The organism is Oceanispirochaeta sp. (assembly GCF_027859075.1).
Classification (GTDB): Bacteria; Spirochaetota; Spirochaetia; order DSM-2461; family DSM-2461; genus Oceanispirochaeta.
Genome location: NZ_JAQIBL010000077.1, coordinates 1 through 46,347, shown reverse-complemented (window position 1 = coordinate 46,347; position 46,347 = coordinate 1). Strand labels below are relative to the sequence as shown.

Annotated in this window: 33 protein-coding genes and 1 tRNA gene; 10 read left to right on the top strand and 24 right to left on the bottom strand. The window is 41.4% G+C overall.

The window, feature by feature from the left end; genetic code table 11:
* On the top strand, positions 1-821 hold an 821-nt coding region (locus PF479_RS04195; protein WP_298002496.1), incomplete at its 5' end, for a hybrid sensor histidine kinase/response regulator.
* Here PF479_RS04195 and mfd read toward each other — a convergent pair.
* Complete coding sequence (gene mfd / locus PF479_RS04190; protein WP_298002495.1) at positions 804-4,181, bottom strand: transcription-repair coupling factor; 3,378 nt, start codon at positions 4,179-4,181, stop codon at positions 804-806. The genes PF479_RS04195 and mfd overlap by 18 nt on opposite strands.
* A gap of 45 nt (positions 4,182-4,226) precedes the next feature.
* On the opposite strand from mfd, the gene PF479_RS04185 reads away from it, so the two are divergent.
* The 6 genes from PF479_RS04185 (at position 4,227) to PF479_RS04160 (ending at position 9,981) form a co-directional block, all read left to right on the top strand.
* Positions 4,227-5,177 carry a hypothetical protein gene (locus PF479_RS04185; protein ID WP_298002493.1) on the top strand — a complete coding sequence of 317 codons (951 nt, stop codon included), beginning with the start codon at positions 4,227-4,229 and terminating at the stop codon, positions 5,175-5,177.
* A complete protein-coding gene (locus PF479_RS04180) occupies positions 5,178-5,870 on the top strand; it encodes a hypothetical protein (RefSeq protein ID WP_298002491.1) in 693 nt (230 codons plus the stop codon).
* A gap of 61 nt (positions 5,871-5,931) precedes the next feature.
* Positions 5,932-7,089 carry a methionine adenosyltransferase gene (metK, locus tag PF479_RS04175; protein ID WP_298002490.1) on the top strand — a complete coding sequence of 386 codons (1,158 nt, stop codon included), beginning with the start codon at positions 5,932-5,934 and terminating at the stop codon, positions 7,087-7,089.
* Positions 7,090-7,117: 28 nt separating this feature from the next.
* Positions 7,118-8,086: an AmmeMemoRadiSam system radical SAM enzyme gene (amrS, locus tag PF479_RS04170; RefSeq protein ID WP_298002488.1), complete on the top strand. Its 969-nt coding sequence runs from the start codon at positions 7,118-7,120 to the stop codon at positions 8,084-8,086.
* 66 nt (positions 8,087-8,152) lie between these two features.
* Positions 8,153-8,225, top strand: a tRNA-Asn gene (locus tag PF479_RS04165).
* Positions 8,226-8,325: 100 nt separating this feature from the next.
* On the top strand, positions 8,326-9,981 hold the full coding sequence (locus PF479_RS04160) for a nucleoside kinase (RefSeq protein WP_298002486.1): 1,656 nt from the start codon (positions 8,326-8,328) through the stop codon (positions 9,979-9,981).
* Positions 9,982-9,984: 3 nt separating this feature from the next.
* Here the strand turns inward: PF479_RS04160 and PF479_RS04155 are convergent, their stop codons facing one another.
* The 21 genes from PF479_RS04155 to PF479_RS04055 all read right to left on the bottom strand — a co-directional run bounded on the left by PF479_RS04155 (position 9,985) and on the right by PF479_RS04055 (position 39,691).
* On the bottom strand, positions 9,985-12,930 hold the full coding sequence (locus PF479_RS04155) for a tetratricopeptide repeat protein (RefSeq protein WP_298002485.1): 2,946 nt from the start codon (positions 12,928-12,930) through the stop codon (positions 9,985-9,987).
* Between the two features lie 13 nt (positions 12,931-12,943).
* Positions 12,944-15,430, bottom strand: a complete 2,487-nt coding sequence (locus PF479_RS04150) for an ATP-dependent Clp protease ATP-binding subunit (RefSeq protein WP_298002483.1) — start codon at positions 15,428-15,430, stop codon at positions 12,944-12,946.
* Between the two features lie 132 nt (positions 15,431-15,562).
* A complete protein-coding gene (locus PF479_RS04145; protein ID WP_298002480.1) occupies positions 15,563-16,858 on the bottom strand; it encodes an FtsX-like permease family protein in 1,296 nt (431 codons plus the stop codon).
* Positions 16,855-17,526, bottom strand: a complete 672-nt coding sequence (locus PF479_RS04140; RefSeq protein WP_298002478.1) for an ABC transporter ATP-binding protein — start codon at positions 17,524-17,526, stop codon at positions 16,855-16,857. Before PF479_RS04140 ends, PF479_RS04145 begins: the two co-directional genes overlap by 4 nt.
* Positions 17,527-18,741: an ABC transporter permease gene (locus tag PF479_RS04135; protein WP_298002477.1), complete on the bottom strand. Its 1,215-nt coding sequence runs from the start codon at positions 18,739-18,741 to the stop codon at positions 17,527-17,529.
* The gene (locus PF479_RS04130) at positions 18,738-19,751 is read right to left on the bottom strand and encodes a hypothetical protein (protein WP_298002475.1); all 1,014 of its coding nucleotides are present in this window, start codon (positions 19,749-19,751) and stop codon (positions 18,738-18,740) included. Before PF479_RS04130 ends, PF479_RS04135 begins: the two co-directional genes overlap by 4 nt.
* Positions 19,748-20,659, bottom strand: a complete 912-nt coding sequence (gene ftsY, locus PF479_RS04125) for a signal recognition particle-docking protein FtsY (RefSeq protein WP_298002473.1) — start codon at positions 20,657-20,659, stop codon at positions 19,748-19,750. The genes PF479_RS04130 and ftsY overlap by 4 nt, the downstream gene beginning before the upstream one ends.
* 1 nt (position 20,660) lies before the next feature.
* Positions 20,661-22,127 (bottom strand): PEGA domain-containing protein, encoded by a 1,467-nt coding sequence (locus tag PF479_RS04120; protein WP_298002471.1) that lies wholly within the window; start codon positions 22,125-22,127, stop codon positions 20,661-20,663.
* Complete coding sequence (locus PF479_RS04115) at positions 22,120-22,485, bottom strand: response regulator (protein ID WP_298002469.1); 366 nt, start codon at positions 22,483-22,485, stop codon at positions 22,120-22,122. The genes PF479_RS04120 and PF479_RS04115 overlap by 8 nt, the downstream gene beginning before the upstream one ends.
* Positions 22,482-23,592 (bottom strand): peptide chain release factor 2 gene (prfB, locus tag PF479_RS04110; RefSeq protein WP_298002467.1). Its coding sequence is split into 2 segments (ribosomal slippage): positions 22,482-23,522 and positions 23,524-23,592, totalling 1,110 coding nucleotides; the frame shifts between segments, so codons are not numbered across the junction. The genes PF479_RS04115 and prfB overlap by 4 nt, the downstream gene beginning before the upstream one ends.
* A 331-nt stretch (positions 23,593-23,923) precedes the next feature.
* Positions 23,924-25,660: a hypothetical protein gene (locus tag PF479_RS04105; RefSeq protein ID WP_298002465.1), complete on the bottom strand. Its 1,737-nt coding sequence runs from the start codon at positions 25,658-25,660 to the stop codon at positions 23,924-23,926.
* A complete protein-coding gene (locus PF479_RS04100; protein ID WP_298002463.1) occupies positions 25,653-26,735 on the bottom strand; it encodes a chemotaxis response regulator protein-glutamate methylesterase in 1,083 nt (360 codons plus the stop codon). Before PF479_RS04100 ends, PF479_RS04105 begins: the two co-directional genes overlap by 8 nt.
* Before the next feature lie 16 nt (positions 26,736-26,751).
* Positions 26,752-27,594, bottom strand: a complete 843-nt coding sequence (locus PF479_RS04095) for a CheR family methyltransferase (protein WP_298002461.1) — start codon at positions 27,592-27,594, stop codon at positions 26,752-26,754.
* A gap of 5 nt (positions 27,595-27,599) precedes the next feature.
* Positions 27,600-29,696 carry a chemotaxis protein CheA gene (locus tag PF479_RS04090; protein WP_298002459.1) on the bottom strand — a complete coding sequence of 699 codons (2,097 nt, stop codon included), beginning with the start codon at positions 29,694-29,696 and terminating at the stop codon, positions 27,600-27,602.
* Positions 29,697-29,701: 5 nt separating this feature from the next.
* Positions 29,702-29,986, bottom strand: a complete 285-nt coding sequence (locus tag PF479_RS04085; RefSeq protein ID WP_298002457.1) for a lipid asymmetry maintenance protein MlaB — start codon at positions 29,984-29,986, stop codon at positions 29,702-29,704.
* Positions 29,987-29,988: 2 nt separating this feature from the next.
* Entirely contained in the window at positions 29,989-30,354 is a 366-nt protein-coding gene (locus tag PF479_RS04080; RefSeq protein ID WP_298002455.1) for a response regulator, read from the bottom strand.
* Positions 30,355-30,581: 227 nt separating this feature from the next.
* A complete protein-coding gene (locus PF479_RS04075) occupies positions 30,582-31,175 on the bottom strand; it encodes a chemotaxis protein CheD (RefSeq protein WP_298002453.1) in 594 nt (197 codons plus the stop codon).
* Positions 31,172-31,531 (bottom strand): Hpt domain-containing protein, encoded by a 360-nt coding sequence (locus PF479_RS04070; RefSeq protein WP_298002451.1) that lies wholly within the window; start codon positions 31,529-31,531, stop codon positions 31,172-31,174. The genes PF479_RS04075 and PF479_RS04070 overlap by 4 nt, the downstream gene beginning before the upstream one ends.
* Positions 31,532-31,572: 41 nt before the next feature.
* Positions 31,573-33,339 (bottom strand): hypothetical protein, encoded by a 1,767-nt coding sequence (locus tag PF479_RS04065; RefSeq protein WP_298002449.1) that lies wholly within the window; start codon positions 33,337-33,339, stop codon positions 31,573-31,575.
* A 167-nt stretch (positions 33,340-33,506) separates the two neighbouring features.
* Positions 33,507-35,714, bottom strand: coding sequence for a bifunctional 23S rRNA (guanine(2069)-N(7))-methyltransferase RlmK/23S rRNA (guanine(2445)-N(2))-methyltransferase RlmL (rlmKL, locus tag PF479_RS04060; RefSeq protein ID WP_298002447.1), 2,208 nt, complete (start codon positions 35,712-35,714; stop codon positions 33,507-33,509).
* Positions 35,675-39,691: a FlgD immunoglobulin-like domain containing protein gene (locus PF479_RS04055; RefSeq protein WP_298002444.1), complete on the bottom strand. Its 4,017-nt coding sequence runs from the start codon at positions 39,689-39,691 to the stop codon at positions 35,675-35,677. Before PF479_RS04055 ends, rlmKL begins: the two co-directional genes overlap by 40 nt.
* Positions 39,692-39,823: 132 nt before the next feature.
* On the opposite strand from PF479_RS04055, the gene PF479_RS04050 reads away from it, so the two are divergent.
* On the top strand, positions 39,824-40,594 hold the full coding sequence (locus PF479_RS04050) for a class I SAM-dependent methyltransferase (RefSeq protein WP_298002442.1): 771 nt from the start codon (positions 39,824-39,826) through the stop codon (positions 40,592-40,594).
* On the opposite strand, the gene PF479_RS04045 is transcribed toward PF479_RS04050, so the two are convergent.
* Positions 40,582-41,616, bottom strand: a complete 1,035-nt coding sequence (locus PF479_RS04045) for an FAD:protein FMN transferase (RefSeq protein ID WP_298002440.1) — start codon at positions 41,614-41,616, stop codon at positions 40,582-40,584. The genes PF479_RS04050 and PF479_RS04045 overlap by 13 nt on opposite strands.
* A 162-nt stretch (positions 41,617-41,778) precedes the next feature.
* Between PF479_RS04045 and PF479_RS04040 the strand changes: the two genes are divergently transcribed.
* Together PF479_RS04040 and PF479_RS04035 are read left to right on the top strand one after the other, a co-directional pair.
* Positions 41,779-43,836: a SpoIIE family protein phosphatase gene (locus PF479_RS04040; RefSeq protein ID WP_298002438.1), complete on the top strand. Its 2,058-nt coding sequence runs from the start codon at positions 41,779-41,781 to the stop codon at positions 43,834-43,836.
* On the top strand, positions 43,833-45,956 hold the full coding sequence (locus tag PF479_RS04035) for a PP2C family protein-serine/threonine phosphatase (protein ID WP_298002436.1): 2,124 nt from the start codon (positions 43,833-43,835) through the stop codon (positions 45,954-45,956). Before PF479_RS04040 ends, PF479_RS04035 begins: the two co-directional genes overlap by 4 nt.
* A 3-nt stretch (positions 45,957-45,959) precedes the next feature.
* Here the strand turns inward: PF479_RS04035 and PF479_RS04030 are convergent.
* Positions 45,960-46,347: DUF308 domain-containing protein (locus PF479_RS04030; protein WP_298002434.1), on the bottom strand; the 388-nt coding region annotated here is incomplete at its 5' end.

Genomic DNA, 46,347 nt, shown 5'->3' with positions numbered 1-46,347 from the left:
GATTTGAGGCGGGGGGCTCCGATTATATTACAAAACCTTTTTACGGGCAGGAGCTGCTGGAGCGGGTCAAGACACAGCTCGAATTGAAAAACCAGAGAGATCAGCTGGAAAAGAATCAGCTGCAGCTGAAAGAACTTCTACATATTCTGTCTCATGATTTAAGGAACAGCTTTTCGGGAATCTCCATGATAATGGATCTGGCAGAACTTGAAGGAAAATCTATTGAAGTTTACAAAGACCGTCTAAAAGATCTCAATTTAAATGGTCTGAATATCCTGGATCTTGTCAGTACCATGCTTGAACTGGAAGGAAAACCTCTGACTCTCGGTTCTGTGAATCTGAATGAGTGCCTTGAACATACAATCGAGCTCATGAAACCACGATTCAAAGAAAAAAATATAGCTTTGAAGTTGGATCTAGAGGAAAATACAATAGTACTGGCAGAGAAGACATCTCTGATTAATTCAGTCCTGATGAATATTCTGACAAATGCCCTGAAGTTCTCGTTTAAGGGCGGGGAAGTTTCAATCTCCATCAGGACCAAAAACTTCCTGGTCACTCTGGGGATTGAGGATTCGGGTATCGGAATTTCTGAATCACAAATCCTCCATCTTTTTAATGTCCGCAAGGGTATAAGCAGACCGGGAACCAGCGGTGAAAAAGGCAGTGGCTTCGGACTCCCCCTTGCCTGGAAATTCATGCAGGCTTACGGCGGTGAAATCAATGTTATATCCGGAGAAAAAAAGGCTGAAGATCACCCTGGGGGAACCAGGATTATCCTCAGCTTTCTTCTGGCCCAGTCATTAGAGGAGAAGGCTTAACTTTTCTCTTAGAAATTCGGATTTTTCATCCAATCCTATTTTACCAGTTTCTATCATCAGCCTTTCAGGATGTGTCGGATCGAGTTTGACGAGTCCTCCCGACTGGCCCAGTAATTTCATTACTTTATCGACTGAAATAAGAGCTACTTTTCCAAAATCGATATAGACCATGCCTCTGCGTTCCTTCAAATTATTTATCCAGAGCTGCTTGCAGATAATACGGATTTCAGATAATGCCATGAGACTCTGCATTTCTGCTGGAAGGGGACCGAATCGGTCAAAAAGCTCGGAGTAGATTTTCACCTGTTCCGCTTTTTCCGTGATGGAGGCTATTTTTTTATATACTTCCATTTTTTCGGTGGGATCATCGATATAGTTATCAGGAATAAAACCCGTATAATCCAGTTCCAGGTAGACTTCAGGGGGGTCTTCTTCCTTGTCAGTGCTGCTCCGTTTTTCGATAGCTTCTTCCAGGAGTCTCAGATACATATCAAAACCTACAGCCATGATTTCACCCGACTGCTCCCCTCCCAGAAGATTTCCCGCACCTCGGACTTCCATATCTTTCATGGCAATTTTAAAACCGGATCCCAGATCAGTAAAATCAGAAATGATCTGTAGCCTCTTCATGGCCAGATCAGTCAAGGCCTTACTTTCGGGATACAGGAGATAGGCATAGGCTAGACGTTCACTCCGGCCTACCCTTCCCCGCAGCTGATACAGTTGAGAGATCCCATACATATCGGCCCTATCGATGATAATGGTATTTACATTGGGAATATCAATGCCGTTTTCAATGATTGTTGTGGAAAGGAGAACCTGAAAAGCACCACTGACAAAGCGGTGCATAATTTCTTCCAGTTGGTTTGAGCTCATTTTTCCATGAGCTATTTCGACAAAAACCTCGGGAACCAGTTCCTGTAGATAGAGTTGAATACTTTCAAGGCTTTCTACACGGTTGTGCAGGAAAAACACCTGTCCCCCTCTTTCTATTTCCCGCCTAATGGCTCTGGAGACAGTCGCACCGTCAAATTCCTGAATAAAAGTTTCGATGGGTTGTCTGTTTTTAGGTGCTGTTTTCAGCACAGACATATCTCTGATTTTTACAAGGGACATGTGTAGAGTTCTGGGGATGGGTGTAGCCGAAAGTGTCAGGCAGTCAATATTGGTTTTAACTTCTTTCAACTGTTCCTTGGCTTTGACACCAAAACGTTGTTCTTCATCGATTATCATAAGGCCCAGGTTTTTGAAACTGATATCCTTGGAGAGGATGCGGTGTGTTCCTATGAGAATATCAACTTCTCCGGCATTCACCCTTTTCAATACTTCTTTTTGATCCGCTTTTTTTACAAAACGGGAGAGCATGGCAATTCGGACAGGAAATCGTTGAAACCTTTCCTGGAAATTCTCAAAATGCTGTTCTGCCAGGATGGTTGTAGGACAGAGAAAGGCAACTTGTCGTCCCCCCATAACCCCTTTAAAAGCGGCTCTCATGGCAATTTCAGTTTTACCATAACCTACATCCCCACAGACAAGGCGGTCCATGGGACGATGTGATTCCATGTCCTCCTTGATTTCTACTACGGCCTGAAGCTGATCGACTGTTTCCTGATAGGGAAAGGACGCTTCAAACTCAAGTTGGAAATCATCATCTTTAGGAAAAGTATACCCCTGGGCTGTCTGCCGTCCGGCATACAGTTTGATGAGTTTATCTGCCAAATCTTCAACAGATTTTCTAACTTTTTTCTTTTTATTATCCCAGGTTTTTCCACCGATTTTATCAAGCCGGGGATTCCGGCTTTCCTGACCAATGTACCTTTGAATCAAATTTACCTGTTCAATCGGAATGAATATGGTTTCTTCTCCTGCATAACCCAGAGAAATATAATCTCTTTCATTCCCGGCAGCACAGATGCGCTCTATCCCTTTAAAAAGTCCTATCCCGTAATTAACATGAACAACAAAGTCCCCGGGATTCAGTTCAATAAATGAATCAATGACCTCGCTTTTGGCTTTTCTGACCGAGGAGGGAACATTTTTCTTTCGTCCGAAAATCTCATTTTCCTGAATCACGATGAGGTTTTCTTCAGGGAGATAAAATCCGGAAGATATACTCTGAGGGACCATTACAGGCTCAAATTCCTTGAGCAGATAGGAAATCCGGTCTGATTGCGATTCTGATTCTGCAAAAATAAATATTTTACGTCCCTGTTTCCTGTATTCCTCCATTTCCTCCTTTAAATAATTAATATTACCAAAGTAGGAATGCCCCGGGTCGCAGGAGAATGAAATGATATCCGAATCTTTATCCTGGCTGAGATTATGGATTTTTATAGTTTTTCGGTGGCCTTGAATTGTTTCGTCAAGGCTGTTGTGAATCCTGTCGGGTTCGGGCACAAGAAGCTGCTGGTCCAGAGCCTGCAAATACAGTTCTTCATATTCATTTGAAAGATGCTTTTCTCCTGATCTCAGGCTTTCCTGGTCTACAAGGAAAAGAAGATCATCCTTTGAAAAGTAGTCAATCAGGGATGAGGGTGTCTCAAATGCCAGAGGATAAAACAACTCCTCTCCCCTGAAGCCCCCTCTGTTTCTCAAGGCATCAATGACTTCCTCGGAGTGTTCAAAGTTCTTTTCCAGAAAGGTCAGTCGCTCTTCATCCCAGATCATTTCTTTTGTGGGATATAGAGTGACGGATTTTAGTTTTTCTTGAGAACTCTGTGAAATGGGGTCAAAGTATTTTATATACTCTATATCATCAAATTCAAAAACAATTCTTACAGCATCATTATCCCCGGGCATAAAAATATCAAGAACTTCACCTCTGAGGGCAAATTCCCCGGGAACTGTCACGCGAGGAACTCTGTAATATCCAAATTCCTGAAGACGCTTTTCCAAATATACAGGATCCAGAGAATCTCCAATATGAAGATGAATCTTGAGAGATTCAAGGAATTTCCTGGGGGGCAGATAGGATAGAATCGAGCGGAGGGAGGCTACATAAAGGGTATTCTGGTCTTCCATTATGGAGAAAAGGGTGTTGACCCTGTTTCCGAAGACTGAAGCCTGTGGTGAAACGCCTTTATAGACCATGGTTCCCCACCAGGGAAAGAGCCTGACCTTGTCGTGAAAAATAGAGAGGTCTCCGACCATTTCGGCAGCTTCTGTTTCGTTGCCTGTAACGACAAGTCCATTCCGGGCACCGAGTTCCTGAATCTTTCTGATCAGCCCTGCCAGGTAGTTTCCACGGATGCCACTGATATTGACTGGATAATCACCGCTATTCATTTTATCCAGGACTGTCTGGTAGGAGTTGTTTTTAGTAAAATGTTCTCTGATCGTATTTTGGTATAATGTTATCATTTAAATAAACCGAATATAATATTAAAGATTAAATCGGGAGATCCAATGACCAGACCGCGTTTCTGCCTTTTGTTTCTGATCACTTTTATTATCACCCTTTCCTCAGCATGGGCTGCGGATCCGGTATTCAGCATAAGGTATTACAATAAGAAAATCTATTACCCTGAGAGTCCTATTCAGGTGAAAGTGCTTTTATCCAATCCTGGTCCTGAATCTCTATCCTTCAGGATTGCCGATAATAGAACATATAATTTTCTGTTTACCCTCAAAACTATGAAGAATGAAACCATTCCTCCATCAAGAGAATATCTGGTGAATTATGAAAGGAATGAACCTGCCTATTATCGAATGATAACCCTGCAGCCGGGAGAGGAGTTCGGGTTCATCCTGGATCTGGACAGCTATGTTGAAATCCAGGACCCCGGTATTTACGTTCTTGAGGGAGATTTTTTTCCTGAGCTCAAAAACAGGGAGACAGGTATGGGCATACAGTCGAATAAGCTCTCTCTGACGATACGACCTGGAATGTATGAGAATGAATATAAAGATATGATTGATCTGGAGACTGGTGAGATTCTGGCTTCTGCCGGTATGGCTCCCGATGATATTGTTCATTACACTCTTCAAGCCAGGCAGAAGAACCAATGGAATAAATTTTTCCTTTATCTGGATCTGAAAGAAATCCTTCTTCAAAGTAATATGACAAGAAGACAGTTTGAAAAAATGTCAGAACTTGAGCAGGAAGCTGCTGTAGAGGTGTATCGAATGGATCTTGAGATGAACAAGGTTCCTGAAAATCAGGGGATCGTCGACATTCCCGTTGATTTTGAAGTTCTCCAGACCAGCTATACCAGCAATGAAGCCTCTGTGATCGTCAGGGAAGTTTTTCAAAACAACGGATTTAAAGAAATTAAGCGCTATATTTATTATTTACACCGCTCAGATAATATTTGGAGAATATACCGTTATGAAGTTACGAACATAGGAACAGAATAGATGAAGATATTATTAGTTTCTGCCGAGCAGATGACAGCTTCAAGGGTCCACCGTTATTTCACACCCGCCGGATACGGTTTTATACATTATACCAACCCTCTCAAGGCTATGGATAACTTCAACGAGATAAGACCGGATGTGGTCCTATTCCATGAAAGTGAGTATCCAAGGCATTGGAAGCTGGCAGTTAAATTTTTAAGGGAACAGTTTTCACGGGATTCATCCCTCTTTATCCTTCTGGTTGATCCTCTTTTTAATAATGAGGATGCACACAAGGCCCATTTTTTGGGTGTTAATGGCCTGATGCCTGTTGATGAATCCATGGAAAACCTGGAAGCCATGATCCTTCGTTACAAAGTTGCTCCGGAAGTCAGAAAATCTCATCAGCTCGTGCCTGTGGGAGAACATCGTCTTGATTTTATGTTTATGAATCCTGCTAATCTGCAGCTCATCAATTCTCATGTCCTGGAACTTTCCATTACCGGTGCCGTTCTTAAAATCGAGGAACTATACAAAACTACCGGTCTTGAAGCAGGAACAATATTGAAGAATTGTTCCCTGAAGACTCATGAGGGCATTGTTAATTTAAATGTCAGGATTGAACACACCGGTGTCATCTATGAGATATCCTTCCTGGACGGTTCAGAAAACTGGCAGACCGATGTTCAGGAATCAATAGAAGCTTTACTTTAAATTCTGTCTTAACAAAACATTTTGAAACAGGTATGATTAGCCCTCATTTGGAGGTAATTATATGAATTCTCGCAAGACTTACCAGTTTACATCCGAAAGCGTCGGTGAGGGACATCCTGACAAGGTTTGTGACCTTATTTCCGATGCCGTTTTGGACAAAGCTCTGGAACAGGATAAAGAATCAAGAGTCGCCTGTGAATGCTTTGCATCCACAGGTATGATTCTCGTCGGTGGTGAAATAACAACCAGCGGTTATATCGATTTTATACAGGTTGCCAGAGATACTCTTAAAGATATAGGTTATGACGATCCCAACTATGGAATCGATTATCACTCTTTTTCTGTTCTATCTGCAATAAAACCGCAATCTTTTGATATCAGTCAGGGAGTTACTGCTGGACAGGGACTCCATATAGAACAGGGTGCCGGAGACCAGGGACTTATGTTCGGGTATGCCTGCCGGGATACAGAAGAATTAATGCCGGCACCCATACAGTTTTCACATCAAATCATGAAGAAGGCTGCGGAAGTCAGGAAAAATAAGGTTCTTGATTTTCTGAGACCCGATGGTAAATGTCAGGTCACAGTGGATTATGTAGAGGGAAAACCAAGTCATATCAGCACCATTGTTCTCTCTCATCAGCATGATGTAATAGCTCATTCTGTCATTGAGGCCGGCCTGATTGAAGAGGTCATCAAGAAAGCCCTTCCTCTGGAGTTGCTCACAAAAGATACGGTTTTTCATATTAATCCAACAGGGAATTTCGTCATTGGCGGTCCTGAAGGTGATGCCGGTCTGACCGGCCGCAAAATTATTGTTGATACTTATGGTGGTGCTGCTGCTCATGGTGGGGGAGCCTTCTCGGGCAAAGATCCATCCAAAGTGGACCGGTCTGCTGCCTATCTAGCCCGATATATTGCAAAGAATCTTGTCGCTGCCGGCTATGGTGAAAGATGCCAGGTCCAGTTGGCCTATGCCATTGGTATCGCCGAACCAGTCTCACTCTATGTTGATACTTTCGGTACAGGAAGCATGGACGAATCCAAAATGGAGGAAATTATCAGAAAAGAATTTGATATGACACCTTTTGGAATCATTTCACAATTTGATCTGAAACGTCCCATTTATTATCCGACTGCAGCTTATGGTCATTTCGGACGGTCTGAGTTTCCCTGGGAAGCCCTGGATCGTGTTGTTGATCTGCAAAAGTATTTATAATCGATTTCGAACAAAGGGGATTGAATCTATGAGTGCCCCTCCCCTCTATCGATCCCTGGGAGACCGGGGATTCCAGTGTCTTCTCTGTCCTCATTCCTGCATCCTTAAACCGGGAAAACAAGGCCTTTGCGGGGTAAGGACGGCATCAGAGGATAGAATTGAACCACAGTCGGCACCTGTAACGACCATGGCTGTGGATCCAGTCGAAAAGAAGCCTTTTTATCATTTCCTGCCTGGAAGTTCTTCTCTCTCCATTGGTTTTTCAGGATGTAATCTTAAATGTCCTTTCTGTCAGAATCATGAACTCGTCAGCACAAGTTTTACCAACCAGGACATAACAGCCAGGTTCATCCTTGAGAAGGTTCTTGAATCAGGTTTCCCTTCAGTTTCATTTACCTATTCAGAACCTTTAGTGCATATAGAATTTCTCATTGAAACGGCCATCCTCCTGAAAGAAAACAATATTGCCCCTCTTCTTGTCACAAACGGCTGCATCAATCCGGAGCCGGGACGATGGCTGATCTCCCACATGGATGCAATCAAAGTGGATTTGAAGAGTTTTAATTCTCAATGGTATAAAAATGAGTTACAGGGGGATCTGGATAGTGTGAAAGAGTTTATTTCAATGGCTTCCTCTATGGTTCATCTGGAAGTCGTCACTCTGATCATACCCGGAAAAAATGATAGTGAATCAGAAATTCGTGAGTCTTCAGAATTTCTGGCTTGTCTTAACCGGAGCATTCCCTTTCATTTAACGGCTTATTATCCCCAGGACCAATATTCTACCCCCCCCACCTCCCCTGTTTTGCTCAACAGACTGAAACTTATTGCATCTGAGTCTCTTGATCATGTCTATACGGGCAACACCGGGCAGCAGGATTCTACCTATTGCGGAACTTGCGGGATCCTGCTCATTGACCGCAATAGCGGGTTCATTTATCTGAAACCTGAGGGATTATGTCCGGAATGTCACACTCCCCTGTATGGACGGTTTTAGGTCTTCCCACTTCTTCAAAGACTCTGTTGACAGTTTTTTATCAGTCCTGTATATTCATTCAAATATTCCCCTGTAGCTCAGTTGGTAGAGCGGATGGCTGTTAACCATCATGTCAGCAGTTCGAGTCTGTTCGGGGGAGCAAATTAAAGAGACAGGAATATTCCTGTCTCTTTTTTTCTATCCACAGCTCATCCTATGCATTAGAATAGTTACATTAGAATGACAATCTGAGGGTGAGCATGAAAGAATACATAATTAATTATAATGACATGAACATGAGAATCAAAAGCAATTCATGTATCAGCAGTATTATGAACAATGACGACTGTGATGGGTTTCCTCTCGTGGCTGCCTATTTCAATAATGAGCTCATTTCACTGAATTCCTGCGTTGATATAAACGGTGAGCTAAAGCCCCTGTATCTGAACAGCACTGCCGGTGTCAGGCTCTATAGACGAACACTCTGTTATGTTCTTGAAATGGCTGCCCGGGAACTGTTTCCCGGGCATCATCTTATACTGAGTCATTCACTGGGGCACAGTTACTACTATCATCTGGATGGGGCCCCCGCTTTTTCTGACGAAGACCTGATTAGCATTCAGAATAAGATGAAAGAATTTATCAAAAAAGATCATAAAATCATCCCTGAAACCAACAGCTGGCGGGAAGCCCGCCAATATTTTTCAGATATGAATCAGAATGACACGGTCCTTCTTCTTGAATCGGCCAATCAGTCACGGGTTCGAATCAACCGTACAGAAGATTATCTGGCTTTAAGACATGAGATTCTTCTCCCTTCTATAGGGTTTCTAAAAAGTTTTGATGTTATGAATTATTCTGATGGTTTTCTTCTGAGATACCCTCCTTCCAAAACACCGCTGACTCTGGAGGATTTCAAGGATCAACCTCTTCTCTCCTCTATCTATCGAGAGTACAAGTCCTGGGGTAAAATACTGAATGCAGACACAGTAGGGAAATTGAATTCCATGGTTTCTGATAAAAGGCAGACCGAGCACTTTATACTTGTATCAGAGTCCCTGCACAACAAAAAAATAGCTCAGATTGCAGACAATATCCTGGAACGAAAGGGAAAGGTAAAAATTGTTCTGATTGCAGGTCCCTCTTCATCGGGTAAAACGACCTTTACAAAGAAACTCTGTATACAGCTTCAAGTTGTTGGTTTTAATCCTCTCATGGTCTCTCTGGATGATTACTATCACTCTCCTGAACATGTTCCTGTGGATGAAGACGGAAAGCCTGACCTGGAGGCTCTGGACGCTCTGGATGTAGATCTGCTGAATAAAAACCTTGTCCAGCTTTTCAGTGGTAAAGAAACGGAGTTTCCAATTTTTGATTTTAAAAAAGGGGGACGTCAGAAAAGAGGTCGGATACTGAGTATGCAGGACAGAAGTATTCTTGTTATGGAAGGTATTCATGGATTGAATAAGGATCTGACTCCGGATATTCCGGTTTCGCAGAAATTTAAGGTTTATATTTCGGCTTTGACTCAATTGAATCTGGATGATCATAACAGGATTGCCACCACTGATAACAGATTGATCAGAAGAATTGTCAGAGATCATCAGTTTCGAAATTATAATGCCGAAAAAACTCTAAAGATCTGGCCATCGGTAAGACGGGGGGAAGAAAAAAATATTTTTCCGAATCAGGATCAGGCGGATGCCGCGTTTAATTCGGCTCTGGATTATGAACTGGCTGTACTGCGCTTGTATGCCGAACCTTTGTTAAGAGGAATCAGTCCAGAAAAGGAAGAATACGGAGAAGCTCAAAGGCTGCTTCACTTTATTAATAATTTTTCACCGATTCCTTCAAATATGATTCCCGTCGATTCTATATTGAGAGAATTTATCGGTGACAGCAGATTTAAATACTAAGCTCTATTCATCAAGAATCGGAAGTATCTCTGCAGAGGGGGACAGGCTTTCAAGGTCTGTCCTTTCTTCAGGCACTTCAGTTCCAGTTGTTGAAGTCTCAGGGCTATCCATCTCTTCTATAAGGCGATCCATAAGGTCAGAACCTCCGGATGTTTCAGAGAGCATCTGGGCTGTTCGTTGATAACTCTCGGTATCACCGGCATTGTTGTAGGAGAGAGCTGCCTGGAAGAGGGACTTGAGGACCCAGTCTTCCTGGTCGGGATAGCGATAACGGATACTCAAATAGGCATCGGCTGCCTTTTTCCATTCGCCCTGATCCTGCAGTATTTTGGCCTTATAGAACTGAGCTTCTGCACTGAACTTGGAGGTATCACCTTTCAGAACTTCTGAAAAGAGTGTTCCCGCCTGGAGAATATTACCGGCATGATATTGTGCTATTCCCTTATAAAGCTTTATCTGTTCCTGTTCTCTGGGACTGATGTCTAATAACCCGGATAAATCATTCAGGGTTTGCAGGCTTTCTTCCATCTCTAACTGTGTATAAAGAAGGCCCAATTGAATGATTGTTCTTTCCCTATTGGTTAATTTCAGATCAAGTATATTTTGAATCTGCTGCTGATTTGGTTTTATCATCCCCCTATTCAGCATATCCTCCAGCTGCAGAACCGATTGGAGAGATCTGTCATTTCCGGAATACTGGTTTAAGAAAATTTTGATGAGATCAAGTTTTTCTTCACGGTTTTCAGTCAGTGTGAGTGCTCGGTATAGGGCTGTTTCTGAAAGTGGACTGGTAACAAATTCGTTGTATAGTGCAATATAAGCAGTCACAGCCGCCGTCTTTTCACCCTTTTCATATAATGTCTCTGCGGCTCTGAAAAGACCATCCGCCGGAAGAGGACTATCAGGGAATTCAATTTCAAGTTGTTTGAGGTAATCCATTGCCGAATCAAAATTCATAAGCATAAAGTATGACCAGGCTGTCTGGTAGAGGAGCTCTTCTCTCAAGCTGAAATACTCCACAAGTTCCAGAGCTTTTTTAAAACGGATAAGTGACTCGTCCCATAATTCCAGATAACTGAGAGCCGTTCCAGAACGGTACAAACTATCTCCTGATAGGGGATGATTCTGATCCAGGTTCCACAATGCATCAAAGGCATCAGAAGCTTCCTGAAACGATATCATTCTCATATAGCACCAACCCAGCTGATATAGAGTCTGAATTTTTCTTTCAGAGTTTGCCGAGGTGGCAACTGCTGTTTTAAAATAACCAATAGCATCCTTATAAGAACCCTTGTCCATCTGAATCTTTCCTAAATAGAAATTGGCGTCTCCTGTCCAGAGGGTTGGCTTTTTGGTTTCAGCTAGTTCCGTGAATTCTTTTTCCGCCCGGTCAATATCTTTACTGTTGAGAAAACAGATACCAAGCGACAGGAGTGATCGGTAATAAAGTTCATCTTTCGGTTGTGTTTTCAGTACTTCACTGAAGTATTCGGAGGCCCTGTAAAACTCTTTTCTGAGCGTATAAATATATCCAATCCTGTAGCGTGTCTCATTTAACACAAGCCTGTCATCGGTTTCGACATTCAGGATATTCTGATAATAACGGAGGGCTTCGTTATGTTTGCCTTCCTTGTAAGATATGTTTCCACGCATATAGAGATAGAGTATCTTTTTTCCAGTATCCGGGTATTCTGTAAGCATCCTGTCAAGATGATTTTTGAGTGCCAGATCCTGAGCATTTTTTTCATAATATAGAACAATCCAATCCCCGACTTCTTCTCTGTGCTCATTGCTCCTGAATTGATTGAAGAGTTTTTCAAAGAGTAGAACCGTTCTGGCAGACTCATCCTTGTTTTCATAGATGATACCGCTTCTGTAGAGGCTTTCTCCTGATATATCGGGATCCAGTCCCTTTGAGGCATTCATGTACCATTTTAGAGCTTCCTCAGGCTTCTCCTCCCAGGTTCGAGCCATGTTGAACTGAAGTTTCTGAATCTCCATAGGATTCTTTTCATTTTCCAGGAGCTTGGTAAGGGAGGTTCTGGCGGCAGTCATATTTCCATCGGCCATATAGCTCTCTGCCAGAATAATATGTGCTTCCATAATGTACTTGCTCTTGGGGAATTCGGTTGCCAGAAGATTCATGTACTCTTTTGCATCATCCTGTTTATTCATCATTGAATAGAGAGAACCCAATCTGAATACAGCTTTTTCTCTGTTTTCTGAAGAGCTGTAAAGGGTCAGAAATGTTTCATATTTTTTTAGACTGGCATCATAGTCTTTCAGCTGATAATAGCATTCTGCCTGATAGAAGGGAATTTCTTTCATGACTTGAGGTATCCCACTATAGTCAACAGTGACCCTTTCGAAAAAGTCCAGAGCAGCTCTATAATTCTGAAGTTTCAGCTGAATATAACCTTGACGTTCCAGGGATAGAGCCGAAAGATCTCTCCCTGGATTTGATTCGAAAAGTTGACTATAGGATAGACCGGCTAGCTCATATTGTTCTGTTTTTTCATAGGAATAGCCCAGAAGCTGCAGACTTTTTTGTCTGAAGTATAACTCTTCGGTTATTTCAGATTGTTTTTTCAGTTCGATAATTGCCGATCTGAAATTATCCTGGCCATAATAGCAGAGACCTTTCCAGTAATGGATTCGTCTGATATAGGCAGAGCTGGGATAATTGCGTTCATACCGTTCAAAATGGCTGATAACCCGATCAAATTTCCTCAGGTAGAACAGGGAGACCCCTATCATATAATCAGCCTGATCCACCCTTGGATCCGAGGGATACTGATTAATAAAATCCTGGAAGCTTTCTATAGATCTGGAAAAAAGCTTCTCTGAAAAGGCATCTCTGCCCTCCTGAAACAGTTGCGACCCTGATTGGGCGATAATGTCCATCGAAATGAGAAGGAATAAGAGTAGGATCAGGGCTAACTTCTTCAAGGGTTTACTCCATTCAGGCTTTTATTGCTTTTTTATCTTGCCTTTTTCTGAATCGTATCTGTCCGTTCCGCATTTCCGCTGAAACAGTGCTCCCAGGACCGAATTTGCCACTGAGTATGCCCAGGGAAAGGGGATCTTCAATTTCTTTCTGTACAGCCCGTCTCAAAGGTCTGGCTCCATAGTTCACATCATACCATTTGCTAATTAAATATTCTTTAACTTTTGATGATATTTCAAGGTGGATCTTCTGCCGCTCCAGCCTGTCAAGAATTTCCCTGGCCGTTAAGGTTAAAATACTCATAATATCTTTATTATCCAGGGAGTGGAACATACATATTTCATCGACTCTGTTTAGAAACTCCGGCCTGAACAATCTTTTCAGTTCATTCATGGCTATCGATGAGTGATCATCCGGAGAATGAGCTTTGCCGGATATCTGAAACCCGGGAGATGTTTTGATCATATCCCGGGCTCCTACATTGGAGGTCATGATGACAACAGTATTTCGGAATGAAACTCTATGTCCCAGGTTATCCTGCAGCTCTCCTTCTTCCAGAACCTGCAGCAGTAGATTATAAACATCCATATGGGCTTTTTCTATCTCATCTAAAAGGATAACACTATAAGGCTGGCGTCTTATTTTCTCCGTGAGAACACCACCTTCTTCATATCCAACATAACCGGGAGGTGAACCGACCAGGCGGGATACATTATGTTTTTCCATAAAATCAGACATATCCAATCGGATAAGAGATTCTTCATCACCGAACAGAAAGGTTGCCAGAGACTTGGCCAGATGTGTCTTGCCTACTCCTGTAGGGCCCATGAAGATGAATGAACCGATTGGTCTAGCGGGAGAAGTCATTCCTGTTCTGGATCTTCTGATAGCACTGGCTACGATTTGTATGGCTTCGCTCTGGCCGATGACGGTTTTATGAAGTTCTTTTTCAATATCCAGAAGTTTATCGGATTCACTTTTAATCAGCCTATAGATGGGAATTCCTGTATTCTCTGAAACAACATTCTGAATATCCTCTTCGGTGATCTGATTCTGCTCTTCCTTCAGAGTTTTTTTCCACTCTTCCTTCAGTTTTTCAATCTCATTTCTCAGATTCCGGACACTATCTCTGACAGAAGCGGCTTTTTCATAATTCTGGGCATTTACAAAAGAAATTTTTTCTGCAGTGAGTTCTGCAATTCTGACTTCCAGATCAGAAATCTCTCCGGGTTGAAGGGCATTACTCATCCTCATGCCCGCACCTGCTTCATCCAGAAGGTCAATGGCTTTATCCGGGAGGCTGCGATCCGAAATATAACGGGCCGATAGTTCTACCGCCGCATGGATGGCTTGATCAGTATATGAGACATTGTGATGATCCTCATATCTTTGCTGTATGCCCTTCAAAATGGTTATCGTTTCATCCAGGCTGGGTTCGTTTACAATGATGCTCTGGAATCTTCTTTCCAGGGCAGGATCCTTTTCAATATGTTTCTTATACTCTTTGAGAGTGGTTGCACCAACACACTGTAACTCTCCTCGGGATAGAGCCGGCTTCATCATGTTCGATGCGTCAATGGCTCCTTCGGCCCCTCCGGCACCGATAATCGTATGAAGTTCGTCTATGAAAAGTATAATATTACCGCTGTGTTCTATTTCTTTGAGAATTTTTTTGAGGCGTTCTTCAAATTCTCCTCTGTACTTTGTTCCTGCCACAATCGACGCCAGATCCAGGCTGATGACTCTTTTTCCTGAGAAGAAATCCGGTGCTGTTCCATCCTGAATCCGGATGGCCAGCCCCTCGACAACAGCCGTTTTTCCGACCCCGGGTTCTCCGATTAACACCGGATTGTTCTTAGTCCGTCTGGCCAGAATCCGGAGAACCCTGTTTATTTCCCGTTCCCGTCCTATGACCGGGTCCAGCAGGTTCTTCTCCGCCATCGCGGTAAGATCCCTGGAATATTCTTTCAGCAAACCAGTGACTTCCTTAGCCATATTGAGCCGAGGTCTTGTACCGTTGGCTCCCAGAGGATTGAGGGGGGGGGTTATATTTCTCTGCCTTTTTCTATTGATGTCAAAGAGAATACTCCTTAGAATTTCAGTGGTGACGTTGTATGCTGATAAATAAAGGGCTGCCGTACTGCCTGGTTCTCCCGCGGCAGCAATCACAAAATGTTCTGTTCCAATAAATTCATGGTGCAGGGCCGTTGCCTCATTGGCCGCACTTTCAAGAAGAAAACGCAGACGCCCGGAAGGGGGCACTTCACCTGTTGTCAGGTTCGCCAAATCTTCTTTTGGAATTGATTTTTCAATTTCCAGGGCCATCTCCTGTGTATTCACACCCAATTTTTTAAGGAGATTAAAACCGCTTCCTTCCTTGTCCTTCAGGACGGCCATAACCACGTGTTCAGGGAGTAGTTTTTCGGATCGTAGCCTTCTCGCTTCATCCTGGGCAAGTATGGAGAGTATTCTCTGAGCCTCACGGCTTAAACCTTTTAACATTATAACCTCGTTAACTGATACAATTGTTGTTTTTATCTTAACTAATTATCATCTACTGAACCAATTTTTTAAAGCATAAAAATGTTGGCTCATTTGGTTTTTCTTTTTGAAATACAGGAATATGTCTTCTGATCAATGTTTTCTCAGAATATCAAGAGGGATAATTTTACTAATATTTCGGATAGGAATCAGGGCTGCCACCATAGATAAAAGTGTGGTCAATACAAAGATAATCAAAAGAACTCCCGTGTCAATGTTAATATTGAAACTATCCAGATAATATTCACTGTTCAACAGTGAGATATCCCCAGGGGATACAATATTGAATATACGGTAAAACAGATTAAGAAAAGCGTTAATCATTCCCTCGGCCAGATTAATGATTAAATTGAATCTCATAGCAATCAATGTTCCCGTTCCTATTCCTATGATACTACCCCCTGCACCTGCCAATCCAGCGGTTAAAATGTATTGAAAAGATAAAAAACTATTACTCATTCCCATACTCTTCAGAATGCCGATATCCTGTTCATTCTCCATGACAAGCATGATCATGGAAGAGGATATATTCATAATTGCCACTACCACGATAAGAGTCATTATCAGGATCAGAAGAAGTTTGGTGGTTTGATAGTTATTTTGTTGTGAACGATTGAGAGACTGCCAGGTATAGAGTCCCCAACGGCGGCTCTCCAGGGATTTTCTGACAGACTGTACCAGGGGTGATAAGTCAGCATATGGATCATTTACCTTGAGAAGAAACCGACTGGCTGACTCACTATCCTGAAGTATTTTCAATCCCTTTTCTATGTTAATAAAGACCCAGAGCTTGTCCAGGTCCTGGTAGCCAGTAGAAAATATTCCCGTAACGATAAATCTTGATATTTTGGGGATGTATTTTCCAGAGGAAAGGGTTTTTCCTGTCAGTATTTTTACAGTATCTCCTATTCCGAGATTCAGTTGAGATGCAGTTTCTCTTCCAAGGATAATATTTTCATTCGATGAAAGATCAAAATCTCCCTGGAGAATTGCCATGTATTTCTGAAAAGAGGAATCCGATCTGTAAAGGTCAGGGCTGATGGAACGGATTGAAACAGCAGTCTGTTGATTTCCTGCTGTTGCAATACCCATGCCGCTATGTTCTCTTTGAACCTGAAGGATACCGTCTGTCTCTGTAAGAGCCCCAGCTGTACTGTTCCAGTCATCCGGGGTCAATTCTTCGTAGGGGCGCAGTTGCAGATGAAATGTTCCAGTCTCAATGTATCTGTCTGTGATTCCTTTGATCATACCTTCAGAAAGGAATATGACTACAACCAGGGGAATCATACTGAGAGCTATCCCGAGGATCGAACCGAATATTGGTTTCGACTCTCTTTTTCGGGGGCCGATAAAAAGGCGGATTGTCATATCCAGGAGCAATGATTTCATAGGGCGTTTAACTGTCCGCCTTGAAGATGATACTTCAGGGTTGTTCGGGAAGCCAATTGCCGGTCATGTGTTGCCAGTATCAGGGAGACACCTTTTTCGCTGGTGAGTGAAAAAAGCATGTCCTCGACGAGTCTTGAATTCTTTTCATCCAGACTCCCTGTCGGTTCATCTGCCAGGATCAGTTGAGGTGAATTGATCAAGGCTCTAGCCAGGGCAATACGCTGTCGTTCCCCCCCTGAGAGCTGACCCGGGTAATGATGACTTCTGTTTTCCATATTGACAGATTTTAATAGATCCTGGGCTTTCATTCTGAGTTCTGAAAGATTTTGCCCCTGAATTCTTCCGGGAAGCATAATATTTTCAAGAGCGTTAAAATCTTTAAGAAGATAGTGAAATTGAAATATAAATCCCGTATTTTTGTTTCTGTACTCAGCCATTGTATTCTCATCAGCCCTATGAAGAGAAACGCCGCAGCTCTTTATTTCACCCGAATCTGCCTTATCTAAAGCACCGACAATATTTAGAAATGTACTTTTCCCGCTGCCGCTTTCACCTGTCAAAGACATAAGAGCCCCACGGGGAAAGGTGAAATTAATATCATCCAGGATGAGTAGAATATCATCACCCGAGGTATAAGTCTTGGTCAGATTTTTTAATTCAACTATCATTTATTCATTCCTGAAAATCTCTGCAGGGAAAACTTTTGAAGCCCTTATAACAGAGGAATAAGAGGCTATGAGTACGGTAAGAAAAGCCGTAACATTAATTGTAATTATGTCCTGCCATAAAAACTTAACAGGTATTTCCATAAAATAAAACTGAGTCGGAGGATTAATAAACCAGGGAAAAAAACTGAACCATTCATAAAACTTCATCTGGATGTTCAGAAAGAAAGATATGATTTCATTTATATTTTCAGAGAGGATGATCCCCAAAGCAGTGCCTGTTAAACTACTGATGAGGGAAATGATGATTCCCTGATCTGTATAGATCCTGAGAATATCCTGTGGAGTACCTCCCAGGGCTTTAAGCAAAGCCAGTTCTGCAATCCGTTCTTTTACATTCCTCTTCATGGAATGATAAATATTGACTGAAACTACGATAAAGATAAGAGCAACAATGAGAAACATGAAAATCTTTTCTATTTTCAAAGCGTTGAAGAAGGCACTGTTGTATTGGCGCCAGGAAACAGGATTCAAATCGGGATACAGCTGATTCAGTTTCTTCATGACTGGTTTGTCCCGGAAATGATTATCCAGTTTAATGCCGACAACATAAGGGGCTGAAGAGAAGTCACTCAGAGAGGAAAATGCCATATTTCTGTCATATTCATAGTATCCCGTCCTGAAAATCCCTGACACCTTTAAATTTCTGTTTTCAAAGGAAGTCGTTTTGATACCTAGAAATGAAAATTGAAGTGTATCACCGGTTTCGACCGACAGGTACCTGGCCAGATCTGTTCCCAGAAGGACTTCATTGTCATTCACAGGGAGAACACCATCCACAATTCTTAGTTCTTCCAGAAATGAAATGTCATTTTTTACGGCTTCGAAATCGATGAATCGAAGTTGGCTGCCCGAACTCAGTGCCTGGGATGTCGTGAGTATCCCCGTCTGGTCCCGGAAAGGAACAGCACTACGAATCCCATCCAAGGTAAAATGGGGTGAATCTCCCCGGGATATGGGAACTCGAATATGATAAGAATATATTTCATTGATGCTTGTAATGAATCCCTGTTGAAATCCGTTCATAACCGTGAGGACTGTAATCAGGGTCATGATTCCGATACTCAAGCCTAATATGGCAAGTGTATTTCCAAGATGCCCTTTTCGTCCATTATGTGTGAATAAATACCGGATTGAAAGAAAGTGAGTCCACATCATAAATCCTCATCCTGTACAAGTCTTTTGATAATTTCTTCATTATTCCTGTAAAGGGTTTCCCAGGTGGTATCATCTGTCATTTCTACAATTTTAAACAGAACTCCATTCCTATAGTGATTGGTTAAATAGGGCTCACTCTGGCCTGACTTGTATTCGTATTCCCGGACAAGAATCAGTCCATTGCTCCTTTGCTGGGTTTTGGTCAGATTTCCATTGCTGTATGTATTCTGTTCTGAAAACTCGAGAAGCTCATTTTTGTAAATATTATTAATCAGAATTCTGCCATCATCATTGTATCTCAGAACTGTCCTTGTCTTATTGGGTATATTGTATATAACATTTTCGATGAGTACGCCTGCATCAGAATATGTATATACACTCTCTTCAATATCGGATTCATCCGTTTTAATCAGCTGCCGTATAAGCAAGCCTGATTCATATTTATACAAGGTTGTCATATTGTTTTCTTTTAGGTAGAGAGTATCAATATATTGACGGTTGAAGTCTCCTGACCGCCATTCGATGCTGTCTCCGGTATCACTCTCAAGGTTCCGGAGAGAACCGTTCAGTCTGTACTCAATGGTATTCCCCATGAGAATATCACCTTCTTCATTCCTGTTCTCAATTCGGATTAATTGCCCCGAATTGTCATAAAAAAAGTACTTATGGATTAGAAAAGTTCCGGTAGAGTCATATAAAATCTCTTCTTGTATCCGGTCGTTAAGATTTGAGATGGTTTCTGTACGCAGGGAGCCTTTGTAATAATATTTTTCACTGTCAAGAATTTGTCCATTCGAATTTATTCCGGTATTCTCCCAGCGCTTATATTCTTTCTGCTCTTTATAGAGGGTTCTGCTGCTTGTTCTCTCTTCATTCTGGAGGGCCAGAACCCACTGTGAATCCTCTAAAGATTCAACAGGAGAGCCTTGAAACCCCAGCCCATCTGATTTATAAAGTTCCTGTGCTCCCAGGGGAGACAGGAACAGAAAAAGCAGCAGTATAATTCTCATTCCAAGGCCAGCAGATCATCCAGATAGTTCTCAGGACTAAACTCAGAAAGATCATCCAGTCCCTCACCATGACCGACAAAGGCAACAGGAATATTTAGTTTTCTGTTGATGGCAACTATCAGACCGCCTCTGGCTGTCGCATCGTATTTTGTGAGGATGATACAATCCACATGGACCGCCTCATTAAAAACTTCTGCCTGTTGAAGTCCATTCTGCCCTGTTGTGGCATCCAGAATCAGTATTTTTCTGTACTGTCCTCCATTCAGGTTTGAATTGACGATCTTATCTATTTTTTTGAGTTCATTCACCAAATTGGATTTATTGTGCATCCGTCCTGCCGTATCGGCCAGGATCAATTCTTCACCATGACTCTTAGCAGAGGCAATACTGTCATAGATAACAGCCCCGGGATCGGATCCATGTTTTTGAGCAATCACTCTGTTTCCGGTTCTTTCTCCCTGTATCTTTAATTGATCTATAGCGGCCGCCCTGAATGTGTCTCCGGCACTGAAGAGGATTTTAACGCCCTCCTGTTTCTTGTAATACTGTGCCAGTTTGGCTATGGTGGTTGTTTTACCAACCCCGTTCACCCCAAGGACTAAGAATACATTGAGTTTATCATGATCCGGCAGGATTCTTATGGTCTTCAGGTTACCGGAAATGATAGCTCTGAGTTCTTTCAGAATGGTTTCCTTGTCCTTGATCTTGTCTTTCATTATCCTTTCCCGGAGTTCATCAACAATTCCCATGGCCACAGATCCGCCCATGTCACCGGTGATAAGCATTTCTTCCAGTTCATTATAAAATGTATCAAGGCTGGGAGTTTTGCCGAACAACTCTGCAATCATAAGCCCCAGGTTTGCTTTCGGGCCTTTTCCTTTATCTTTTTTCTTTTTATTCCAGAACATATTAATCCTCAGTTGATTCTTCTGCTGCCCTTATATAGCTGCGCAGCTTAAAAATGGTATTAACCAGAAGGGTTCCGCTTACAGCAACTCCCCCCCAGTAGCTATAATAGGCTATATCAGCATGGTTTTTATACTCCAGAGCTTTGTCATAACTTTCAGGATTCCCTGTACTATTATAGTCAATCGCATAGTTATAATAACGATTGTCCAGGTTTTGGTAAATGCCGGAGAGTATCAAAGGGACCCCCACAGACAGGCTGAACCAACCCAGGGCTCTATAAAAGGCACTCTTTGAATCTTTTAGCTTTTTTTCTTTATCATAGAGGGTTAATCCCAATTCTACAGTGATGCTGTCTCCCAGGAGTTCCCGGGTGGACATAAAAAAGGACATGTAGTTTTCTTTACTGATTTTCAGCTGCTCCAACTGGGCAGGCCTTTCTGTAAACAGAGGGGTCTGCCCTATCCAGAGAGCTCCCATATAGACATCTGCTCCAGGCGGGTCTGAAAATATAAAGAGGGACTCTGATTCACCTGCTGTCAGGTTGACTTCCAGTGACTGAATTCTCTCAGGAGCAAGATAGATTTGCTGACTCTGAGTCTGAAAACCAGTTGTTTTAATCTGCACTGTGGCAAATCCGGGAAGAAGGGTCTTCGTCAATAGACTCCCGACACCCAGGGTTTTACCGTCGATACTGATGAGAGCATTCTCGGGAGTAACAGAAACGTTCAACCCCGCCCAGGTCCTTCCCAGAATAATTGTGCGGACCTGGTCTGAGATTTCCAATAACACCGAGTCAATCTCCTCTTCCCGGGCTGTCCGGCTGATATCCAGAAGAGACATCTTATTATTGATATTGAAACAGGAAAAACTTAAAAAAAAGAGATCATCCACTCTTTCAATACTTCCTGAAAGTAAAAGATCCAATCCTTCCTTGTCCATGTATTTCTGTGTTCCGGATCTGAGTTCAATCAGTTGATTTCCTTCATCGGCATAGCTCTCAATCAAGACAGGAAGGCTCTCCTGCATAAAGATTTCTTCGGGACTTAAATTTTCCCAGAGAGAGAGGAGTTCCTCTTTCCCGGTCATCTGAAGGGATAAATCATCATAGAGTTTCTGGCGGTCTTTTTTTTCTTTCTCTGAAAAGAGAAGTATATCTCTCTGCCTATGCAGCTCGCTTTTTGATTTTTCAATACTGATAATCTGTTCGTCAATATGCTGATGGATGTAGTACTCTTTCTCTTCTTCACTGAATTGATGATTTTCAATATCTGAAATATTTTCGATGAGTAAGAGAGGGAGAGATGTTAACAAATATTCATGTTTTTTATCCAGATTGAAACCTGTAAAGCGGCTCATACCGACATTCCAGGTTTCTTTTTCGATACTGAGCATGGAGGAATCAAGAACCTGTGAAAAGGCGGGAAAGCTTATCAGAAAAAGAAAAAATGGTATGAGTTTTCTAATCATTTACACTGCAAGCCCTGTTTATGGCTGACACCAGCCTTTTTCTTTGAAAGGGTTTGACGATATAATCAGAAGCACCAAAACGTATCGCTTTGATTATTTTTTCCTGATCGCTAAGTGAGGAACACATAATAACACGACTATGGGGATACGCTTTTTTAAGACTTTTTAATGCTTCCACACCGTTCATACGAGGCATAACAATATCCATCAGGACCAAATCCGGCAGGAGGGATTTATACCGGGATAAGCATTCAATACCATCCCCGGCTTCTCCCACCACCAGATGACCGCTTTCAGTTACGATATCCGAGATGATGGATCGCATAAAAGGCAGATCATCTACGACGAGTATTCTCATTCGATTTGTTTCCCTGACCATAAATATTTCAAATAGGCATTGATGAACGGGTCGATATCACCATCCATCACATTCTGAATATTACCAGTTTCCTCTCTGGTTCTTAAATCTTTCACCATTGTGTAAGGATGAAAAACATAGGATCGTATCTGTGATCCCCAGCCGATATCTTTTTTTTCAGCAGAGTTCTGTTCTTTTTCCTCATCCTGCGCCTGTTTGTAATATTCATATAATCGAGACTTCAGCATTTTCATGGCAGAATCACGGTTCTTTAACTGGCTCCGCTGATTTTGACACTGAACAACAATTCCAGATTCCAAATGAGTCATACGAACGGCGCTGCTTGTCTTATTGACGTGCTGTCCTCCAGCACCTGATGCCCTGTATGTATCAATTCGGATATCATCGGGTTTGATGTCTATTACGATATCATCATCGATGACAGGCGATACATAGACCGAGGCAAAAGAGGTATGCCTTCTTGAATTGGAGTCAAAAGGGGATATCCTGACCAGACGGTGAATTCCACCTTCCCCTTTAAGATAACCGTAAGAATATTCTCCATCGACCTGAAATGATATCGACTTAATACCCCCCTCGGCATCGACAGTATCCATTATCGTTATTTTATAATCCTTTCTTTCAATCCAGCGGCTGTACATTCTGTAGAGCATACTGGTCCAGTCACAGGCTTCAGTACCACCTGCACCAGAATGTATGGTAACAAAAGCCGAGAGAACATCTGTATCTTCACTAAGAAGTTCCAGAGAATTCAATCTGCTGTAGGAATTTCCAATTTTATTGATTTGTTCCTGAATCTCTTCTTCGAAGGATTCATCTTTTTCTTCTATGGCAAGTTCAAAAAGTGCCTTGACGTCTTCCAAATCCTGAACCAGTTTTTCCCAGGGTTCAAATTTATTTTTGAGTCTCTTCAACTGAGTCAGTTTTTTCTCAGCGTTTTCTCTGTCGTTCCAAAAATCAGGATTCCCTGACTCTTTTTCGAGTATTGAAGCCTCATTTTTTAATTCGGCTGTGTCAAAGTCGCCTCCAGGTTTCCAGGATTTCCCCGTCAAGGGATTTTAAATTAGTCGAGAGATCACTAAGCATTTGAGCCTCCAAGATTTTTTTCTTTCAGAACGTTTCTTCTCCATCGTTTTTCAGTCAGAGATGTGATGACCAGTGTACCATTAATCGGATATTGGTATAATCTGATAGAATCATAAAAATCGGTTGATCGATCCAGATCCAGTTTAAGACGAGACAGATTATTTTCATTGATTGACAGTGATTCAAAAGTATTATTCTGAATTTGTTTAAAACCATAACGGAATAACAAATTCTGAACTATTTTTTCACTGTCTTCATTACCCAAATCAATTACGATAGAAACAAACATAAATATACTTTATGTGGCTCTGAGTCCACTGTCAATAGATTATTAAAACAAAGTCACTTCGCCGCTTATGGCGCCCTCTTTATCAATTTCTAAAGAGTCTCCTGATTCAACCTTTTTTTTGTGGATGTATATGGTGAATTTATCTATAAGCTGTTTTATCTCATTCCCTTTAAGTTCCCAACTGTTTAGCCCTTCCTGAGTCAAAAGACGGTTCATATCCTGATCAACGAGAGTTTTCTCTCCCTGCACCTCTTTTATTATTCCCAGGATTTCCTTGACCAGGATTTCCATTCTCTTCAGATCCTGATTTGTGATTCTGTACAATTGAAGAAAATCATCTACTGTGGATAACAATTCGGACATTCGGAAGTCCAGATTGCTGCTGTAGTCATTAACAAGAGTGAGATTGGATTTCAGTTCGCTGGCAATGAACTCAATATGATCATTATCTTTTGAAGAGACTGAAAAATAATCATGAAAAAGAGTATCCGAATGTTTCTTGAAATCACTGATGCTATGAATGATCGTATCCACTGATTTTTCAATGGAATTGGCTCTGTTGCTGATGTTCTCAATAATATAACCCATGTTTTCCAGATGAGGCAGTTTAGCTGCTTCTACCCGGCTTGAAATATTTATTGTTTTAACCCAACTGATGATCTTTGAAAAACCTTTATAGGCATCCTCAAGATTGGCAATCTCTTTATAAATACCTTCTAGAGTTTTTTGAATATGGATCTGAACACTGTCTTTTTTAAGTTTTTCCAGTTGGTTCTCTATGTTTCTTTGTATTGAAACTATTTCATCCCTGGAAGTCATAGCATTATCATATTCCCGCATTTTTTTTCCTGAGTTCTGCAAATAACCGATCAGGGAATTCAAATCTTCTGACTTTTCCTTAAAAGTAAGGTATGTCTTGTTCAACTCTGTATGAATTTCATTTAAAATATCATTACAGAAACCATAGACTCTACTTCCGTAAGTCAGTGATTCAAGCTGCTCTTCGACGTTTGAGTCAGGAGCCGGTCTTATATGCTCAATAGCCAGAATGACATGATCTATAGACTGCCTGACAATATCATGTTTTTGCACTTCTGCCAGAATCTCATAGAGAGGCTTTTTGTACTCTTTGACTTGCTTTTTTACAGTATCAATAAGGTCGAAGGATCTTTTTTGGTAGGTTGCTGTCCTTTCAGTCAAATTCGAAAAATCCTTACCAATAGAAGACACCAGACTCGCCAGAGTATCCTTTTCCATATTGATATTTCCTAGAAACATTGCAAAATAGTTACTTAAATCCTTACCTTTTGTTTTCAACCCATTGCTCAGCTTGGCTGAACTTTTAGAAACTTTTTGCAGCTCTTCGGTTATATAAGGAAATGCTCCACCGTTCTTTCCAGCTTTCAGGGCTGTCACCATAGCATTCAGTGAAATAAGCTCCAACTCAGCAGAGTCATCTTCAATCTGATCAATGTTATTATCAAGATCCTTGATTGTGTTTAATTCTTCAGAGATCCGGTCAAGGAAGCGGCTGTCACGATTCGAAATATCATTGAGAACTGCTCCTTCATTGGATACGGTTTGCTCAATTTCCTGTACCAGATGGTCCATATTGATCATAGAAGACCTGTCATTTCCCTGGTTGGAACCTAATGCTTCAATTTTTCCTTCCAGTTTCCGCATTAATTTCGGATAATTTTCAGCCATATTGAGATAAACGTCACCCAGAGAATCGACTATTCTTTTAAGCTCATCATTGATTTTAAGACCCTTATTCATTCGTTCTCCTGATCAATTCTGCTGCAATTTTATTGAGAGGAAGTATACAGTCTACCGCATCTCTTTTAATGGCTTCCTTGGGCATTCCGAAAACAACACAGCTTGCTTCATCCTGGGCTATGTTGTAGGCCCCGGCTTCTTTCATTTCACTCATCCCTCTGGCTCCATCATCACCCATTCCGGTCATGATGATTCCCACTGTATTCGGACCTGAATACCGGGCTGCTGAACGGAACAGCACATCTACCGAGGGTTTATGCCTGCAGACAAGGGGTCCATCTTTTGTTTCAACATAATAACGGGCTCCCTGTCGTTTGAGAAGTATGTGCATATTTCCGGGGGCAATTAATGCTCTTCCCGGGTAAACGACATCATTATTTTCTGCTTCCTTCACTTCAATCTTGCATAAACTGTTCAGACGCTGAGCAAAAGATTTAGTAAAATGCTCGGGCATATGCTGAACAATAACAATCCCGGGAGAATTGATGGGCATCATCTCAAGAAAGATTCTCAGAGCCTCTGTTCCCCCGGTAGAGGCTCCAACAACGGCAATCATTTCTGTTGTATCAATAGAGAGAGGTCTGTTTGATTTAGCAAGTATGGCATCTGCTGTCAGTTTGGGAGCCACAGACACTGGAGCCTTGAAATGATGATTTTTGACCCGGCTATTGGACCGGGCGGCTGCTCTGATAACATCGCAGATTCTGATTTTTGATTCCTGAAGGAATTCCTTTGTACCGACTTTAGGTTTCTGGACAATATCCACGGCTCCCAGTTCGATGGCAGTGATTGCATTCTGACCGCCCTTTTCTGTTTTACTGGAACAGATAATAGTAGGGATAGGATTCTCGGACATCAATTTTTTTAAAAAAGTCAGACCGTCCATTTGAGGCATTTCAATATCAAGAATGATAACATCCGGTTTCTGGAGGGCTATTTTTTTCTCTCCGATGATTGGATTGGGGGCAGTGTTGATCACTTCAATATCTTTTTCGTCTTCGATGATCATGGATAAAGTTTGTCTGACCACAGCAGAGTCATCAATAATTAATACTTTTATTTTATCTATTGCCATGATTTTTTCCTCAGGATCAAGTTTTTTTATAAATAGTCGGAGCAATGGAAATATAGGGAAGGTTTAATCCCGTAATAGTTTCAGAATGACCCAGAAAAAGGTAGCCATCACTCTTAAGATGCTTATGGAGGCTTAAAAGAATTTTCTTTTGCTTTTCCTGGGAAAAATAAATAAGTACATTCCTGCAAAAAATGACATCAAACTGCTGTTTAATATCATATTGATCATCCATAAGATTCTGATGAAAAAAATTGACATTCTTTTGAAGAATCTTTTTCACTTTAACAAGTTCATTCTCGGGTTTCTTGCTTTTTAAAAAATATTTTTTCTTTAAATGCATCGGAAGAGTCTCTATCCTGGAAATATGATACACGCCTTTTCTTGCTTTACTGAGGACTTCCTGCGAAATATCCGAACCAGCAATGGTATACTTTAATCGGGTATATTCTTCTCGAATTCCTTCCATCACCATAGCCAGGGTGTATATTTCTTCTCCCGTTGAGCTGGCGGATGACCAGATATCAAATTGGTCACATCCTCCAGTTTCCTTAAGACGGGGTATGATGATACTATTTTCCAGATAGACAAAATGATCTGGTTCTCTAAAAAAATCTGTTTTATTCGTAGTGACAACATCAATCATCAAGGGAAACTCAATCCGCATGCTCTTATCATTGAATAAATAGTCACAATACTCCTCAAAATTATTCAATGAAAGAGCCCTCAACCGTTTGTGAAGTCTGGATTCAAGCATCACCCGTTTTATTTCAGGCATTCTAATGCCAAGTTCTTTTTCAATAAATTGACTCAGTTTTTTAAATTCCCGGTCGTTTAGGTTGGGTCTTTCCAGAGTTGTCATTCAGATTAATTCTCTTTTCTGGCGAGAATAGCCAGGCGGTTTACATCCAGGATCAGGGCAATATTTCCGTCACCCAGAATGGTTGCTCCTGTAATGTAATTGATACTTTTATACAGTTTTCCCATGTTTTTAATGACTGTCTGATGATCTCCGATGACTTCATCAACAACAAACCCGGTCAGATTATTTTCAGTCTGAATGACAACCAGATGCTCCCGGTCGGGTAATTCACCGTCATATACAAAAAGTTCCCTGAGTCTAATATAAGGGATTACAGAATCCCTGAATTCTGTGAGCCTTTTTTTTCCATGAGAGTTTCTCTCTTCAGAACTTAATTCCATACAGGCCTGTACCATGGAGAGGGGAAAAATGTATTTTTCATCACCAATGCTCACCAGGAGTCCTTCGATGATGGCCAGTGTGAAGGGAAGATGCAATGAAAATTCTGTTCCTTTCCCGGATTCACTCTTAATATAAATAGAGCCGTTTAAGGCATCAATCTGTTTTCTGACGACATCCATACCCACACCCCGTCCACTGACACTTGTCACACTCTGAGCGGTTGAAAAACCGGGCAAAAAAATTAGGTTGTAGATTTCTTCATCACTGAGAAGAGCATCCTGCGGAATCAGATTCTTTTTAATAGCTTTTTTAAGTATGGCTTCTTTATTCAGTCCATGACCATCATCTCTGATCTGAAGCTGTACGTTTGCACCGGTATAATGAGCATCCAGGGTGATGGTTCCAGTCCCTTCTTTCCCGGATTTTTCTCTCTCATCTGGAGATTCTATGCCATGATCAATGGAATTTCTTATCAAATGAATAAGCGGGTCATTCAGTTTCTCAATTACATTTTTATCCAGCTCCGTATCACCTCCTCTGGTTACCAGTTGAATATTCTTATTCAGGCTGGAAGACAAGTCCCGAACGAGTCTTTTAAAACGAGAAAAGGTTGTGCCGATGGGTATCATACGGAGACTCATTGTGTTGTCCCGAAGATCTGAAGTGAGCCTCTCTATCTGTTCTGCCAGAGATATGAGCGTTGCCGATTTTTCCTGCGCTGCCAGCTGAGAAAGTCTTGCCTGGGCCGTCACAAGTTCCCCAACAGAATCAACAAGGCTATCCAGTTTTTCACTCTTTACACGTATGCTGGAAGTACTTCCTGAATTGAGGTTCTGTTTTATTGAATTGGATACTTTTTGTTCTTCCAGAGCTGATTTAACATCAGAAGTAGAAACCATTCCTTTTTCAATAAGGAGTTCACCTATTTTCTTACGTGAATCCAGAATCGTGTCCAGATCCGAAGATTTGATAAGCCCCTTCTCTACCAGAATCTCTCCCAGTTTGGGGTTACTGTCATCAGCCAGCATATTCTGCCAGTCAGAGATCAGAGCCACATTAATTTTTGATCTGGAGTCCAGGAATATAAACACATCTTTGACATCGTTAATACTGTGTTTCGTCGTTAGATAAATGTCCCATTTTACATAGCAGAGCTCTGGATTAAAAAAATCAAACTCGGGGATGTCATCGTTGTAACAGATGCAGGCAAACTCACCCATCTGCCGTAGTTCATTGAGCAATGAGAGCAGATTAGTACCAGATAGAAATATATTTTCATCAGGAGCAAACTGAATCCTGTAGATTGATACTGTCTTTTTGGTTTCATCATCCGCTGTATTTTTTTCCTGGATTTTAACTGTTTCTGCATCAATCGTATCCACGGTAAGTTTTTTCATCTTTAGTACAATATCCTGAGAAACGGCTTCAAATTCCGGAGTTGAATCATCTTCTGCATTCAGCATGGATAGGATATGGTCCCGGCTTAAAAGAGTCAGATCAATAAGCTTCTTAGTAACATTCACCTCGCCTTCCCGAACACCATCAAGAACAGTTTCGACCACATGAGAGAAGGACGCAATACCGTTAAAGTCAAACATGGAGGCAGAGCCTTTGATCGTATGAATAGCCCGGAATACTGCGGATATGGCATCTGGATTTTTGGGATCGTCTTCCAGATCCATTAAAAGATCTTCAAGACTGCCTAGGAGCTCATAGGCTTCTTCCTTGAAGGTTTCTTTAAATTGATTCATTGAACTCATTTTTTTCAGCTCCTCAACAGAAGATCATGAAAATCGCATAGTTTGATTTTGTCTGCAATTTTCTGGTTCATACCTTTGAGTAACACTTTTCTTTTGTCTTCTTTCAGAGATACTTTAAAACTGTAAAGCAGCTGAATAATTGCAAAATCAATATCTTCGGCTCCGCTTAAATCCAGAATCAGCTCTATGCTTCCAGAGCGGTATTTTTTTAGAATATCATGCATCGATTCGGCTTGCCGTATATCAAGATTACCTTTGAATTGAACAGTTTTGTTTTTTTCCTCAGCCATATTCAATCTCCCAGGACCTTCCTGATGACTCCCATGACCTTTTCGTTATCAAAGGGTTTTACAATCCATCCGGTTGCGCCCAATTCTTTGCCTTTTTCCATGATGCTCTGTTGAGATTCCGTGGTAAGAACCAGAATAGGAGTAAATTTGAATTCCTTCATCTGCCGTAATTTGGATATGAGAGTCAGGCCATCCATATTCGGCATATTTACATCTGTAATGACCAGGTCACAGTTCTGACCCGTTACTACATTAAGTGCATCCTGACCATCAGTTCCTTCAATGACCTCATATCCTCCCTCTGTAAGGAAGAACTTTAGACTTTCTCGAACAGTACGTGAATCATCAACAATTAGAATTTTTTTCATACCTGTACCCTTATTCTGCTTTATTTCTATGCTGTAACATTACTTATTTCACTGATGGTCAAAATTTTACTTATATTCAGGAAACTGAGGTACTTTAGTCAGTGTCCTGAACTTCCCAGATAATCTAGACATTCAGTGCATCTACCAAATAAAGTCTATCATTTTCTTTTCTTATCTTCAATTCTAGAAAATTTTATAATACCTATATAAATGATACTTGAAATTCTTCAAAAAAGAATGATTTTCTGCTCCTCTTTTTTCTTATTCAAATAAATTGCTGCTTTCATCTCCTCTTTCTTAATATCAGATATCACTTTACTGGACTGCAGTTTCTTTACCAGAACCTTACCTGTGTCAGGAAAGAAGAGAACTTTTCTGCCGCAATATTCCCCTGTATCCGATGCAGTCACAGGAATCCTCTCATTTGTCAAAAATTGAAATATAAACTGTATGTTGAAAAAACCTATGTTTTTTTTATCAGGGGAGTCGAAATTCAGGACAGATCCGCCTCCAAACACTTTGGCAACCAAATGATTCTTCCTGGATCCCATTTTCAAAAGGTCATTAATGAGTAACTCCATTGCATGAACACCATAGCGTGCATTTTTATCTTTTAGGATGTTATCGGGGTTATTCACGGACATCCGGGGAAGAAGGAAATGGTTCATACCTCCCCATTTATTCTCACTGTCGATGAGAGCCACTGAAATACAGGATCCCAGAATTGTCGATATGATGATCCTTTCATGGGAAGAGAAATAGTCACCCGGGTGAAGAATAATTTCATTCCGGTTCAATTTATGATTTTTGTGTTCGATCATGCTAATCCTGCAACATCATTCACTTCATCAGTGTGGCAGAATAGTTCTATTTCAGTTTTAAGGATATTTATCAATATTGTGATATTGTCATCGTCTGATTGTGCTTGAAGTGATGCTTCGCAGTCCTGACTCAAAGAGTGTATTCTTTCTGCTCCGATCACACCGGCGATGCCTTTAATTTTATGAAGTAATCGCCGGGCTGCTTCATTTTTTTTTTGAATCAAACTCTCTTCTGCACTCTTAAAGAAGACCGGAATATCAACAATGGCCATTTGCATCATTTGAGATGCCAGCTCCTTGTCATATTCGGTATAATGAAAAAGATTTTCTATTTTAAAGATTTCAAGATTCTTCATACATCAAATTATAGAACAGATCAGATTGAAAAATGCGTATATTATTGATTCTTCCTATGAAAAGCATCTTCAAACTCAAGCCAGGCCTTTTCCCTTTGTTTTACACTATACATTTTCTGGGAGAGGTCCTGGTTTTTTCGTCTGGTCTGTCCATCGTTTTTTGATTTATCATTTTTGCGGGTTTTGCCTATCCTTTGGTAGGAATCGAGTGATCTTTTAGAAATTGACTTCTTTGGGTTCATCATATTGAGAGGAGGCAAATCTTCTTTACTTGAAAGTCCGGAAAATTGATTAATAAAACTATCTTTCCTGCCGGAAAGACGAAGAACCATTTTTTTCCACCAGGAAAGAAATTTATAGGCTTCATCAAAAATTTCAAGAAGGTAAAGATTGAGTAGAAAATCTGTATCTTTAAAACGGATGATGCCCTGATCAAAAAAATTATTCATGAAATCCTTGATTTTATTTACATCCCGGACTTTTTTTAGATTCTTGAAGTAATGAACAATCCCTTCGGATACAATTTTTGGTTTGATCAGAAATTCAGCAAGAATCGGGGCCTCTTTTCTGATCATATCCATGACGTCTTCTTTGAATGTCTCTCTTGTATAAAAAACGGTTATTCTATCTTTGTTCCCGGTTCGGAGCATCCTTTCCATAAGCTGAATATAATATAACTTCAATTCCTTGGATTGAATGGAGAGTTCAGAGCGGAAAAAAGGATAAACATGGTCCCTGTGAATATAATGTGCATCCATATTCAATATGAGAGGAAGGCCGATTTTATTATTCATCTTGACTGCCGATTCAAAAAAATACTCTTTAAATCCCTCCCATTTTTTTGCATAGGGTTCCAATATCTTGATCAGATCTTCATCTGTGATAAGAAAGTTTTCTTTTTGAAGAATCTCCATGCACACTTCATCCAGGGCCGCATACTTGGCAGCATTGTCCTCTCTTTCCTGCTTTTCTTCCTTTAAACAATTTGTATAATAGTGAAAAATAATTTCACTCCCTTGAAACAGAGTGTCTTCCAGGTGCTTGAGGCGTAATTGAAGGTCCTCTTTATTTTGAAATATATTAGTCGCCAGATTGAGCCAAAAGGATCGATCCTTGCCACTCAGCTGCCTCTGAATATCACTGATTTTTATATTCATATATCGGGAGATAATCGATATGAAGGAAGTATTGTTCAGATAAGATTTGATGCGGATCTGACTGAGCTCAATCAAGTCTCCCAAAGATCCTGATGTTGCCAGCAAGGGGGCTCCCGTCTTGAGAGGCATGGTATAAATTCGGGCTTCATTCTTATTGAGTTTGATAAAAGATGGGCTTAGTGATTCAGGATGCATTGTATCCACAAAATCAAAGGGTACTCTCTGGTTTTGTTCTTCCAGGTCCGGGAGTTTCAGAAATGACCGTGAATCATCCATTAGATTTCTTTGAATTTCGTCTTCAATCAGGTTGATGTAAAATTCTCGGGAATCTCTGTTGGTCACGATAATTTTATCTGCTTTGAGTTCTCCATCAATCAAGCGGAACTTTAGCAGACCATAGTGGGCATTCTTGATTTTCCTCATCATTATTTCGATCTGGTTGTTTGCAAAAAGAATGTCTTTTCCTGCATGAAGAACAAATCGATTGTAATCAAGAACAGGATCATAAAAATCGCAGATCCTGTGAAAGATCCTTCGTTGCTCCTGGGTGAAACTACCGACCTGAGAGAGAAATTCTTCTCTTTTCTGCAAATCCATCTGGAACACCGAAGGAAGCTTTGAGGTTTCCTCGTTTACAGAATCTTCATTCATCCTCTGTATCCTCATTTTTTTTTCTGTTTCTTAATATCGGTATTATATTAAGAAGACTGCGTAAAATGAGGGCGATCCCCAGAGCGAACATAACAGATGTAATAATTCTTCTCCAAAACATACATACATAATATACGCAGATTTTCAGTTATACAATTCCATTCTGTTTATTTAATGCGGATAAACCAACAGCGGTGGCCAGACTTTTTCTTTTGAAAATCTTCTGAATCCGTCCACTTTGTCTCTTCGGAAATGTTATATTCATCAAGGATTTCCTTATCCATTTCAAATTGTCTGTAGTTGTTCGAGAAAATCAATAAACCATCTTTATTCAGTTTCTTCATGCATAGATGAATCAGAGCACAATGATCATTCTGGATATCAAAAACAGAAGTTCTGGATTTCGAGTTTGAAAATGTGGGAGGGTCCAGAAAGATTATATCGAAAAAACCAGTATTTGACCTTAACCATTTAAAGCTGTCAGATTGATCAAAAATAAATGATGGGCTTCTCAAGCTGTTCAGGCTGAAGTTATCACGGCCCCAGGCAAGATATGTTTTGGAGCTGTCAACAGAGACAACCTTGGAGGCTCCTCCAGCTGCAGCCATCAAACTGGCTGTACAGGTATAGGCAAAAAGGTTTAGCATTGATTTTCCGGAGCTGTTTTCCAGCAGGTACCGGCGAATATTCCTATGGTCAAGGAATATTCCAGTATCCAGGTAATCCGTAAAATTTACCCAGATTCTTTGGCCCCATTCCCGAATCAGAAAACGTTCTCCCTGTGATCCTAGGGGACGATACTGGTCCTGGCCTTTTTGTCTGCGTCTCTGCTTCAGGAAGATTAGGTTACTCTGCAGTGAAAAAAGATCCTTCAATATGGTAAGGGCTTCTTTTGTCCGCTCTTCAGATCTTACCATATCAACGGTGACAGGAGGCTTATACTCCTGTATATGAATCCATTTGTTTTCATAGACATCAATGGCAAAATTAAAATTGGGCAAATCCACATCATAGAGTCTATAACAACTGATTTCTTCTCTTTTTAACCACTTCCCGAGGTGTTTTTTTCTTTTTATAAGCCTGTTCTGGAACTGAATTCCTTCATTGCTCAGTTTCTGTTCTTCCGGTTGATGATTCGTATCCAGGTCTTTCTTTTTTTTCTCACTTCCGAATAATTCATAATGATAGATAAAACAGGAGAGAGCTCCATTCATGATTTTGTTTTCCCGGCTATGGCGCAGACCAATCGCCTTGAGGAGAGAATTATCATTTGAAATGACCGTAAGATTCCACCCTTTTAATTGAGGATCTCTGGCCATATCTCCTATATTCCGGTAAAGGGAGTAGATTTCATTTTTTTCACCGAGTCTCACACCGTAGGGCGGATTGGTAACAATTAAACCTTTAGGAGCGGATATTTGTGCTTCTGTCAGAGAAAACTCTTCCAGTGACCTCTTTTCTACATGAATATATTTTTCAAGACCAGCTCTTTTTACATTCTCAGTGGCCGAAGCAATCGCCTTTTTATCGATATCATAGCCCGTTATTCTCGGAAGGTTTTCCAACCCTTTATTCCACTCTTCTTCCGCCTGATCGGTGATCTCTTCCCAAAGATCCTGATCATGGGATTTCCAGTTCATAAAACCATAATGGTTTCTATAGAGATTTGCCGGCAGATCTGCTGCGATCATGGCTGCTTCAACAAGAAGGGTACCGCTGCCGCACATGGGATCGATGAGGATGGCTTTTTCCCGGCTGAAAGTCTTCCAACCTGAACGGAGAAGCAGTCCTGCCGCCGTATTTTCTCTTAAGGCTGCCATGGATGAATCCAATCTGTATCCTCTGTTTGAAAGGCTTTCTCCTGAAAGATCTAGATAGATCTGCCCCTTGATAGAGTCTTGAACATGAACCTGTACCTTGATATCCGGATTCTGCCGGTCAACATCAGGACGGCTCCCTGTTTTTTCCCTCCAGTAGTCTGCGACACCGTCTTTCAGTTTCAGAGTAGCCAGTTGCTGGTTAATGTTCCCCCGCCCTTTGGCAGAGGCTCTACAGGAAAAGGTGGCATCCGGAGCCATTATGGTATCCCAGGGGAAGCTCATGGCTTCCTTGCTTATGGAATCCAGCTGCTCTGTCAGATTAAACTCATGAAGGAGCAGGAGAAGGTGTCCAGCAACACGGGTATGAAGACAAAATTTATAGATAGACTCCAATGTGGCTGTAAAAGACAGACCTCCGGTCGTCCTTTTTTCTATACAGCCGCCCCATTGAATCACTTCCTCTTCCAGAAGGTCTTCTAAGTATAAGGGGCAGGCTGCAAATAGATTGTATTGGGTCATTTTATCAGGATGAATTCGACTCTCCTGTTTTTCCATCTGTTCTCCAAGTCACTGTGGGGTACGACAGGTTCAGTCCCTCCCTTACCGATGACATTCATTCTTGATTCCTGTATGCCCTGTGTATTCAGGTATTCTTTCACAGTGACTGCGCGTGACAGTGAAAGGGGCTGGAGTTCTTCTTTTTCTTCTCTGGCAGCCCGGACAGGGTTGTTATAATACTCACTCACAGCGTGACCTTCAATAACAATACCATAGGATCCGTATTTTTTAAGGACTTCCGACAGGCGTTTCAGTACTTCCCTATTCTTATTACCATGATCTCCTTCTGAAACAAGAGCCGCTTTATAGGGTTGAAAGGTGATGTTGGAAATTCTGACTTTCAGTTGATTTCCCTCACGGATCACCAGAATATCTACGGGAATTAACCCTTTTTCTGCTGTGGAATGACCCAGGAAATCTGTAACCCTGATTTCATAGGGATAATCTTCTGCCGACTGAACCAGCTCCCCCTGACGGGATCGTCCATCCCAGATGATTCTTTCAGAGGGACGTCCCCTGCCGCCGAATGTTATGAATTCTTTTCCCTTAGGGTCCCGTATCGTCATCTCCCAGTCCCTTATGGGAGACAGGTCCCGAACACTCAATCCAATCTTCAGCTCGTCATCCACATTATCATCATCCGGTGAAAATGGGACAGGTGAAAGTTCAATGCCTACCAGGGGAGCACTATTGTCCAGTAAAAACTCACGGCTGAGAGCCACTGGCTTGTTTCCTTTACTGTAAACAAGCTGAAGCTCAGCTGTGAAGCTTCCTTCAAGAAGACTTCCGCTATCACTGCGCCCATCCCAGGTCAACAGAGGGGGAGTCACAGCCCTACCACTGATAGTCTTAACGACAGTGTTTTCAGAATCCTTTATTTTCAGAGTCCATTTCTCAATCCCCTTCTTGTTGGTTACATAGACCGTAAAATCCTGAGAGCTGAATTGTTCTGACAGAGGAGAAAATAAGGAACTTTTAGCGGTCAGGTAAACAGCTGTGCCCGCCGTAACAATTTCAATATTATTCAAACTGATTTCACTGCTGTTCCCGGCGGCATCAGAGGAGCTCAACTTATACTGATAGAGCCCATCGGGAACAATATTGCCGTTTTCATCCTTGCCGTCCCAGTTCAGATCCTCCGGCCTGTTTTTCCAGAACCAGGATCTTATTGTATTCCCTGCATCATCCATCATCCGGGCTGTAATTTCAGCTTCTTGAGAAGAACTCTGCCTGATCAGAATAGAATCCCCCAATCCATCATTATCAGGAGAAAAGAGGGTCTTATCTGACTGAACATTCAGAACGGGTGGCACAGTGTCTTTTTCAAATAGTGTCGTTTGGACAACAGGACGGTCACCCTTTTGATAGACCAGTGTCAACTCTGCCTTATAGGTCCCATCTACGACTTTTCCTCCACTGTCCCCTTCTCCCTTCCAGGTATATGTCAGGGCTGCTTTTCCAGATCCTTTCCAGGTTTTTACTGTGGACTTGTCTCGTTCCGAAAGGACCTTCAATGTCCATGATTCTACAGTTTCCGGATTATCAATGACAGTAAAGAATGTGACTTCATCCTTGACTCCATTATTATCAGGAGAAAAAGCATCTTCACTGACTGAAATCTTCGCAGACATCTCTCTTGTATCCAGTGAGAAACTATGAGCAGGAGAAATCCCTCTGTTCCCGGCCTTATCAAAGGCTTCGAGATAAAAGTTGTATTTCCCATCAGGAACAGACCGTCCTTCCTGATCTCTGCCGTCCCAGACTATCTGAGGGTCTGCTTTTCCTCTCCAGAAATAGGATTTTACGGTTTCATTCTTACTGCTACGTATAAAACCTTCCCAATAATCCTCTTCAGATGTATCCAGTGAAAGAGTCAGGGTGTCTTTAAATCCGTCTCCATCAGGAGAGAGTATCTGATCTCCGCTGACCCGGCCGATCGGCGCACTTGTATCCACAGTAAATCCGGGAGAATAGGCCTCTGGAGTATAACCATTCTGGTACTGAATGGTTAGATATCCTCTGTATCTTCCTTCTGCCAGTCGGCCGTTTACCCCGGCATCTCCCGTATAATTAATAATTTTTGGTACTTCCAGGATGCCTAATCTTCTATTGTTGTAGCTCCAGAAGCTTTTACCCTGCATGTCCTGCACCTGGAGTTCCCACTCTATGATGCCGGAAGTCACAGGAATGACAGGACCGAAATTGATTGTGTCAATTCCATCAGTATTTCCAGGACTGAGCCAGGCGTTGTCGATGGTCAGATTGACAGGGGGCTGTTCTGTGTTGACAAGAATATTCTCAAGTTTTTCTGATACATGATTTCCTGAAGGGTCGGTAGACTCAATTTCATAGCTGTAAACACCATCAGGAACAATGATTCCCTGGTCATCCGTTCCATCCCAATAAAAAGATTCGGGTGAGTTGCTTTCAATCTTTATGCTTTTAACGACACTTCCATCGAGGTTCCTGATAGCAGCTGTCCAGAGATTTTCAGAGGATCCATTCTGTTTGATGAACAGTTTTTCTTTATTCCCATCACCGTCGGGAGAGAATATCAGTCCCGTACCCTGGGGTTTTTCCAGGCTGATTACAGGAGGAACCGTATCTAATACAACGGTCATTTTTTCTGATTCTGATTGGTTGTCATTATCATCCCTGAAAGACATTTGAACGCTGTAAGTTCCATCGGGAGCAATTTCTCCACTCTCCATGACACCATCCCAACGGAAAGTCTCGGGGAGTCCTGTTCCATTTTTAGCAGCAAACAACCTGTCAAAAATATTTTTAAAACTCTCATTTTCAGGACGTTCGTCCTTATTTTTGAATTCTTTAACCAGAGTTCCATCCTCATTATAAACAGAGAATGTATAGCCCATGATATAGCGCTCATCCTTCACGCTGTAGGGGAAATCCAGTTCATCCTGAACACCATTTAAATTGGGTGATATATAAATCGGATCTTTATAATCATAGCTTATCTCCGGCGGATTGGTATCTCTCACACCAAAAGGTATGGTGGCACCAGCTCCAATGGCGACAACTCCATTGTACAGTGGTGCTCCGGAGGCTTGAAATTCAATCTCACTGGTTTGCTTCCGAGTCTTTTCTTCTCCCTTCGGCTTGAATGAGTAGTTATAACTGATGCCTATTGAGGGTATGAGGGTCTGGTAGTTCCCCTCAATCGAATCTGAGAGTATCACGGAAGAAGATGTGGCAATACTCAAATTTTTCTGGATTGTAATAGTCTGTCCCAGTTCCACTTTTACATCAGAAAAAGTAGGCAGGGCAATGTCACCATTGATAGCCCAGGTAAAATCTTTTTTATCGATGATATCAAAACCAGCTCCCAATTGGAGGGTCAAATTATTAGGAACAGCATTCAGGTATGTTCCACTTTTTACACTGCCGTATCCTTTACCAATCTGATTGAATGATCCGGCCCATCGGAAGTTTTTCATTTTACCGATGGTTCCCGGTTTATGAATAAATCCTATATTTAAACCCGCACCCCAGTCCATGTCTGTTCCCAGGGCAGAACTAAGACTGAATCCAGTGTAAAAGTCTTTGTAGATTTCTTTTGAAAAAGCGGCATTCACAGAACCAAATGTCCCGAAATCCATTGAGGGTGCATTCAGAGCCTCAGTTGTCAGGAAATGAAGAGCGCCTGTAAATACTCCATATTTTGAAGGATAGGCCAAGGCTGTGTTGACGGCATGACCCATGCCTGATTCTTCCCATCCGGACAAATTAATGTAGTTTAAATCCAGAATTACCCTTTGAACATTAGCGGATGCCGCAGGATTTATACTGGCCGCCTGAGGCGAATCCATTCTGGTGACCGAGGCTCCGCTTCCTAGAAACAGAGGTGAATAGAGGGGGTATGCCAATTCTCCCGAGGAATCCGCCGCAATGGAAAATGTAAGAAACATTGCCATCCATAAGAGTATCGTAGTTTTTTTAATCCGATTGTTCACAGTCATCTCCTGCCTTCTATATACATCTATCATAAGCAAACTCAATTATGGTAAAATTATCTATGTTTAACTTATCTTAATATCAACACAATAACTTAATTGTAACAAAAAATAATCCAATTTGGAGTTTTAATGGAGAAAAAAAAGAATTCCTGGTTTTCAGATGAATGGTTCTGGAAAACATATGGTCCCATTATGTTTGATGCCCAGAGGATGAAGAACTCTGCCTATGAGGTTGAACAGATTATCAACCTCTGCAGTCTGAAACAGAATGACCTGGTTTTTGACTGCTGCTGTGGTTTAGGACGTCATTCCCTGGAGTTGGCCGAGAGAGGCTGCAAGGTCAGCGGTTTGGATTTGTCACAGGGCTATCTTGATCTAGCAAGAGAAGAAGCCAGCCGCAGATCACTGGAGGTGGATTTCATTCATAAGGATGCCAGAACCATCGATTATGAAAATAAATTTGATGCCATCATCAATATGTTTACCTCCTTCGGTTACTTTGAAGACCCTGATGATGATCTTGAACTGTTGAGAAAACTTAATAGTGCCTTAAAACCGGGAGGGACTCTTTTCATGGAAATGACTGGGAAAGAGATTCTGGCCAGGGACTTTGAGGAGCGGACATGGTTTGAACGGGAGGGTATAAAAATAATGCTTGAATATTCTGTCGATTTGAACTGGACGGAACTATGCAATCGGTGGCTATTTTATAAAGATGATAAAATGACAGAATACAGTTTTTCTCACAGAATTTTTTCTGCCTCTGAAATGGCCGCAATGCTGTGGAAAGCAGGATTTTCAACAATAGAAATATATGGCAGTTTCGAAAAAGATCCTTATGACCATAAGGCGAAGAATCTAATCCTCATCACCCGGAAAGATAAGGATCAGGGAGAGTAGGTAAAATCTGCCCTATTTGTCAGTTTGAAGTTCTCTTTGATGTGAGAACTGAGGTGAATCTGATTTTCACTGTCAATGATAATGATTTCAATATCAGGATGGTTTTCGGCATAGATCATGGCGTCTTTCATTCCTAATGAAAAAAGGGCTGTTGATAATCCATCAGCCCAGAGGCTGTTGCCGGTGATGACCGTCAGGCTTTGAATTCCATTATTAACAGGATATCCAGTCTCAGAATCTAATATATGGTGGTAATGTACTCCATCTTCAATGAAAAATCGTTCGTAAATACCCGAGGTGACTACAGCGCTGTCTTTTGTTTCCAGAATTCCGATGTACTGCCCCCGTAGATCCTCGGGATTCTGTATGCCTATTTTCCAGGATGACCCGTCTGTTTTTTTTCCAAGGAGTTGAACATTCCCGCCCAGGTTGATGATAGCCGATGTGACTCCTGCCTTAATTAATTCCTTTTTAACCAGATCTGCGGCATGTCCTTTGGCAATTCCTCCCAGATCAATCATCATCCCCTCTTTCTGGAGGCTGATCGTATTTCCTTTCACCTGAATGGTCTTGTAGTCTACAGACTGAAGGGCCTTCTTGATTTCCTGGGTGGAAGGCACTCTCTGAGAATCTGTTCCTATTCCCCAAAGGGACACAAGAGAACCAATAGATGGATCAAAGCGGCCCGAAGAAAGAGAGGCTATTTTCAGTGCCTCTTTCATAATAAAAAGAGTATCCGGAGTGAGTGAGCCTGTTTTAAGCTTGTTAAGAGTGGATATCTCACTGCTCTTTATATTGGTGCTCAGGCGGTTTTCCATCTCCAATATTGTTGCAAAACCTCTTTCAATGGCATATTCGGGGCTGTTTTCTCCATCCATACTGAAAATAGTTATGAAACAGGAAGTTCCCAGCAGGAGCTGTGAATCAGAGACAGAATCCATCGTTTTTATTCCGCAGGAATTCAAACTGACCAGGAAAAACAGGATGATCAGGGTTTTGTGTTGAGTGTATCTAAATGTCATTGGATAATTATGGCAATCCCTTTTAACAAAGTAAAGCTTATTGCCCGGAAAACTGTATTCAGATGCAGGGAAGACGCTGACAAATCATAAAAAGAACTGGCAAAATCAAGGTCAGGTATGGTAATGTGATTTACACTTCATTCACAAAGAGATGCCACTATCATGAGAATTCGAAATAAACTATTTTTAATCAATGTCTCGGTCTTTCTACTCTTTATTCTTATTTTTTCGATTTTTATCATAACCTCCTTTAGACTCCTGGATTTAAAAGACCTGCAAAGGGAAGCCAGTTCTGTAAGGAACCTTCTTCTGAATCTGGAGTATGCCAATAGGGTTGTATTGAATTCCACTGAGGCCCCCACTCACACCCTGGGATGGGCCGGTAAAGATGTTCAGAAAGGCTTGGACGATTTTTCAGCAAATGAAAACCTGCAGTATTTAAATCAAGAAACAATCAATCGAATCATTAAGATTCGGGATATGTATAAGGAACGAAATTTTGAGTCCTACTTTCAGAATATTTCAGATGAGCTTTCAAAAGTCCGTCCTCATTTGTATGAGACGACCCTTGTGCTGGAAGTTCAGGATATGTTGGAGCAGGGAAACCAGGATAAACTTCTTTATGCCTCAATGGTCAAAATTGAGGAAGAGATAAGAACATTTATACTCTGGCATAGACCGCTTACAGACTCTTTTGTATCAATCACCCTAGATATCATCACAGAAGTTCAGGGACAAATTAAATCTATCATTCTCCTCACCGGAATTACTGTTTTTCTTGGACTGCTTCTTTCCATCATTATTATTGTCAGTATTTATAGAAACCTGATCAATACACTAAATCATGTCAGTATGGGTATTCTAAAAATATCATCAGGAGACCTGCTCACCAGAATCCATATTGAATCAAAGGATGAATTGGCTACTATCGGGCAAAACTTTAATCTCTTGACCGAAACAATTTGGCAGAAGTTAAATAATATTGGAAGTATTATTCACAATATGGGACAATCCCTTTCCTCCGAAGCCGATGCTCTGACCCTTGAGCAGTCAATCCTGGATTTGGCCATTGAAAATACACATGCTGATTCGGGGGCTCTCTATATTCCTGATTATGAGAGGCGGCAGGTCATTTGCAGATTGAAAAGCAGTTCCTTTGCCATTCCTTATGAGGAGGAGTACAATGAATCGATTCCCTTTGGAAAAACGATCATCGGAATATTTGTACTTTCGGGAGAACCCCTGTTTCTACGCAGTCTGGAGGGGCAGAATCTGATCCCTGTAAGAGGCATATTTGATCGAGACTACATATCCTCCTGTCTTATTCTCCCACTCATTTCTGAAAAAAACGTTATTGCTCTCCTGTGTCTCCAAAAAAACACTGAAAAAACACACTTTTCTGATATGGATTACAGTAACATTCAATCCTTTGTCGAATTCAGTGCTGTAACTTTGAATAACCTGGCGCAATATACGGAGCTGCTCAAATCTTCGGGATTGAACCGTGAAATGGAAATTGCTTCAGATATCCAGAAGAGCCTTCTGCCTCCCAATCTGCCCCGGGTCAATGGTTTTGATTTGACAGTTAAGACTTATACACAGAAGGGAATCAGTGGGGAAATCTATGACTTTTTCCCTCTTGGTAAGGAGAGATGGCTCTTCTGCCTGGCGGAAGTTGAAGAAAAAGGGATTGCTTCATCCATGCTTCTGGTCATTTTAAGAACCTTGGTTCGTATCCTGGTCAAGGCAGATCAGGAACCGGCTGAAATGCTGAATACTATTCTTGATAATTTTCATGAAACAACAGGGATGGATACCAAATTGAAGATTAGCCTCTGTCTAGTGGAACCTAATAATAAGTTATTTCACTACTGTGGAACCTCAGGACAGAAAATGATCCTTTTCGATAAAAAATCTGACACACTGAAACTGATCACAGCACAACAGAAGAGTGCCGGCAAATTCATATCTGTTAAAGGATCACTCAGGCAAGATATGTTTCTTTTGCTCATGACCGATGGGTTCCACAATACAAGGAATGAAATGAATCAGCTTTATGGATGGAATCATCCCCAGAATATTCTAAAAAAATATTCTGACCGCTCTGTAGACTGGCTGCAGGATGCCATTAATAAGGACCTTAGTTTCTTTGAACGAAATGTCGGTCAAAGGGATGACCGCACCCTGTTCATCGCCAGGTATAAGGGAGCTGCCAAATGAAAATCCAGACGAGACTCGGATTGACAAGTTTTATCCTTATCATAGGATTTTTACTGTCTTCTATCTTTCTTTTTTCAAGATTTACGACTGTATACAAAATCAAAAACTTTCAGCAGAGCTGCGAAGAACTCAATATATCCCTATCCCGTTTTACAGATAGAAATCTCCTCCTATATACAGACAAAAAATATCCCAAAATTGCGATTGACTACTGGATGAACGATTTAATTGCTGTCCATAAGGGTATTGATAATGTTTTTAAATCAAAACTTATCAGGCGGTTGAGTCCAGTATTTCAAAAGATGATGGAATCCAGGTGGACCCAATGGAGTGATATTTATAGCTTGACAATCAATCCCTACATTTTGGAACTGAATAAATTTACTGGATCTGATCTGGCTATTGATGGAACTGATGCAGGTTTATATGACCTGTATCTTTCCAAATCAAAAATAAATGATAAATCTGCCATGAAACAGATTGAATTGATTAGAGACTTTCAGATTTCTCTGAATCATTCTCTTGATATTTATCACTTCCGTATTGAGTCATTAACGGAAAAACTGGAGGTTGAGGTTACTCAATATATCAGGAACAGCATTACTCTCGTCATTTCTGCTGTCACTTTCATACTTTTGATTTCACTTATTATTTCTTCCCAATTTTCGAGAAGCATTGTCAGAAGAGTCGAAGAGACAAACCGTCAGGTAGAAAGGATGACTGAAGGGACACTGGAGTTTTCAAAGGATCATAAAAATGTTGATGAATTTGATGTCCTTGTTCAGGAATATCATTCCTTTTCACAAGGTTTGTCTGAACGGCTGAATTTACTGAAGTTTCTTCTTCAGGATATCGGTAATGCCATCGGTACAGATACGGATATTGAGTCCTTTCAGGAGACTATTGTAGAACTGGGTATGGATTCCATCAATGCTGATGCAGCTATGCTGTTCCTCGTAGACAGTGAGAGGAGTGAATTAAATCTTGTCCGCAGAACAGGTTTCTGTCCGCCCCCCTTTTCTCTTGATAAAAGAATCTCCATGGTCCGGAGTAATGTGGAAGAGTATTTTGAATCTCATCCACTCAGCGCGGAGACACCTGTTTTTGGAATCACAATGACTACGGGAACTCCCCTGTTTATCAAGGACAATGTAGACTCTGAAGGACTACCCTACAATGCTGTGAGTGATGAATGGCTCTTTATTTCATCCTTGATCAGCTTGCCACTCATTGTGGGAAAACAGTTGATGGGCATGCTAGTCTTTTACAAAACACAGAAAGACAAATTCTTTTCTGATCTGGACTTTACATTCATCAAAGCTTATAGCGATTATACGGCTCAATCTATTGATAATGTCAACAAGTATAAGACTCTTCTTGAAAACAGGGAAATTCAGAAAGAAATAGACATTGCTGCAGCCATACAGAAGAGACTCCTGCCTTCACAGATGCCTGAATTCAGTATAGGCAGAGCCATGATTCATTCCCGCCCGGCCCGGGGAATCAGTGGAGATTACTTTGATGCCATACGTCTGGATGAAGACAAAATTCTCTATACAGTCTGTGATGTGGCAGGGAAAGGAGTTCCGGCTTCCATGCTGATGATCATGATCCGGACAATCCTTCATTCCATATGCAGTAGACACCGTTCAGCAAATACACTCTTAAAAGAATTGAACTACCATATTTCAGGAAGAATCGGTGTGGATCAGTATGCCACCATGGCTGTTTTTGTTCTCGATGAAAAGAAGAAGGAACTCTCCTATTCCAATGCGGCTCATCACCCACTCTATCTATTTAGAAAAAAGGAGAAACAGTTCAGGAGCTTTGATACGGAGGGATTGCCCATTGGCGTGGATAAAAATGCCGAATTCGGGCATAAATTGATCCGCCTGCATGATCAGGATTATCTGTTTCTCTTTACTGATGGACTCCCCGAAGCGAGGAGTCTGAGCGGTGAGGAATTGTCTGTGGAACAGCTGCTCCGATTTTTAGCCGAAAATCTGGATAAATCCCCCGGGAATTTGATCACGGCTGTGGAGCTTTACATTGCCGATTTTGCAAAAGATGCCAGGCAGCATGATGATCAAACCTTCCTGGCTCTTCAGATTCAGGACTGATTGTCAGATTTCTTTACTTTGGACGGAGTGTTTTTTGTTGTATAGAGCTCTCAGTATAATGAGAACTCCTCCGGCAAAAGTTGTAAAACCCAGGAGTCTGAAAATGATCATGGCAGAAGCTACCGGTGCAAAACAAAGCAAACCACCCATTATGATCATTAAGATACTTTCCAATGAGTGTTGAAAACCACTTCCTGGAAAATGTTTTGACAGCAGATCCTGTACACCATAGAAGATCAGAAACAATCCGGTCAGTACCAGAGGAACACCCGTTCCAATTTTGGCAAAACTAATAGGAAAGGTGAGAACAACAAGCCCGCAAATCAGCATAATAATTCCCCGGATCAGCAGATACCACCAGTTTTTCTGTAGAGATGACAATTTATAACCC

Coding starts and splice junctions, on each gene's coding strand:
- mfd (WP_298002495.1), bottom strand. CDS start 4,181: ATGATAACATTATACCAAAATACGATCAGAGAACATTTTACTAAAAAC.
- PF479_RS04185 (WP_298002493.1), top strand. CDS start 4,227: ATGACCAGACCGCGTTTCTGCCTTTTGTTTCTGATCACTTTTATTATC.
- PF479_RS04180 (WP_298002491.1), top strand. CDS start 5,178: ATGAAGATATTATTAGTTTCTGCCGAGCAGATGACAGCTTCAAGGGTC.
- metK (WP_298002490.1), top strand. CDS start 5,932: ATGAATTCTCGCAAGACTTACCAGTTTACATCCGAAAGCGTCGGTGAG.
- amrS (WP_298002488.1), top strand. CDS start 7,118: ATGAGTGCCCCTCCCCTCTATCGATCCCTGGGAGACCGGGGATTCCAG.
- PF479_RS04160 (WP_298002486.1), top strand. CDS start 8,326: ATGAAAGAATACATAATTAATTATAATGACATGAACATGAGAATCAAA.
- PF479_RS04150 (WP_298002483.1), bottom strand. CDS start 15,430: ATGTTAAAAGGTTTAAGCCGTGAGGCTCAGAGAATACTCTCCATACTT.
- PF479_RS04145 (WP_298002480.1), bottom strand. CDS start 16,858: ATGAAATCATTGCTCCTGGATATGACAATCCGCCTTTTTATCGGCCCC.
- PF479_RS04140 (WP_298002478.1), bottom strand. CDS start 17,526: ATGATAGTTGAATTAAAAAATCTGACCAAGACTTATACCTCGGGTGAT.
- PF479_RS04135 (WP_298002477.1), bottom strand. CDS start 18,741: ATGATGTGGACTCACTTTCTTTCAATCCGGTATTTATTCACACATAAT.
- PF479_RS04130 (WP_298002475.1), bottom strand. CDS start 19,751: ATGAGAATTATACTGCTGCTTTTTCTGTTCCTGTCTCCCCTGGGAGCA.
- ftsY (WP_298002473.1), bottom strand. CDS start 20,659: ATGTTCTGGAATAAAAAGAAAAAAGATAAAGGAAAAGGCCCGAAAGCA.
- PF479_RS04120 (WP_298002471.1), bottom strand. CDS start 22,127: ATGATTAGAAAACTCATACCATTTTTTCTTTTTCTGATAAGCTTTCCC.
- PF479_RS04115 (WP_298002469.1), bottom strand. CDS start 22,485: ATGAGAATACTCGTCGTAGATGATCTGCCTTTTATGCGATCCATCATC.
- PF479_RS04105 (WP_298002465.1), bottom strand. CDS start 25,660: ATGAATAAGGGTCTTAAAATCAATGATGAGCTTAAAAGAATAGTCGAT.
- PF479_RS04100 (WP_298002463.1), bottom strand. CDS start 26,735: ATGGCAATAGATAAAATAAAAGTATTAATTATTGATGACTCTGCTGTG.
- PF479_RS04095 (WP_298002461.1), bottom strand. CDS start 27,594: ATGACAACTCTGGAAAGACCCAACCTAAACGACCGGGAATTTAAAAAA.
- PF479_RS04090 (WP_298002459.1), bottom strand. CDS start 29,696: ATGAGTTCAATGAATCAATTTAAAGAAACCTTCAAGGAAGAAGCCTAT.
- PF479_RS04085 (WP_298002457.1), bottom strand. CDS start 29,986: ATGGCTGAGGAAAAAAACAAAACTGTTCAATTCAAAGGTAATCTTGAT.
- PF479_RS04080 (WP_298002455.1), bottom strand. CDS start 30,354: ATGAAAAAAATTCTAATTGTTGATGATTCACGTACTGTTCGAGAAAGT.
- PF479_RS04075 (WP_298002453.1), bottom strand. CDS start 31,175: ATGATCGAACACAAAAATCATAAATTGAACCGGAATGAAATTATTCTT.
- PF479_RS04070 (WP_298002451.1), bottom strand. CDS start 31,531: ATGAAGAATCTTGAAATCTTTAAAATAGAAAATCTTTTTCATTATACC.
- PF479_RS04065 (WP_298002449.1), bottom strand. CDS start 33,339: ATGAATGAAGATTCTGTAAACGAGGAAACCTCAAAGCTTCCTTCGGTG.
- rlmKL (WP_298002447.1), bottom strand. CDS start 35,714: ATGGAAAAACAGGAGAGTCGAATTCATCCTGATAAAATGACCCAATAC.
- PF479_RS04050 (WP_298002442.1), top strand. CDS start 39,824: ATGGAGAAAAAAAAGAATTCCTGGTTTTCAGATGAATGGTTCTGGAAA.
- PF479_RS04045 (WP_298002440.1), bottom strand. CDS start 41,616: ATGACATTTAGATACACTCAACACAAAACCCTGATCATCCTGTTTTTC.
- PF479_RS04040 (WP_298002438.1), top strand. CDS start 41,779: ATGAGAATTCGAAATAAACTATTTTTAATCAATGTCTCGGTCTTTCTA.
- PF479_RS04035 (WP_298002436.1), top strand. CDS start 43,833: ATGAAAATCCAGACGAGACTCGGATTGACAAGTTTTATCCTTATCATA.